Source organism: Streptomyces sp. NPDC014864 (genome assembly GCF_043081525.1).
GTDB lineage: Bacteria > Actinomycetota > Actinomycetes > Streptomycetales > Streptomycetaceae > Streptomyces.
The window spans coordinates 280,213-336,324 of sequence record NZ_JBIBWT010000003.1; the positions used below are offsets into that span (position 1 = coordinate 280,213).

Sequence of the window (56,112 nt, forward strand, 5' to 3'; positions counted from 1 at the left end):
GGACCAGAACACCTTCGAGGGCCGCGACGCCGCCACGGGTGAGGTCAAGTGGACCGGCACCCGTGCCGACCTCGTCTTCGGCTCGAACTCCGAGCTGCGCGCCCTCGCCGAGGTCTACGCGAGCGACGACGCGAAGGAGAAGTTCGTGAAGGACTTCGTCGCCGCCTGGGACAAGGTCATGAACCTCGACCGGTTCGACCTCGTCTGATCCGACCGCACGCACCTCATCCGGGCCGGCCCCCACGGGCCGGCCCGGACCCGTGTCCGCCCCCGTGCCCGGCCCACGGTGTGACCGTCTTCATTGCGGTCGCGGCCCCCTGCGGTGAACCTCTCGCAGAACGAATGTCCGAGGAACTGTTATCCGGGACCCCCTCGGCGGTCTCCCAGGTATCGGACAGCACCGTTCGGCGTCGAGGACAGGGAAGCTTGTATGAGTACACAGGACAGGGGCGAGCTCGCGGCACTGGTGACCGCCGCCCGGGCCGGCGACCCGGAGGCTCAGGACGCCCTGGTGGCCGCGCACCTGCCGCTCGTCTACAACATCGTGGGACGGGCCCTCAACGGCTCGGTGGACGTGGACGACGTGGTGCAGGACACCATGCTCCGGGCCCTGGACTCCCTCGACGGCCTGCGCGCTCCCGAGAGCTTCCGCTCCTGGCTCGTGGCGATCGCGATGAACCAGGTCCGGACGCACTGGCAGGACCGGCAGGCCGCTCCGGGCGCCGTGGAGGAGGCCGCGGAACTCGCTGACCCGGGCGCCGACTTCGTGGACCTGACGCTGGTCCGGCTCCAGCTGTCCGGCCAGCGCCAGGAGACCGCCCGGGCGACCCGCTGGCTCGAACCCGACGACCGGGGACTGCTGTCCCTGTGGTGGCTGGAGTGCGCCGGTGAACTGAGCCGGCCGGAGGTGGCCGGGGCCCTGGAGCTCTCCCCCCAGCACACCGCGGTCCGGGTGCAGCGGATGAAGGCGCAGCTGGAGGCCGCCCGCGTGGTCGTCCGGGCGCTCGACGCCCAGCCGCCGTGCGAGGAGCTGCGGACCGTGGTGGCGGCCTGGGACGGCCGGCCCTCGGCGCTGTGGCGCAAGCGCATAGCCCGGCACGCCCGCGGCTGCGCGCGCTGCTCCGGCCTGTGGAGCGGGCTGATGCCCGCGGAGGGCCTGCTGGCCGGCCTGGCGCTGGTGGCTGCGTCGCCCGCGCTGCTCGCGAAGGTGCGCGCCGTCTCCGGAGCAGCCGTGGCCGGCTCGGCCACCCCGCTCGACGCGGCCGGAGCCCGCGGTGGACCGGCGGGCGGCCCGGCGGCGCAGGCTTCCACGGGCGCGCGAGCCGCCGGCCGCGGCGCCGCCCGCCGACGCCGGCGCGTGCGACGCCGGGCCGTCGCGGGCGCCCTGGTCGCCGCCTGCGTGGCCGGCGGCGGGTGGTACTTCGGCATGCAGCCCGACGGCGAGAGCGAGCGGGCGACGCGGACCGCGGACGCCTCCGTCGCGGACCTCTCCGCGACCGGCACCCCGAGCGAGAGCGCGCCGTCGGCCTCCCCGTCCCCGTCTCCCTCCGCGTCCAAGTCGAAGAAGCCGAAGGCCTCCCGCAGCCCCCGCCCGAGCACGAGCAGACCGGTCCCGAGGGCATCGGCCCGGCCGACCCGTACGCCGTCCACCGCACCGCGCACGCAGGCGGCCCCTTCCGGCACGGCCGCACAGGTGATCGCGCTCGTCAACAAGGAGCGGGCAGCCGCCGGCTGCGGCCCGCTCGCGGAGGACCCGCAACTGCGCGACGCGGCGCAGGCCCACTCCGACGACATGGCCGCCCGCCGCTTCTTCGACCACACCAACCCGGACGGCGCCGGGCCCGGCGAACGCATCACCGCCGCCGCCTACCGCTGGTCCACCTACGGGGAGAACATCGCCCAGGGCCAGCAGACCCCGGAGTCGGTGATGAACTCCTGGATGAACAGCCCCGGCCACCGGGCCAACATCCTCAACTGCGCCTTCAAGGACATCGGCGTGGGCATCCACAAGGGGTCCGGCGGGCCGTGGTGGACCCAGGACTTCGGCGCCAAGCAGTGACGGTCCGGCGCCCGCCGGGTGCCGCCGGGGCGGCCCGCTCCGCGCCCGATCAGGGCGTCCGCACCACCGGTTCCAGGGCGGCCAGGTCCGGCATCACGCCGATCCGGCCGTCGTCCCCGGGCGCGGGCCGGGTATTGAGGCCGCGGTCGCTCAGCAGTTCGCGCAGCCGCTGCGGCGTCAGGAAGTCGCCGATGACCGAGCGCCGCAGGTTCTGCAGCACCAGCGCGGCCCCGGCGACGATCGCAGAGGCCCCCGAGGTGCCGCCGAAATCCGTACGGTACGGCTGGTTCGTCGCCGGATTCAGCAGCGCCGACGTCGTCAGGATGTTCTCCCCCCACGCGAAGCAGTCGACACGGTTGCCGTGGTTGGAGCTCTCGGTGGGGAAGTGCGCGCGGGTGTGCGGGTGCGCGGAGGTCGCCGCGGCCACCACGACGGCACCGCTGTCGAAGAAGGCACCGGTGGTGTCGTTGCGGTCGAGGATCCGGCCGGAGTCGAACAGGTGCCCGGGCGCGACGAAGGTGTCCAGGTCCACTCCGTCGCCGAAGCCGTTGCCCGCGGCCTCGACGACCGTGACGCCCTTCCTGGTCAGCTCCAGCACGGCCAGCTGGACGAAGAGGTCCGTCTCGATCGGCCGGTGCTGGACGTCCTGCTGCTCGAGCAGGACCACGGCTCCGTCTCCGATGCCGGGGGCCGTGCCGATCACGGTGAGCGCCACGGCGACCTGCAGGGCACCGGCCGGGGAGAGCACCGGGGCGACCGACGCCGTGACGTTCGGCGCCAGCCCGAGCACCCCCTTGTCGTTGTCCGTCGCCATCACGATGCCGAGGACGCCCGTCCCGTGGTCGACCAGGGACGACTCGGTGGACACGGCCCCGGTGGGGAGCACCGTGACACGGTTGACGCCCGCCGTGTCGACGAGGTCCTCGTGGGTGAGCTGCCAGCCGAACTCGACGTCGACGAACCGGACCTGGCTGCCGTCGGTGAACGGCAGCGCCCAGGTGTGCAGCGCGTCCACCCCGGACGGTGCCGCGCCCACATACCCCTGACCGACGACCAGCGGGTCGTCCGGCGTGACCGACGGAAGGACCGCCCGCTGCTCGACGTAGGCGTGCTCGACGAAGGGCAGGGCGTCGACGACCGGGGCGACCCGCTCGGCCGCGTCGGCGGGGAGCGGGATCACGTAGAAGGAGAGCAGCGGCTGCGAGGGGGTTCCGTGACGGGCCTCGTTCCCGGCCAGCCACTGCCGTACGGCGTCCGGGTCGACGTCCGGCAGCGCGCGGTCGAGGGCGAGGGTCAGGTCCGGGAAGCCGGCGGCGGCCGCGTCCCAGGCCGCGCGGTCCTCGGGCGGGAGGAACTCCTGGACCCCGTCCGCGTACGGAATCCCGGCGGCCGCCTCGTCCCGCAACTGGACGATCACATGCGGGGCGAAGGGTTCCTCGGGCTGCCCCTGCGCGCCGTAGGCGATCTCGTCCAGCCGCCAGACCGTACGGGGGCCCACGTCGTCGAAGAGTTCGGCGGCGGGCACGAGGAGTACCTCCCGCTTGAACCGGAGGACGGCCCCCGCGGTCTCGTCGCCGTAGTCGCCGTCGGCACCGAACCGCGGCAGGCTGCCGGGATCCCAGAGGAGCAGCGCGCTCTGCAACCGGCTGACCGGCCCGAACTCGTTGTGGTGCTGCCGGTCGATCCGCGTCTCGTCTCGGGCGACCGCCTCGAGCGTCGGCTCGCCCTGGAAGAGCTGTGACAGAAACATGGGACACCTCCGGTCGCCGTGGCTACGGAACGCTCATCGCCGGGGCTTCGGGCCGCGCGCCCGAGGGGACCGCGTCGGTTCCGGGAACGGTGTCGGCCGCGGGGACGGCGTCGGCCGCGGAGCCGGTGCGGGCGGCACGGTCCGCGGCGGGCGTGTCCCGCGGCAGCATCTCCTCCAGGACCTGGATCGCCCCGCTGACCCGCAGCAGCCCCTCCCGGGTGGCCGCCTCCTCCCGCAGGAGGTTCTGCAACTGCCGCCGGCCACGCTCGTAGTCCCGCCTCAGCTCATCGAGGCGTTCCCGCATCCGGCCCGGCATCTCCGGCGTCGGCTGATGGCTCATCGCTCATTCCTTCCCTGTGCTTCAGCAGGCCGGAGTCCTCCGGCTGCCCGTGTTCCTCGGGGTGCAGGTAGTAGGCGCGGTCGGTGTGCGCCTTGTCCTCCTCGACGGGGATGCGGTGCGCCTCGGCCCAGGCGTCCTGCCGGACCCCCGTCACCTGCCAGGACACCTTGATGCCGGGCTGGTCGGCGCGCAGCGTGAAGCGGTTGCCCTTGACCTCGCCGGTCACCGCCACCTGAGCCAGGGCGCCCACCGGCGTGAGCTGGTAGCGGATGTCGCGGTTGAGGGCCTCGAACCAGTCCGGCAGGACGACGGTCGCCTCGCCCTCGTCGTCGGTCTCCACCACGCCGCCGTAGAGGTTCGTCATGTCCGGGGACTCCACGAAGGAGTGCGACAGGTACCTGTTGGCCGGGTCCAGGGGATGGTCGATCTTGAATCCGCCGCCCGCCTTCTCCAACGCGCCCAGGACCCGCACGGAACCGTTCACGTCGAGCTTGAACTGGGGAGTGATCGTGCCGATACCGACGAGATCCTCACTGCCGCTCATGGCGATCACGTTGCCGCCGCTCTGCAGGTTGAGGATGCCGTTGCCCCGGTCCTGCACGACCGAGCCGAACAGGTGCAGGGCGGCCTGGGCGTCACGGCGCCCGAAGTGGGTGTCGAAGACCGTCTCGCCGGAGACCGTGAGGCCGCCCCGGCAGGACACTCTGCCACTGCCCGTGTCCATCACCAGGCCCCAGCCGGCACCGGTGTTGCCCCACAGACCCACACTGGAGTTGTTCTCCATGCCGACGAACGCGCGGTCCTCGTCGATCTCCTGGTCCGTCTGGTGCAGCCAGGTGCCCGCCGAGCGGTCGCCGCCCCCGCGCACCCTCATCCTTTTCTGCACGTCCAGGGCGTTTCCCTCGCCGTGCCCGATCGTGATCAGGTCGGCGCCCGACCACAGGCGTGCGGAGCCTTCGAAGGCGTACCACACCCAGCGTTCTCCGTTCGCGGGTGTCTCGACGAAGCCGCCGACCGCCCGGTCCGCGAAGGAGAACCCGCCCGCGTCACCGCCCGAGTGGACTCCCGTCCCGTTCACGTGCAGGCTCGCAGCCGGGCTGTCCGTCAAGGCGACGGAGACGTGTTCGGCGACCTCCAGGTCGGATCCGACGCCGAGCGAGGATCCGACAACCAGGTTGCCCCCGACCTGCAGCTCCGCGAGCAGCGCCGTCCCCTCGGCGTCCACGACGAACAGATCCGTGGCCGAGTCCTCGTCGCGCAGGTGCCAGGCCCCGTCGTCGCCGGGGAACATGCCGTACGCCGGCCCGTCGTCGTCGCGCACCAGCTCGATGCCCGAGCCCCCCGTGGCCGAGGTGATCCTCAGCCCGTGCCCGCCGGCCGTGCCGGTGTCGATCTCCAGGGGCGCGGACGGGGCGGAGGTGCCGATGCCGATGCCGCCGTCCGACCCGTTCGCGCTCAGGGCCGGTCGCGAGGTCCCGTCGGGGGCGAACACCGTGAGGTCCAGGCCGCCGTCGGGCCGCGCGCGCAGTTCCGCCGCCGGTGCCTGGCCCACGGTGGTGCCCGACCCCGTGGTCACCTGCGGAGACCGCAGTTCGACCCGCCCGGCCGGTATGCCCACCGAGCGGCGCGGCCCCGCTGCGACGCCGGTGACGGCGCCGCCGGCGTCGACGGTGACCTCGGCGAGCACGACCTGCCCGCCGGCGTCCTGGAAGCCGTCGCTCGGCAGGAGCCGCAGCCACGGCGCGTGGAGCCGGATCAGCCGGGTCTCGCCGAGAACCTCACGCCAGGTCAGGGTCAGCACATGGGTGCCCGCGGGGACCCCCGTGGTGGCCAGTTGCAGCCCGTCCGCGCCGACCACCACAGTCGGAATGTTCAACGGCTGGTCCGGATCGACGGCCGGGTCGACGACGGCGAAGCCACCGGGTTCCAGGACGCTGATCCGGCCCGCCGCGTCAAGGGCGGCGCCGGGCTGGACCGTCACCCCGGACCCGCCCGGCGTCGCGCTCACCCCCAGGCCGCCGGCCACACCCCAGGTGTGCAGCGTGGCCCCGCGCGCGTCGTCGAGCCGCCGGTAGTAGTCCTCCGAGTCCATCAGGCTCTCGGACCGCACCGTGCCGCCGCTGCGCGCGCTGCCGGTGTCGAAGTTGAAGTACTCGGTGCGCTTGACCGCCATGCTGATCACCGCTTCTCGCTGCTACGTCACGGTCATGGTCACTTCGCAGAACCGGCAGTGTGCGGGCTTGTGCTGCTCGACGAGGACCTTGATGGTGCCCACCGCCCGGCTCAGCTCCAGCCGTTGCTCGGCCGGATCGGCCGGGTGGGCGGGATCACCCGCGAGGTCGCCCGCGCAGAAGTGGATGACCACGTTGATGTCGAACGCCTGGATGCGCGACCGGTAGCCGTCGAGACCGATCCCCGGGGACTCGATCTGGCCGGGATCGCAGATGATCACGTGGGGGCCGGCGGCGGTCATCCCGGTGGGATTGACGAACCGCCCCGGCTCGGTGACCTGGAGGGTGGTCGCCGCCGGCCCCCGATCCGCCGTCTCCACCCGATGGACGCAGGCGGGCAGGGCCGTGAGGAGGATGAACGGGTCCTCCGTGGCCGAGGGCCAGAACGGCCGGAGCCCGGCGTCCAGTACGTACAGGCCGTCCGCGTCCACCCGTGTGACGGCGGTGGGCGCGACGAGCGCGTTGCCCGGCGGCAGCAGAGGCGTGTGCGTCCAGTGGGGGTCGCCGCGGACGACCCGTACCAGATTGCCGCCGCCCGACCCGCGCGGCAGGGGCGCCCGCTGGTCGCCGCCGTCGCCGATGACGAGCGAGCCGTCGCGGTCCACGAACAGGGACAGGGGTTCCCTGACGACCGCCGGGTCGAGGTTCTTGACCGTCACCCCCACGGGCGCGGGACGGACGACGAACACCCGGGGGGTCGCCTCCTCGCCCGGGTCCAGCTTGCGGTCCAGGACCAGCAGATCGCCCCCGCCGTCCACGGACATCGCCAGCGGGAACACCGAATCCGTGGAGGAGAGGTCGGTGACCACGGTCGCCGAGTCCGCGGTGTACGGAGCCGGGAGGGACAGGATCCTTCCCGAGCCTTCGAGGACGTACAGCGTCTCGGATCGGCCGGGCCCGGCGGGGGCCACGGTGACGGCGACGACCTGGCCCAGGTTCTGCTGGGGCATCAGCGGCCGGGGGACCGGCGGGCTGCCGGCGAGGTCGGGGCGGCCCGCCGCGTCCAGCCGCCACACGCGTCGCCGGTGCGGCAGGGCCGCGTCCTCCGGCAGACCGCGCTCGCCGACGAACACGGCGCCGTCGGGGCCCTGGGCGACGCACCAGGGACGCATCAGGCCCTCGCGGACCACCGCGGGTGTGGCGTCGAGCAGCGGGCGGAAGGTCGGCAGCGTGACGACCCGCGCCGGCACACCGGTGTCGAACCGCGCGGAGAACAGGCAGGATCCGTCGTCCAGGGCGACCCGGGGCCGGACCCTGCCCACGGAGTACAGCTCCAGCAGGGCGTTGAGCCCGCTGTGCAGCCCGCGGCGCCGATGGGTCCGGCTGATCCCGGCGGTCGCCTTGCGGCGCTGGTACTCGTCCCAGAGCTGCCGGCCCTGGAGTTCGGGGAAGCGGAGCGAGACCCAGGAGGCCAGCCAGGGCAGGAACTCCTCCGGCGTCGCCCACGGGTCCAGGAGCCGGTTCAGGTGCGCGATCCGCTCCGCGATCGGCCGGTGGGTGTGGCTGTCGTCCCCCGCCCGGGTGTGCTTCTCGTGCAGGATCGGCACGCCGTCGTCGATGCCGGTGAGCACCTTCTCGAAGACGCAGAGCGCGCTGCCGAGGGAGAAGCCGGCGTCCGCCGGGGTGTCCTGCCAGAGCACCGGCGGCAGGTACTTCAGGTAGCTGCTCTCGGGCATGGCCGTCCACCTCCTCCCGGCCGTCACGTGGACTGCGAGACCGTCACGTTCGGCGGGCCCGCGCAGACGAGTTCGTAGTCGGCGACCTGGACCGAGGCACCGGGCCGCGGCTGGCTGAAGGCGGAGGGCCGACCGCCGGGATAGACGGGAGTGCCGGGCGAGACGGTGATCTGGTCGATGTAGCCCACCGTCTCCGGGGGCATGACGGCGCGGAAGAGGTCCGAGGCCAGTACCTGCTGACCCACCTCCCAGCCCGTGCCGTCCGGCCCGCCGCGGGTGGGGTGCAGGAAGGCGCCGATCCGCTGCTCGACGTCGGCCTTGACCTGCCCCGGGTCGACGCCGGCCAGCGCGGCCGCCCGCCACACCACCACGGACACCTGGGCGACGATCGGCAGATACCGCGGGCCGTGCACGAACAGCCGGACGGTCAGGTCGCGCCGCTCGTCCAGGTAGGCCCGCACGGTGTCGATCAGTTCGGGCGGCGGCTCCGGCCGTGCCACGGCACTGCCCTGGTCGGGTACGACGACGACGGTCACGTTCCCCGGGGCGCGGTCGATCCCGCCGAACGTCCACGGGTCGCCGTGCGGCGGATACGGCGGCAGGCACCGGCTGATCCGGACGTCGCTGCTCGCCTCGCGGGCGAGGTGCGCGAAATCGTCGGCCGTGACGGCGCGGTCGCGTGTCTTCAATTCCTGCGGGGCCCGCCGCAGCGTGTCCTCGATCGGCTCCTCGTCGATCCCGTCGTTCCCGGCCGTGAGGTTGGTGACGCCGAGTCCGGCGGACACGGTCCCGTCCGGCCGGGTGCCGACCACGACGATCTGCCCGGGGGAGACGTTGCCCTCCGCCCCCGACGCCACGTACCGGTACGTCCTCGCCCGGACCAGGCTGCCGGCCGGCGGAATGCTGCCGTGGCCCTCGCTGCTGCGCTCGTCGTGGCTGCCGAAGCCGATCTCCCCGGTGACCGGGTCGAGCCGGTAGACCCGGCCCGGCCCCGGCGGGAGTTCGGGCACCTGCTGCCAGCTCTCCCACACCGGGGGCGTGCCCCGGCCGACCTGTACGTCGAGGTCGGCGTACGGGGCTCCAGGATCCGGTCGCCGGTACAGCGGACAGTGGTGCAGCTCGAACACCTGGAACGGCTCGCCGTCGCTCTCGCCGAGCACCTCCGGAGCGCGCAGGGTGAGCGCGGTGTGCGCGGGAGCGGCGTTGAAGAGCACACGGTCCAGGCCGACCTCCAGTCCCGTGCCGTCCGGGGCGGTGATCCGCAGGGCGAGCCAGAAGCGCTCCTCGTCGAAGGTCCCGGCGACGGCGCCGACGTCGCCCCAGTCCGCCTCCGGGTTCTGCGCGGTCCAGGCGGCCGGCACGGGCAGGCGCACCCGGCGGTCGTGGAGGTCCTTCGTCGTGCCGGAGGGGCCGGTCGCGGGCCAGTCGGCGGGCTGTTCGTCCGGGACCGAGGCTGCCCAGGTCACCGTGCCCACCGGTGTGTCGGGGACGGGCCGGAACAGCCTGGGGCGCAGTTCGACCTCGCCGGCGGTGGCGCTGTCGAAGCCCAGGCACAGATGCGTGGTCAGGCCGGGCTTCACCGGGACCGGGCGCCGCCCGGTGCCCGAGCCCACCAGGTCGGCGGAGACGTCCTCGTAGACGAGGCGGGAGTCGTCGTCCGGGGCCGGGGTGAGCAGCAGGGCCGTGGGCAGACCGACGGGCAGGACGGTGACGGGCTCGTCGGTCTCGAACACGACGGGGGCCTCGCCCTCCACCGGGAGGGTGTGGGCCTGGGTGCCGGCCGGGACCTCCGCGGGCGCGGGCCCCTTGGTGCGGAAGGTCAGATGCGTCGCCGCGGGGGTGGTGGGGTCGCGGGTGATGCCCATGAGCTCGAGGAAGGCGATGTAGTTCTTCTCGGGCACCTGGTTCAGCCGGTAGATCAGGCCCTCGCCGAGCCATGCGAACAGCTCGATCAGGGTGACCCCGATGTCGCTCGGCCGGTCGTCCGTCCACTGAGGTGCGTACGACGTCCTGAGCGCGCGCATCTGCGCGGCCAGGTCCTGCCAGGTCCGGTCGTCCAGGTCCGGGGGCTTGATGCGCCCGCGGCGCGACTCGGCGGTCATGGTGCTCCCTCCAGCGGGAAGGGCAGCACCACCCGGTCCGCGGCACCCGTGGCGCGGATCCGGTAGGTGATGTCGATGAGCAGGGCCGCGCCGGTGCCGTCGTCGGTGACGGTGACGTCGACCAGTTCGATGCGCGGCTCCCAGCGGCTCAGCCCCTCCTCGACGTAGTAGCGGGCCAGGCTGGCGGTCGACTCGTTGTTCGGCGCGAACATCAGGCGCTTGAGGTTGCAGCCGAAGTCGGGGCGCATCACGCGCTCGCCGTACTGCGTCCCGAGGATGATCCGGATGGACTCCTGGATCCTGCTCGGGCCCGCGGACTCGTCGAACCGGGCGGCCCCGAGTCGTACGGGGAAGGCGATGCCGCGGCCATGGACGTCGGATTCCATGAGGACCTCCGGTCACATGGAGAGGAGCTTGGACTGGCCGGCGTCGGGGGTCAGCGGGTTCGGCGGCTGGAGGGAGCCGTCGGTGGACAGACCGATCCGGTCGAGCATGACGGGGAGTTGGCCGCATCTCAGCTTCGTGGCTTCACCGCCGAGCACGTCCCTGACCGTTGTGCAGGGCTTCATGGGCGAGACGGTGTTGGGGCAGTTGCTGATCGCCGCCCCGAGGATGCTCGATTTCACGAGCACGGGGTTGCCGCCGACCTTCAGCTTCTGTCCGCCGGTGGTGGTGACCAGGCCGGGGACGGGCGGCGGGGGCGTTCCGGGTGGTGGCGGCGGGGCGGGGGTGTCCGGCGGCTTGGGCTGGTGGCCGCAGGTCACCGTGCTCGCCGTGGTCAGTACGCTGCCCATCGCGATCCCTCCTCAGGTGACGTCGACCGCGTCGGGGGTCACGGTGAGTTTCGTCCCGCCGGCGGCCAGCGTCACGGAGCCGCCCGCCGTGATCGTCAGGTCGCCCGCGGCGCTGAGGGTCAGCGAACCGTCGGCGGCGTTCAGCACGATCGTGCTGCCCCGGCCGCCGTCCTTGACGACCAGTTCGCCCCCGGTGTCCGAGTCGTCGAAGGTGATGCTGTGACCGGCCCGGCTCCTGATGACGCGGGTGTTGTTGGCTCCGTCGGCGTTGCTCGCGGGCGGCGGCTGATCGGCGTTCCACAGACCGCCGATGACGTACGGACGGCCCAGGTCGCCGTGTTCGAAGGCGACGAGCACCTGGTCGCCGGGCTCGGGCAGCCAGTAGCAGCCCGTGCCGCGGCCCGCCATGGGCCGCACGCACGGGGCCCATCCGCTGGTGAACCGGTCGGACAGCCCGGGGTAGGACACCTTCACCCGGCCGAGCGGTGCCTGCGGCGGCACGGCCGCCACTTCGTGGTTGTCCTCCACCACCGCCAGGACGACGCCGTAGAAGGGTTCCGTCCGGTTCGGCGGCGGTTCCTCGGCGAGTTGCTCGCGCAGGACGCCGAGCAGGCTGGAGTGGCCGCCCTGGCTGATGGAGAACTCGGTCATGAAGCCGCTGTCGTCGAGGCGGTGGGTCACCTTCCGCAGCCGGTAGGTGCCGCTGAACCGCGAGCCGACCCCGCGTATCTCGATGTACTGGCCGGCCGTCAGCCCGGGGATTCCGGCGCACGAGCCGCTGCCCTCGTACATGCCCTCCAGGAGTTCGGCGAGGAGCGACTCCGCGAGGGTCTTGGCGTCCAGCGGGTTGTCCAGCACCTGCCTGCGGATCCCCTTGCGGGCCAGCGCGAGCACCAGGTCGGCCGCGGCGGAGCCGAGCCGCTCGGTGAGGCCGCCCACGTCCAGGTCCGCGGCCAGGGCCAGGCCGTGGATGGTCTGCGCGAGTTCCTGGTTGTATCCGCGCACGGCCTGCAGTCCGGCCGCGGCGGACGCCGACAGGCGCGGGCTGAAGCTCGACAGGTTCCGGCCCCGTTCCAGGACGTGGGCCGCGGTCTGCGGGCGCGGGAACTGGAAGTGCAGCCGGTCCCACTCGACGTAGACGTCGAAGTGGTAGCGCCGGGCGCGGTCCTTGAGGAACGCCATGTCGCTCTCGACCTGGACGATCTTCTCCTTGAGGCCCGGGGTCGGGTCGACGACGGGGACGAGTCCGTTCTCCACGGCGATCCGGGCCGCCACCACGCTGTCATTCACGAACGTGTACTCGGTGGGCTCCGGCAGACCGCGGCGCATCCGGTACGACTTGTCGTAGCCGGAGACCTGCACGGTGGGCGGACCGCTCTGCGGGAACGACGGCTCCACGGCGGCGATCTCCCCGAGGAAGGCGGGCACGAGGTCGTTGCCGTACCCGAGGTGGATCTCCACCGTCTTGCCGGGATCCAGCAACGGCGAGTCGAGCAGCCGGTTGTCGGGGTTGCGCAGGGTGAGGGCGAAGCTGCCGGCGAGATCGAGGCTCGTCTCCACGGTCAGGCCCATGACGTGGTCGGTGAGTTCGGCGGCCATGGTCAGCCCGGCGACGCGGATGCCGAAGCGTGGCGCACAGGACGACGTGGTCATGGCAGGGTGCCTCCGGGCCGGCCGGGCTGTCGGTGCTGTCCGGGCGGGGCGGCGGTGGGGCGGCGCGGGGGGATGACCAGGCGGGTGTTGGGCGTGAGGGCCAGCGGGTCCTCGACGCGGTTGGCGTCGGCGATCTCCCGCCACAGCGCCGGGTCGCCCAGATAGGCCCCGGCGAGACCGCTGAGGGTGTCGCCCTCCACCACGGTGTGCACGGTGGGCTCCCGCGAGGCCGCCGACTCGGCGGCCGACGCGGCCCGGTCGACGAGCGCCGAGGCCGTCGGCGACGCGAAGAACAGCCCGTGGCGCACCTCGGTCCCGGTGGTGGCGTACTCCTGGAAGCGCACGGAGAGCGCGGCGCGGACCGGGGTGCCGTTGCGCAGGAACATGGTGAAGCGCTGGTTGGCCTCCACCAGGACGCAACGGAACTGGAAGCTGCCCAGCGAGAACAGCAGGACCGGCGGGGCCTGCGTCTGCGGCCGCTTGTCCAGCAGTCCCACGATCGGGCCGGTGTGGGCGCGGACGTCCGTGCCGGCCTCGTAGGTGTCGAAGAACAGGTCCATGGCGAGGGTGCGGGCCCTGCCCCGGACGTACTGTACGGGCGGGGTGTCGAGACCGGGGACGCCGATCTCGGCGAAGCTGTTTCCCCGGTCGAGCCTCAGCTCCTCGGGGTTGAACATCACCGCGAAGCTGTCGCCCGAGGCCGTGTCGATGATCTCGGCCTTCGCCAGCGCGGCGCTGACCGGGCCGGGTCCGGGCACCTCGGGCAGACGGAAGGGGGTGCGCGCCATGTCAGCCTCCGCGTTCGAATTCGCTGCGCAACTGCCGCATCAGCTCGTCGACCACGTCCCGGCGCAGCGCCCGCACATCGAGCGGTGGGCCGGGCGTCGTCTCGGGCGGTGGGGCGTCCGCGGGGGACGTGTCCCGGTCGGTCGGGGCGCGCAGCGCGGGCGTCGCCGGTCCGTTCGGGACCGGGGCGGGCCGGGCGGCCGCCAGGCCGGGGGCCGGGGTCCCGGGCGGGCCGGCGCCCACGGCGGCGCGATCGGCCCACGGGGACGGGCGCCGGGACGGGTTCCGGCCCGGGAGGCCGGCGGAGCGCGCGGTGCGTTCGTTGGCCAGCGCCTCCGCCTCCTCCGCCCGGAGGCCGGCGCCGGTGGCGCGGCGCCAGGACGCGCCGGGCCGCAGCAGCGCCATGACGTGTGTGGCCTCATGGACCAGCAGCCCGAACCCGCGCTCGTCCTGCGGTCGCAGCCGGCCGTGGCGGAAGTGGACGTCCCGTCCGACCGTCACCGCGTCCGCACGCCGGGCGCGCGCGAGCGCGTCGGCCGGCGCGTCGTGGTGCACGCGCATCGCGTCGGCCGCGGGGCCGACCGCCGCCCGCAGTCGTGACCTGGCCTCGGTGGGGAGATCGTCGCCGGTGCCTCGCGGCACGCCGCCCGTCTCCTCGTCCCGTGGGGCGCTCCGCGCGGTCGGCGGGGAGCCGGCCGGGTCCGGCGAGGCTTCCGACGGCTCCGGCGAGGCTTCCGACGGGTCCGGCGGACGGGTCCTTCCTCCTCCGTCCCGCTGCCGGGGCCGACCGGCCACCGCCGCCTCGGTGAGCGGCGCCGGACGCTCCGGAGCGGACTCGATCCGGTCGAACCGGTCGGTCTCCGAACCGAGTTGGGTCACGTGGTCGATCAGCACCCGTGCGGGGCCTGCCCACGGCAGGGGCGCGAGCAGCCGGGCGGCATGGCGCCGCGCCCGGGCGTCGAGGCGTTCGCCCAGGGTCGGCAGTGGCCGGGCACCGTCCTGCGTCATGGTGGCTCCTCTTCCTCCAGGGCGTCGGCGGTCTCGCGGATCCAGTGCAGCCGTTCGGAGTGGTCGAGGGCGAGCAACTCGCCCAGGGCCCAGTGAACATGGCGTCCGAGATAGGCCACCTCCTGGCGGACCCGTGCCACGGGGTAGCCCCTCACCCCCCCGACCGCGGGACCTCCGCCTCGTGGTCGCGGCCGCAGTGGGGACAGGTGATCAGGACCGTGGTGGGCGCGAGCCCGTTGATCCGGTTGTAGAGGTCCTGCAGATGCGCGAGGTCCTCCGAGTACAGGCCCTCGATCACCCCCGGCGTGACCTCGGGCACCCGGCCCAGCCTGGTCACCACCCGGGACAGGAGGATGACGATCAGGTACGCGGGCCAGCCCTGCACCCGCGGGTCCTTGAGGGGGTAGATCTCGTCGGCCGCGGTCGCCAGCCGCATCACACCCTCGCGGTGCAGGGTGCCGGCGTCGTCCACATAGCCCTTCGGCAGCTCGAACTCGACCTCGGTGACCAGCATCGCCGTCACACCCGCAGCAGGCCCTCGTGGGCCAGGACGAGCGTGTCGACGGCCACGTCCGCGCCCTTGGCACTGAACGACGCGCCCTCCCACCTGGCCGGCCAGGCGCTGACGAAGTTCCAGCGCGCCACCTCGGTGTGGTTGCTCAGGTCGTACACGACGATCGAGCCGTTCCTGCGCACCACGTTCCCGTCCACCACCTGCTGCCGCCAGTCCCACAGCTCACGCGACGGCGTGATGCCCCACTTCAGCGTGATGTCGGAGTAGCTCGTCCGGCCGGGCAGCTTGCGCACCGTGGTGTTGTCGCCGCCCTCGCGGTTCTCGATGACGTCCGTGGCCGACCCAAGGCCGCTGCACTCCCGGAAGCTGGCCTGGGCGATCCCGTCCAGTTCCACCAGGAAGTTGAAGTTGCGGAAGGGATCGACCCGCTGACCTGTCTGTGCCATGTCCGGCTCCTCCTCTCCGCCTCGCTACGCCTCGCTGACCCGGCCGCCACCGGACCACAGGCCGAGCCGGATCACGACCTGCTCGGCGGGCCGGGTGGGCACCAGGCCGATCTCGATGACCACCTGGCCCAGGTCGCGTACCGAGGAGGGGTTGACCTCCTCGTCGATCTTGACGTAGAAGGCCTCCGCGGCGGTCCGCCCGAAGAGCGCACCGGACTGCCACACCCGCGTCAGGAACTCGGTGACCGTGCGTTCGAGGGCCTTCCACAGGGCCGTGTTGTTCGGTTCGAACACCGCCCAGCGCAGGCCCTGCAACAGGGAGTCGGAGATGTAGGCCACCAGCCTGCGCACATTGACGTACCGCCAGGACGTGTCGCCGGCCAGCGCACGGGCGCCCCACACCATCGGCGGCCCGCCGGGGAAGGTCCGCAGCGCGTTGATGCTGAGGCCGTTCAGGACGCCGTGTTCCGCGTCGTTGAGGTGGTACTCCAGGTCGAGTGCTCCTCGTACGGGTTCGTTGGCCGGGGCCTTGTGCACCCCGCGCTGGTTGTCGCTGCGGGCCATCACCCCGGCGATGTGCCCCGACGGGGCGACCGGGATCCTCTCCGGGGCGCCCGCCGGCGACTCGGGGTCGTTGATGACGATCCACGGCCAGTACAGGGCACCGAACCCGCGGTCGGTCATGAGCCCGTCCCGCTGGGTGTGCACGGGGCCGGTGTCCCGGGCGTCGTCGGGATTGCGGGCGCCGTCCAGGACGGCGAAGCGGTCGCCCATGTCGGCGCAGTGGCTGATCACCGTCGCCTGGTTCGCGAAGTCGGTCTGGCCGGGCAGGCAGACGATGCTCACGTCCAGGGTGTGGGTGAGCGCCTCCAGGGCGGTGCCCAGTTGCGACATGTCGGCGACCGGGACGACGTACGCGAGGGTTCCGCCGTTCTCGAAGAAGCCGCGCACGGCGTACGGCAGGCCGAGGGGCTTCTTGAATGCGCCGAACTCCTGCGTGTACGTGGTCCAGTTGGTCACCAGCACCGGCTTGCCCGGCTTGATGTCCGCGCTGCCGCTCGCGACCGTGCCGATGAACGCCGCCGTGCTCGTTCCGGCTCCCGCGATCGGCCCGGCGGTCTTGATCTCCTGCAGGTAGACACCCGGCGCCTTGGTCTGCAATTCGGTCATCGCGGCCTCCTCGACCGGTCTGGGCTGCGTCAGGGCTGCGGGCGGGGCGCGCCGGGTGCGGCCGCGGCCCGCTCACCAGTTGGGCTTCTCCACGTTGCCGTAGGACCATCTGCCGCTCTTCGACATCTCGAAGTGCAGATGCGGTCCCGTGGCGTTGCCCGTGGCGCCGACCTTGCCGAGTTGCTGTCCGGCGGCGACCTTCTGACCGTTCCTCACCTGCCGCTGCGAGAGATGGCAGTAGGTGTAGACGTGGCCGTTGTCCGCGTGCAGTCCGATCCACTGGCCGTAGGCGCCACCCTGGCCGTTCGACCAGGCGATGGTGCCGTTGCGGACGGCGACCACCGGGGTGCCGGACGCGGCGGCGAAGTCCTGCCCGGTGTGCCGGCCGACGCCGTCCGGCTTCCAGGCGTACGGACCGCGCGAGTAGAAACCGAAGGTCACGTGGTGACCGGGGACGGGCGAGGGCACATGGCCCTTGGCGGGGGCGCGTCCGCCCTTGGGGGGGGGCGCGGCACCGCGGCAGTCGACGGCGAAGCCGGCGTGCCGGCCGAGCGTGGTCAGCGAGGTGCAGCCGGGGATGCCGTCGGCGTCCGCCCCCTTGAAGCCCTGGGCGAGCTGCTCGGCCCGGTAGGCGGCTCTGGTCTGCTCGTCGAAGGTGCCGGTGGCTCCCGCCGGGATTTTGCGGCCCCGGGCGATCAGGGCCTTCTGTACGGTGCGTACGTCCTCGTTGGCCTTGCCGGGCCGGACGTTGGACAGAGCGACCATGAGAGCCTGCTTCCTCCCTGCCGGGCCGGTGCCCGGGGACACGCCCGGCGCGGCAGGACGGAGTGGTAGCGGGATGGCAGGAAAGCGAACTCCGTGCGGGGGACTCGCAGTACATCACGGGACAGTGATGGATATGGAGTCGATTCCCACCCTAATCCCGTACAGCGGGACGTGCTACCGGAGTTGTGGTAAAGCGCTGCATCGCAATAATTCACCATTCCAGTAATTGGGCCGAATCGGACGGCCGGTGAGGTGTTTCCGCGCTATTCCGGTCCCGTCCGCGGTCAGGGGTTCGGCAGAATCACGGGATGGAACTGGCTGTCCGCCCGGTATTCCACCGGAGCCTCGGTGTCCGCGCGGCCGGCCACCCGCACCAGCAGGACGTAGCTGCCGAAGGGCAGCCCGCCGAAGGCGAAGACACCGGCCGCGTCGGTCGTGGTGACCGCGCCGTTCCCGCCGACGCTCACCCGTGCCCCCGACACGGGGGTCAGGGCACGGGTGAGCACCCGGCCGCGGAGCTCCGGGTGTTCCAGGGACGTGTGCTCGAACCCGACCGAGCGCAGCGGGGGCTCGTCGACCGGCGCGTCGAACGGCGGCACGTCGATCGTCACCGTGAGGGAGAAGGCCGGCCGGGGCGGCACCCCGAGCGCCGTCCAGAACTGGCCCATGGACTGGCCCTCCCGTACCTGTGCCACCGCCGCGGGCGGAGCGTGCGACTGCGGCGGCCGGGTCATGCCGCCGCGCAGGAAGCGGTCCTCGACGACGTCGAAGCGGCTCAGCCAGCGCAGCGCCAGACCGAGCAACTGGTGCTCCTCGGCGGCCTTCAGCCCGCCGGTCCGCCCCGACCAGGCCGTGACCAGGTAGGTGCAGTCCAGCCGCAGCGGGGGCCGGCTGGTGCGGTAGCCGCTGTCGACGCGCTCGTCCACCCGCTCCACCACCGGCGCGACGTCCCGCAGCGCCCGGTTCTCCTGGACGTCGTGCAGGAAGAGGTTGACCGTGGCCTGCGTCGGCCCGAAGTCCTTGTCCGGGGTGTCGAAGCTGACGTCGGCGGCGCGGACCTCCGGCGGGACGTCCTCGGCGGTCAGCAGCGCCCTCAGCGTGTCGTCCAGATCCTGGAACATCGGCACCTCCCCAGGAACGTCATGGTCCCTCCCGGTCGGAGCGCGAGCCGTCGGCGGGTGGGACCCTGCCCGCCTTGCGGTACTCGCGGGCGGCCGCCGTGAGCAGCTCGGACATGCCGATCGGCACGCCGCGGCCGGCGGCCAGGAACGCCGCGTGCAGCGCGATGTTCCGGATGCTGCCCCCGGTCAGCCGGTGCTCCCGGGCGAGACCTTCGAGGTCCACGGCCGTGGTGTGCGGCGCGCGCGGGGGGAGGCAGAGCCGCCAGATCCGCCGGCGCTCCTCGTCGCCGGGGAACGGGAACTCGACCACGAACTGCAGCCGCCGGGTGAAGGCGTCGTCGAGGTGGTGCCGCAGGTTCGTGGCGAGGATCGCCGTGCCCTCGTGCCGCTCCATCCGCTGCAGGAGATAGGCGATCTCGATGTTGGCGTAGCGGTCGTGGGCGTCGCGCACGTCGGAGCGCTTGCCGAACAGCGCCTCCGCCTCGTCGAAGAAGAGGATGGCGTCGGCGTCCTCGGCCGCGGTGAAGATCCGCTCCAGGTTCTTCTCGGTCTCCCCGATGTACTTGCTGACCACCATCGAAAGGTCGACCGAGTACAGGTCGAGACCCAGCTCGTGCGCGACGACCTCGGCGGCCAGGGTCTTTCCCGTCCCGGGCGGCCCCGCGAACAGCGCGGTGACACCCCTGCCCCGCGACATCAGCCGCCCGAACCCCCACTGGTCCAGTACCCGGTGGCGGTGCGCCGTCCAGTCGCACAGGTCGTGCAACTGTGCCAGCGGCTCGGGCGGCAGCACGATGTCGTCCCAGCCGCAGGCCGGGCGGATACGGCGGGTCGCGTAGGTCAGCTCGTGGCCGGTCTGGGCCCGCGCGGCCGCGAACAGCTCCTCGCGCGTCGGTGCGGGCCCCTCCGGGTCGCGCAGCCTGGCCGCGGTGAGGGCGGTCAGCGCCGCGTCCTCGATCTGCCGCGGGTCCAGCCGGAAGCGCGCGGCCAGCGCGTCCAGGTCGTCCGGGCGGGCCTGCCCGCCGTACCCGGCGAGCGCGTTCCGCCAGGCGGCGAGACGGCCGTCGGTGTCGCGGCGGCCGAACGGGACCGTCAGAACGCCCAGCGGCTGCTCCCGCGCCGGGACCCAGGGCCGGTCGCCCGCGAGGACCACGACGCCCCTGTGGGCGGCGAGCAGGTCGGCCAGGGCAGGTCCGGGCGGCGGGTCCACCCCGTCGACATGGAGCAGCGCGCCGTGCAAGCCGGCCTCGCGGAAGACCAGGTGCAGCAGTTCGCCCGCCGGCTCGGCGACGCGTCCGGCGTCGACCGTGAGAAGCGGTACGCCCAGGGCGCCCGCCAGGTCCGCGGCCACGCGCTGCCGGTCGGCGCCCTGGGGATCGTGGAAGTACAGCCGCAGCGGGCGCCGCCCCCAGGCGTCGCGCACCAGCCGCAGCAGGGCGTCGTCGACGGGGGCCGGGACGGCGCCCGGGGGGCGGAGCCGGCAGCACGACGCCAGCCGGCGGTCCAGCCCGGTCTGGGCCAGCAGGACGTCCACGATCTGCTCGTCCAGAGCGAGCAGACGCGCGGTGAGCGGCGGCACACCGGCCCCTGTTCCCGGCAGCAGGGACAGCACCCGCCGCGCGAGCAGCGGCGCGCCCGCGCCGAGCGCCGAGCGTGCCGCCAGCCGTTCGGCGGGCGTGCGCGCCAGCAGGTCCAGCGCCAGCCCGACCGTGGGCCGCCCGCCGTCCGCGCCGTCCGCGAGGCGGTGGAACAGCCGCGCGTACCGCGAGTCCACCTCGGGCGCCAGTGCCAGCAGGACCAAGTCCATTTCCAGATCGGTCAGTTCGCAGGCGCCCCGCAGCCAGGCCCAGCCCCGGTCCTGCTCCAGGATCGGCTCCCACCCGGGCGTGACGGCCGGCCACGGCTCGTCGCCGTGACGGCCGGGCGACAGTGCCATCCGCTCCGCACGGGCGAGCACCTGCTCCAGCCGCCGGAACGCGAGGGGGACGAGGGGGAGCGACGCGGGAGAAGAAGCGGGTTCCCGCTCCCGTGCGGCCGTCGGGACGGCGAACGCCTTGGACACGAGGCACTCCTCCCTGCTGCGCTCCGGCCTCGCGGGGCCGTGCCCGGCCCGGCCCACGCCCGGGCGGCCGGCCCGGTTCAGGCCAGACTGGGTTCCTGGGACAGACGGGCGCGGACGGCGTCGTCGGACACGGCGGGGTCGATGATCCGGTTGAGGTCCGGCGGTGTCGTCGGCATGCCCCGCGGGGCCGGGCCCGTCCGCCAGCTTCCGTCCGGCTGCTTGACGTACGGCACCTCGAAGTCCTCCACGGTGGTGCCGAACAGGCCGCCGGGAACCTGGACCTGCCAGGTGAAGTCGAGGGTCTCGCCGGGACGCTTGGCCGCCGCGGCCTCCCGGATCCGCTGCCGCCACACGGGGATGTTGAGCCGCGGGCCCAGCTCGGCGCCCTCCTCACTGCTCGGATCCAGCAGCCAGTGCCCGAGCCGGGAGAAGAGCCCTTCGCCCGCGTGCTGCGCCGGCCCGGCCGGGACGTACCCCTCCTTGTCCCGGCGCGCCTCCACCGCCCGCTCGTGAACGTACGGGTAGAGCACGCCGAGTCCCAGCGACAGCATCCCGGCCCCACCGGCCGCCCGCGCGCCCCAGCCGGGGCGTGCGCCGGGCGGGGCCGCGGCCTTCGGGGGCACCGGTTCGACGGCGGGTGCGGGGGTGGGTGCGGGTGGTGGTGCGGCTTCCGGTGCCGGGACGGGCGGGGGAGAGGATGCCGCCTTGGGGGCGACTGGGACGGGGGGTGCTGCTTCCGGAGCGGGCGGGGTGGTGGCGGCGGGGGCCTTCGGGGCTGCGGCTGGTGCGGGCGCGGGGGCCGGCTCGGTTGGTGCGGGCGTGGGCGTGCGGGCCGCAGGTCCGGGGGTCGCGGGCGTGCGGGTCGTGGGCCCGGGGGCCGCGGGCGTTGCTGCGCGCGCCGCGGGTGCGGGGTGCGTCGACGCTGGTGTACGCGCCGCGGGTGTGGCGGGTCTGGCCGTGGACTTCGGGGCCCTGGCGGGTGGGGCGGGCTCGGCTGTCGGCTTCGGGGCCGTCGCGGGTGCGCGTGCCCGGGTGGTCCCCGGGCCCGCTGCGCCCGCCTGGGCGGGCCGCGCCTTCTGGCCCTGCGCCGTGGAGCCGGCCCGCGATCCCGGCCCCCGGGCCGCGGGGGCGCCGCCCGGCCCTGTCTCCGACCCGGGCCCAGGTCCGGGACCGGGCCCCGCCCCGCTCCCCGGCTGAGGCCCCGGGCCGGACCCGGGCCCGATGGGCTCCTGCCACAGAACCTCCGTGCGCGTGGCGGGCCGTGGCGGCCGCCCCTCCGCGGCTTCCATGTGCCAGGTGGAGGCGCTGGTCTTGGGGGAGGCGGTCGTCCCCGGGCGATTGATCGCCTCCCGCACCGGCCCGTACGCGGTCACCCGGCGCGCTCCGGTCCGGGCGGCGAGCGCCCGCAGCCGTGCCTGGCAGCCCGCGCACGGCACCTGGTCGACCGCGACGACGATCTCGCCGCCGGCCGAACTGCCCGGCTCCAGACGGCGCATCAGCGCCTCGGCGGCTCCGCCCTCGGCATGGGCGTCGCCCCTTCGCGCGAACTGGCCCACCTCGGCGGCGACCTGACGGCCGCCGGCGTCGGTGACGACGACGGAGCCGTTGGTCTGGTAGCCGGGTCCGAGATTCCGCCTGGGCCCCACCGGGGGGCGGTTCACCCCGGGCCCGGTCACCGGCTGCCCGGCCTTGGGGCGACGAGGCGCGGCGGAGGAGAACCCGCGCTGGCGGAGCTGATGGGTCACCAGATCCTCCGCCGTGGGGCTCTGCGCCGTCACCCCGCCCCGCACGTCGAGGGCGGCCCGCAGTTCGGCCGCGCGCCGCAGGGCGGCCGCCCGCGCCCGACCGGTCGGCGCGGTCCGTGCCAGCTGTTCCGCGGCGAGGTACTGGGCCCGCAACTCCTCGTCACTGAGGGCGGCGACACTTCCGCCGCCCCCTGCCTTCGCCGCGCACGCGACCTTCGGCGCCCCGCGCGCCTGCTGCACGGTGTGCGCCAGCTCGTGCGCCACCAGGGACGCGCCTTCCGGCTCACCGGGCCGGTACTGCCCGGAGCCGAAGGCCACGTCCTGCCCGACCGTGACGGCCCGCGCCCCCAGCCGGTCGGCCGCGACCGCGGCCTCGGGCCCGGTGTGCACGCGCACCGCACCGAGATCCGCCCCGAGCCGCTCCTCCATCTCGCGCCGCACGGACGCCTCCAGCGGCCGCCCCGCCCCCAGACGCGCTTCTCGCAGGGCGCTGTCGAACATCGGGGCACCCCCGTCCATGTTCGAAAACTCCGCTTGCGCCTCTTTCAGGCTAGTACGGCCGACGGGGACATGGCACACCGAGAGAAAACCCCCGCATTCCGCGAGGAATCCGCCGTCGCGGCATTCCAGCGGTGGGCCCGCCGGGCGCGCCGACCGTGCGCCACCCGCGCTGCCGGTGAACCCGGCCTCGACCCGCCGGTGAACGTCATGGAGATCGGGTGACGGTTGTGCGGTCGTCGGGCGTGAACTTGCGTGAGATGAAGCGGGCGGTCAGGGTGGGCGGACGCCGAGGCGCCGGAAGCGCAGGGGCTTGCGGCGAATTCCCGGTGCAGTAGATAGTTGGATCATGAATTTGTTCAACCGTGTAGCGCCCTCACGCCGTTCGGCTCCCTCCCCCGCGCCCGCATTCGGGGATACCCGGCCGAATTCGACCGGTGCGGTCCTCGTCGATCCGGCCCTGGCCGGGCTGACCGGAGAGTGGATGATCGACCCCGCCCACAGCGCGATCGGTTTCTCGGTCCGTCACGCGATGGTGAGTACGGTCCGCGGGTATTTCGCCGAATACCGGAGCAGCCTCGTCTTCGACGGCCGTGATCCGGCCCGGTCCCGGGCGGAGATCGTGATCTCCACGGCCAGCGTGCGCACCGGTGTGGAGCAGCGGGACGTCCACTTGATGGGCCGTGACTTCCTGGACGTCAGGGCCTACCCGCAGATGCGCTTCACCAGTACGGCCGTCCAGCTCGCGGAGGCCGACGTCTACCGCATGACCGGCGACCTCACCATCAAGAAGGTCACCCGGCCCGTCGTGCTGGACCTCACCTACATCGGGCACGTGGTCGACCCCTTCGGCTACGAGCGGGTCGGCTTCGACGGCACGACCACCATCAACCGCACCGAATGGGGCCTGACGTACGACAGCAGGCTGGCCGAGGGCGGCGCCATGGTCAGTGAGAAGGTGCGCCTGCAGTTCGACATCGCCGCCATCCGCGCCGAGCCCTCGGCCTGACCTCCGGCTCGGCGCGGCGGGGGGCGGAGGGGCAGGCACCGGACGGCTGCCCCCGGTCCCGGCACACCGGCGTGAGCCGTGCCCCGGCACCCCGCCATTCCCATGACCGGGAGAGGCGGGTTATTGTCGCGCTCTGCGAGATCTTGTACGGAGGTGCCCGGGATGGAGAACAGCGCGCCCGCACGCCGGGGCCGCCCACCGGGCCCCCGTCCTGCCGACGGCGGGCTCACCAGCCGCCAGCGGGACATCGTGGACTTCATCACCGCGACGGTGGAGCGACAGGGTTACCCGCCCTCGATGCGGGAGATCGGCGAGGCGGTGCGGCTCGCCAGCACCTCCTCCGTCGCCCATCAGCTGATGGCGCTCGAGCGCAAGGGTGTCCTCTACCGCGACCCGCACCGCCCCCGCGCCTACCGAGTGCGGCACGCCGGGGCGCGCGCCCCGGGGAAAGCGGGCGAGCCGCCCGTCCAGGTGCCGCTGCTGGGCCGTATCGCCGCCGGCGCGCCCCTGCTGGCCCAGGAGATGATCGAGGACGTCTACTGCATGCCGCGGCAGATCGTGGGGGAGGGCGACCTGTTCGCCCTGACGGTCACCGGCGACAGCATGGCCGACGCGGCGATCCGCGACGGCGACATAGTGACCGTGCGGCGCCAGGACAGTGCCGACCACGGCGACATCGTCGCCGCGCTCCTGGAGGACGAGGCCACCGTCAAGCAACTGCGCCGCCAGGACGGCCAGGTGTGGCTCATGCCGCGCAACCCCGCCTACGAGCCGATCCCCGGTGACCAGGCACGGATCCTCGGCAAGGTCGTGGGCGTCCTGCGCGTGCTGTGAGGGGGCCCGCGTCAGTCGACCGGCCAGGTGTGCACCGGGGCGTTGAGGTGCATGTAGTCGATGTAGACCTGGGTCATCCGCCGCAGGGCCTCGTGCCGGCCGGCACGAGTGGCGGCGTCGATGTGGTGGAACATCTCCTTCTGCCAGACCGCTCCGTTGCGGCCGGTGACGCACCGCTGCTCGATGATGCCGAGCAGCGGTTCCCGCCAGGCGTCGTCCATGCCCGAGCGCTCCAGCCCCCGGTGGGCCAGCGGCAGCAGATGCCGCAGGACGAGTTCGGGCACCGGCACCTCACCCACCCCGGGCCAGTACAGCCGGGACTCGATGCCGTGCCGTGCCGCCGTGTGCAGGTTGTCCTCGGCGGCCGAGAAGGACATCCGGGACCACACCGGCCGGTCCTCCTCGACCAGGGCGCGGGTCAGCCCGTAGTAGAAGGCGCCGTTGGCGAGGGTGTCGGCGACGGTCGGGCCGGCGGGCAGCACCCGGTTCTCCACGCGCACGTGCGGTTTGTCGTTCGCGACGGCGTAGACCGGGCGGTTCCAGCGGTAGATGGTGCCGTTGTGGAGGGTGAGCTCGCCCAGGTCGGGGATGTCGCCGTTGTCCAGCGTCTCCGCCGGGTTCTGCTCGTCGCACAGGGGCAGCAGCGCCGGGAAGTAGCGCAGGTTCTCCTCGAAGAGGTCGAAGACGCTGTTGATCCACCGCTCCCCGAACCACACCCGGGGCCGCACCCCCTGCACCTTGATCTCCTGCGGCCGGGTGTCGGTGGCCTGCTCGAAGAGCGGGATGCGGGTCTCGTGCCACAGTTCCTTGCCGAACAGGAAGGGCGAGTTGGCCGCCAGCGCGACCTGCACCCCGGCGATCGCCTGCGCCGCGTTCCAGTAGTCGGCGAAGTCCTCCGGGGAGACCTGGAGGTGGAACTGGGTGCTGGTGCACGCCGCCTCCGGCGTGATCGTGTCCGCCCAGGTCCGCAGCCGGTCCGTGCCGTCGACCTCGATGCGCAGGTCCTCACCCCGGGCGGCGAAGACCTGGTCGTTGAGCAGCCGGTAGCGCGCGTTCTCCGACAGCGCCCCCTCGCCGACGTCCTCCTGCCGCAGCGTGGGAAGGATGCCGATCATGATGAGACGCGTGCCGACGGTCCCGGCGCGCTGCTCGGCGTGGTTCAGCGCGGCGCGGATCTCGGCCTCCCACGCGTCGGGGCCGCCAGCCGTCAGCTGCCGGGGCGGGATGTTGATCTCGAGATTGAACCGGCCGAGCTCGGTGGACCAGGCGGGGTCCGCGATCGCTTCCAGTACGGCGTTGTTGCGCATCGCGGGTTCCGCGTCGCCGTCGACGAGGTTCAGCTCGATCTCCAGCCCCACCTGGGGCCGCTCCGACTCGAACCGTGCCTCGCGGAGCATCAGCGCGAACGCGTCGAGGCACTCCTGCATCTTGATCCGGTACCGGCGGCGGTCCTCGCGGGTGAAGACCAGCGCCGGGACGTCCCGTCCCATCGGCCCTCCACGGTGCCGCTCCGGTCGCCTCTCCACCCCAGCGTCGCATCATCGGGCGACCCCGACCAGGCGGGGCACGAGCGACCTCGCAGCGACGGGAAGCGGGCGATTCCGCCCCCGGTGGGAGGCGGGCGATGCCGAACCGGGGGGACCCGGGCGACGCGGAACCGGCGGGACGCGAGTGGCGGCGCTCAGCGGCCCGAGGGATCCGGTTCGGGGCGGCTGCCGGTGAGCTCCGGCTCCAGGCCCTCGCTCACCGGGGCCCGGCCCCGGCCCACATCCGCCCGCCACGCCTCGAAGGCCCAGGCGGTGAGCGCCACGACGGCCAGCCCCAGCAGCCAGCCACCCACGACGTCGCTCACCCAGTGCACGCCGAGGGCGACCCGGGTGAAGCCGACACCGACGACCGAGAGCACCGACACGCACCAGAACGGTATCCGTGCGGCCCGCGGCACCATCGGCAGCAGCACCAGCAGGAACACCGCGAAGGAGGTGGTGGCGGTCATCGCGTGACCCGACGGGAAGGAGTAACCCGGGGCGTGCGCCACCGGGTCCTCCAGCGCGGGCCTGGCCCGCTCCACCACCGTCTTCACCAGCAGCCCGATCAGCCCGCCCGCCACGGCCGTCACCGCGGCCCAGGCGGCCAGCCGCCACGCCCTGCGGTACAGCAGCCACACGGTCAGTACCGCGACTGCCGCGCGCAGGGTGACGGGGTCCCACACCCGGTCGGACAGCACGTGCAGGGCGCTCGTCCACGCCGGGTCGTTCACCGCGACCTCGTGCAGCCGTCGTGCGGCGTCCATGTCGAGGCGGCCCAGCGGCCGCCACTGGCCCACGACGAGGATCAGCAGCAGCCCGAAGGGCACCGAGGCGACGGCCGCGACCGCGACCGACGCGAGCAGCCGGGCGCCGAACCGGCGGTCGGCCTCCCGGCGGCGACGGTCACGAAGAAGCGAGAGGGCGTTGCGGACCACCGTTCAGACTCCTGGATCGGGCTGGATCGGACCGGGCCGCCTGCCGCGCGCGGCCTCCAGTTGCGCGGCGAACGACAGCCCGAGGAAGAGGGCGATGGAGGTCAGGTAGGCCCACAACAGCAGCGACATGAAGGCGCTGAGCGGCCCGTAGACCGTGTCGAAGGAGCCGCTGAGGTCGAGATACAGGCTCAGCAGCCAGGTGAGGGTCATCCACAGCACCAGGTACACCGCCGCCCCGAAGGCCAGCCAGGTGTAGCCGGGCTGTTTGCGGCGGGGCGAGCGGCGGAAGACGGTGCTCGCGGAGATGAGCGCGAGCAGCAGCCCGAACGGCCAGCGCAGGATGTCCCAGGCGGCCTGGGCGCTGCCGTCGAGCCGGTAGACCGACACCGCCGCCGAGGCGAGGTCGTCGCCGGCGATCATCACGATGAACCCGAGGCCGAGCGGGAGCCCGGCGCTGAGGGACATCACCAGACCACGCAGATACTTCCGGTGGAAGGGGCGGTCGCGTTCGTTGCCGTAGATCCGGTTGGCCCCGCGCTCGATCTGGCACATCGCGGTGGTGACGTTCATCAGTGAGAAGCCCGCGCCGAGCCAGAGGGCCACCTGCGCGCCGTCGCCCGCCGAGCGCCGGCCGCGGTCGAGCGCGTCGTCCACGACCTTGGCGCTGGGCCCCTCGGCGATCTTGTGGATGGTCAGTTCGGCCAGTCTGCCGATGTTCTCCGTGTGCAGGGTGCCGGACAGGCCGACGAACGCGATGGCCAGCGGGATCACCGCCAGCACCGTCTGCAGGGCGAGGGCACGGGAGTGGCTGAAGCCGTCGGCGTAGCGGAACCGCAGGAAGGCGTCGCGCAGCAGGTGCCAGCCCCCGTAGCGGCGCAGCGCGGCCCACGCCTCGTCGGCGGAGAGCTCCTCGCCGCTCATGTCGCGGGTCTCGGGGACGGTGGTGGCGGTACCCATCACTTCCCCCGCTCGGGCAGCAGCACGGTCAGCGCGCCGGGCCAGGCCTGTGCGGTGAGGCGGCGGCCGGGGGCGACGGGATCCCCGTCGAGTTCGCGTGGCTGCGGCGAGTCGAAGGTGAACTCGGCCCGCCGGAAGGCGAAGAACTCCACCGGTGCGCCGTCGCCGTCCCGGTCGCGGTCCTCCGCAGTGAGGCGGTCCGCGGTCTTCGGCGGTGTCTTCGTGCCGCCCCGGAGCAGGGTCGCCACGGCGCGCAGCCAGTCGCCGGGACCGCGCGGGTCGAGGATCAGCAGGTCGAGCAGTCCGTCGTCGGGACGGGCGTGCGGGAGGAGCGTGATGCCGCCCTGCACGGTGCCTATGTTGCCGACGAGCACCATACGGGCCGCCCGGCGCAGGACCGGCGCGTCGTCGAGGCGGACGGTCAGCTCCATCCGGGGGGTGCGCAGCGCGCCGAGGCCGGCCAGCACGTAGGTGGGCCAGCCCAGGAGGGCCTTGGCCCGGTCGTGGTCGTTGGCGCGCTGCATGACGGCGGCGTCGAGTCCGGCGCCGGACATGGCGGCGAAGTGGGTGGCGGCCATGCCGTCGCCCTCGATGCGGCCGAGGTCGATCTGCCGGGCCGTGCCGCGCAGCGCGGCGTCGAGCGCGGCGGCGGGTGCCAGGGGCAGGCCGAGATTGCGGGCCAGCAGGTTGCCGGTGCCGCAGGGCACCATGGCGAGCGGGACGTCGCTGCCCGCGAGGGCGTCGGCGGCCGCCCGGAGGGTGCCGTCTCCGCCGCAGACCACCACGAGCGCCGCACCGTCGCGCACCGCCTGGGCGGACTGGCCACCGCCCGGGTCCTCGGCGGTGGTCTCGACGAACACCGGTGCGTGGTGGCCGTGTTGCTCCAGCACCCGGCGCAGCGAGTCGCGGTCGGCCTGGTCGGTGACCGTGGGATTGAAGACCACCACGGTACGGCCGCCGGGCCGTTCCGGATGGCCGGAGGCCGGGCCCGGAAGGGGCCGCTCCCCGGTCGCGGGGGCGGCGACGGGCCGAGCGGTGGCCGGAGGAGCGGCCACGGATCCGTCCGCGAGCAGAGCGCGGCCGACGATCAGCAGGGACAGGGTGCCGTTGACGAGCCCGCCCGCGACATCGGTGGGATGGTGCATGCCCCGGTAGAGACGGGCGACGGCCACCAGCAGCGGCAGCAGGAACAGCACCCCGGCCACGACCCTCCGCCACGGCCCGCGCATCCGGGACAGGACCAGCACCGCCAGCCCGGCGTAGACCGCGGTGGCCGCGCCGGTGTGGCCGGAGGTGTAACTGGACGTCGGCGGAGAGGCGTCGAGACGGTCCACGTCCGGCCGCTGCCGGTCGACGGCCTCGGTGATGCCGAGGAAGACCAGTGACTGGAGCGCGACGGCGAGGGCCAGGAACAGCGCCTGCCGCCACATCGGAAGCCGGGGGAGCAGGATCAGTCCCAGACAGCTCAGCAGGGTGACGGTGATCACCGTGAGCGTGTTCCCGGCCTCCGACGCGACCGACGACAGGGCCGTCAGCGTGCCCGTCCGGATCCGCTCGAGGCCCTCGTTCACGTGGTCCTCGACCGACATCGGCCACAGACCATGGGCGGGCCCGGTGATCAACAGCCCGATGCCCACCATCAGCGCCGCCTGACACACGGTCAGGGCACCGATCCGGGAGGCGGCCCGGCCGGTGCCGCGGGGCACGGAGACACCGTGGGCGGCTCCGGTGGCTCGGGGTCGTGCGCCGGGTCTTTCCCCGGGCAGTCCGGCGGCACTCTCCGGCACGGCGGCAGGCATCGGCACTCCCCTCGTCAGCGCCTCGCGGCGACGTTCGGCCGGGTCTTCTCAGGCCCGGCCCATCGCCGTATGCCCCCTCTGCCCGGTTACAGACAGGCTCCTCGCTCAGAACGGCAGACGGTTCCGGGCGCGACGGCCCGCGCCGCCGCTGCGCCCGACGGCGCGGGAGCCGGAGCTGAAGGGCTTGCTCAGCAGACGCCCCAGCGGGCCGGGCGCCTTCGACCCGGCCCGGGAGCCGGCGCCCAGGGTGCGCTGCGCGCCGTTCTGCGGGTGCCGGGACAGGCGCGGAACGAGGAAGGCGAGGATCGCGAGGAACACGCAGAAGACGAGAACACCAACGATGATCACTACTGACTCCAAAACTGTGCGGTCGACCTTCGGGTCACGGTCTCGACCGCGTGCCCCCGCACGCCGGAATCACGCCGGAATCCCTCCGGAGTCGTCCGCCGGAATCACGCCGGGGCCGTCCGAGTGGACGGCCCCGGTGCGGCCTCGCGTGCGCCCGGCGCGGGTACGCCGCCCGCGCCTCACCACCTGTGGGCGACGTCCACCACGATGCGGTCCGGCAGCCTCAGCACCCGGAACGGCAGGCGTGCCCGCACACCGAGCCCGACCTGCGTGACGCCCTCGAAACTGGCGCCGAACTTCGCGTCCCGGAAGGTGCGGTAGCCCGTCAGGTCGACCCCGGGCAACTTCTTGCCGGCCCGCCCCGGGTAGGTCGGGGTGCCGGTCTCCGGGTCGTACGACGGCGCGTGGATCCGGATCTCCAGGATCGCCCCGCCGGACACCGGGATCACCGCCCCGGAGGCGTCCTGACGGAAGGTCTTGACGTAGGCGACGTCGTAGCCGGGCGCCTTGCCGCTCGCGCCGGGAACGTCGAACACCATCCGGTCGTAGCAGTCGTGCCGCCCGGTGCGGATGCCGGTCAGCGACCGCTGCACCTGGGAGCCGTCCGCCCCGTGCTTGGGCAGACTGCCCCAGCCGGCCGGGCAGCTGAGCGCGGCCGCGCGGGGCGTTCCCTGACCGACGGCGGAGGCCGCCGGAACCGCCGCCCCCAGCGTTCCCGTCGCCATCACGACGACCGCCGCGGCGGCAGTCGTCCATCGTCCCTTGCGCATGATGTCCCCCTTCGGCGTCATGACTTTTCCGTCTCGTCTGCATACATGACATTCGGGGGGCCCGTATGGTTGCGCTCCGGACCGGAGCTTCCCCGGAGGTGTCCGGATGATCGCCGGACAGGACGCGGCAGCGGGGCCATACTCGGAAGACACGCCACGGCACATGCGTGGACGGGCGGAGGTGCCGACTTCACGGAGTCGGTCCGGGGGTAAGCAGGCAACGGCGCAACGGGGGTTGACGCACACTCATGACGAGTCCGACATCGTCCACGACGGCCGCACCCGCGAGCCCGTGGAGACTCGGCGGGGAGCATCGTCGACTGGCCCGGGTCGTGGCCAGGGAGGTGGTCACCGAGGTGGCCGACGGTGAGCTCCCGCTCTTCGAACAGCGCGCCCGGAGCCACTTCCGGCCCCGGCTGTGGAAGCGTCGGCCCCTGTCCGTCGACGTTCTCGGGTTGGCGGCCGATGTGGTGACCCCGGCGGCGCTGTCGGCGGCGGCCGGGGTGATCGGGGTGATGTCGGCCGAGCTGGTGAGCCGGCTGACCTCGCAAGCCGTGGGACGCGTGACGCGCCGCTGGCGGCGGCCGGAGCCCGCGGCGTCGGCGGAGGCCGTGCCCGCCCCGACCGCCACGGAACTGGCCCGCTGGCGCGCCGCCGCGCTGTCGGGTGCCCGCCGCCACCTCTCCGCGCCGCGCGCCGAGCAGGTCGCCGACTCCGTCCTGGCGGAACTCGTACGGATGCTGGCGGCGGAGGCGACACCGAGGCGCCCCACGCAGCCCGCGGCCGCGGACGGCGGCGCGCCCGTTGGCGGAAGCCCGGCCATGGACGGCGGCGCGGACGCAGGCGGGGGCGCGAACGCGGACGGAGATACAGGCACAGACGGTTCAGCGGCGACCAGGCCCTAGCGTGCTCGTACGCGCCGTCCTCTTCTGCGTCACGCTGATGGCCGCGGCCGTCACGGTCGCCTTCCCGGCCACCACCGAGCGACGCGACCGAGCCGCGGAACCCTACGCCCCGTGCTGGCTCCAGGCGGTCAGGGACTTCCAACTCTCCCTGCCGATGGACCCGGTGGAAGCCGAGATCCTCCGCCAGGCGCCGCTCTGGCCGCCGCGAGGGGTGCCGGACGCGTACGCGCCGGCCCTGAAGCGGTATCTCGACGGGCGTTGTGCACCAGCGCCGCCGAACCGGCGCGCGTCACGCGCCGGACTGGCGCTGGGGGTGCTCGGAGCCGGCGGCGTCACCCTGTACTGGCTCAGCCCCTACCAGCAGATCCTCCTCCGTGGCCTGCGCCGCCTGCACCCCACACGGCGCTCCGGAACGCCCCGCGGCTACCGGCCCGACCTGGCCGACGCCGTCCAACGGCTGGCGGACGACGCCGGCGTGACCGTCCACGGAGTGTGGCTCAACGTCTCCGACTACACCAGGAACGCGGTGGCGTTCGGCCACTGGCGCCGCCGGCACATCGAACTCGCCAGCGGTATGGAGACACTCTTCGGCGAGGATCCCGGCACCTTCGAGGTCGTCGTCCGCCACGAACTGGGGCACATCCGCCACCGGGACCTCGACCTCACCTACGGTGTCACCGCGTTGTGGGCGGCCTTCGACCTCCTCCTCGTCGCCACGTTCGGCTTCGCCGTGTCCGGATACGCCGGCGAGGGCGCGTACCTGGTCCGGCTCTCCTTCCACTTCGTGCTGCTCGCCCTCCTGCTCCACGCAGCCCGCAACACCTTCCTCCAGTCCCGCGAACTGCACGCCGACGCGTTCGCCGTGAGCGGTCCGCGGGCAGCGGGCACGGGGGAGGAGGACAGGGCGGAGGAAGGCACGGTGGAGGAACGACGGGGGAAACTGGACGAGTTCTTCACGGCCCTGTCCGCGCAGCGCCCGCACACCGACCGCCCGTCACACACCTTCGTCCCCGGCGGTGCGGCCCTCACGGCGCGGATGACGGCACAATGCCGCCGCCTCCATTGGCCGTTCGCCACGCACCCAGCTCTCCACCGCCGCCGTGCGGCCCTGCGGAACCCGGCTCTCGCCGGTGAACTCAGCTTCTGGGAAGCCGCCTTGACCGGGTGCGTCGCCATGTTCGCCATCAACCTGCTGCTGGGGAACAGCTTCGACCTCATGATGACCGGGCTGGCACTGGACTTCGTGGACGTCGACACGCTCCGCCCCCTGTACACCTGGCTCGCGATCCCCGTCCTCCTGCCCACCGGATCCGTACTGGGCACGGGCATCCGGCACACGGTCGCCGCGTGGGGCGGCATCCGAGGAGGCCGCGGACTGGCCGGTCGGCTCACGCTGCTCGCCCTGGGCCTGTGGGCCGGGCTGTACGCAGGATGCGTCCTGTACCCGGCACTGACCTACGGCTCGGGCACCTCGCTGCAGCTCGGCACGATGTGGTGGCACGGGGTCACCGGCGTGATCGGCCTCGGCCTGGCACTCACTGCCGCCCTTTCCGTCCTGGCCCTCACCCTCGTGGCCCTGGCCTGCGACACCCTCTGCGTGCCCCGTGCAGCCCGTGCGCCCCGTGCACTGTGCGCCCCGCGGCCACCAAGGGCAGCATCCTGGTGCGTCGGCACCTACGGCGTACTCACCGCCGCCGCATGGTTCCCCTCGGCCCTTCCCGGCGGGACCGCCCCGTACCTCCTGACCACGGTGACCGTCGTCGCGCTCCTGAGCGGCCTGACCGTGGTCTTCCTCCGCCGCGTGCCCGGGCGGCCCGTGCCCGCGCCCTCCATTCCGCAGCGCGAAGGCCGAAGTTTCTGAACTGCCTTCGATCTGCCCGGAATTGCCGATTCTCCCTCTCCTGACACTGAGAACGTGCTTATGTGGCTGTACGAGGGGGGAGCGGCATGAGCGAGCCATCCGCGCAGAATGATCAGCCCGTCAAACTTCTGGTGGTTCCCGAACGGACCGCGACGCGCAACGACGAGGTCACCGAACTCGACGTGGTCCTCGAGGTCAGGTGCCGGATCGCCGAGGAGGCGACGGGGCGCACCGGCGGAGCGATGAACCTCTGCCTAGTCATCGATCGCAGCGGCAGCATGAGCGGCCAGAAGTTGGAGACCGCCAAGCGGAGTTGCGTCGAGATCTTCCGCCGGATCACCGGCAACAGTCTGCTCACCGTGGTCGTGTTCGACGACGAGGCCGAAGTGGTGATCAATCCGCAGACGCCCCGGGACAGGGTCGAGGAGAAGCTCGGCGCGATCGGGACCGGCGGCATGACCAACCTCTCCATGGGGTGGTACCAGGGACTGCTGGAACTCCAGACGCACATGACGGACCAGCACTACAACCGGCTGGTGCTCCTCTCCGACGGCATGGCGAACAGGGGCGAGACGAAGAAGGCCACACTGGCCTCCATGGCGTCCCGGGCTCGTGACGTGGGCATCACCACCTCGACCGTCGGCATCGGCACCGACTTCCAGGAGGATCTGCTGGAGGCCATCTCCACCGCCTCCGGAGGCCGGTTCTGGTACATCGGGGACTCCGCGATCGAGAGCATCCTGGAGGAGGAGTTCCTCGGCGCCCTCACCGTCGCCTACGACCGGCCTCGCGTACGACTGGACCTTCCCGCCGGCGTGAAGATCAGCGAGGAGTTGCACTCACTGCGCAGCAGTCCGCGCGGCGGCTACGGTCTGCGGTCCCTGAAGGGGCAGGACGTGTTCAACTTCGCGGTCCGTCTGGAGATCGATCCGGAGCGGGTGGACGGCGAGTCCTTCCGCATCGGGGCGACGTTGTACAACGACCGCGAGGAGGTGACGGCCGCGGAGGAGACCGTGACCCTGGCGCCTCAGCCCCAGGTCGCCGCCACACCGGTGCACCCCCTTGTGACCAGCGTGGTGGCGCAGCACCGCGCGGCGTCCACCGACGAGAAACTCATGGCGGGGCTGGAGTCCGGAGACCTCAGCAGTATGCGCACCGAGTTGATGGCCGAGGTCGAGCGGATGCGCGCGGTCGAGGCGGACATGAAGAAGCGGCGGTCCATGTGGGGCGACGACGTCCGCTACCAGGGTGAGATGGGCAACGTCGGCGTCTACATGGGCAACAACGCCGTATCCCTCGCGCTCACCGAACTCCTCGCTCCGTACGGTCAGTCGCCGGTGGTGCAGCACTTCCTCAGCCGGTGGCGCAAAGTAGTCAAACGCGGGTGGGCCCGCAACGACTACCGTGACATGGGAGCGTACGACGTCGACTCGGACAACCAGGCCGGTCTGCTCCTGGAGGCGATCCGGCTCGTCGACCGGCTGATCATCGAGTTCCCACAGGACAGGGCCACACTGGAAGAACACCGCGAGAGAATCCGTGAGCAGCTGGCACAGCTTCAGTGACGAGGACTGGACCTTCAACCCGGGGTCGGGGAGCCTCTTCGGACACGGCGGCGGCATCGGCGACTTCGCCACCTCCTACGCGGTCGACACGTCGCTCGGCACGATGCTCAACGGCCGTGTCTCCGCGGAGATCCGCCTGACGAGTCCCAGCGGGACGGGTGCCGGGCTGGTCTGCCGGGCCGATCTGGGCTGGACGTTCGTCGCGTTCCACACGATGTCGCCCAACCCGGTCGATCACACGGCCGTGGCACGGTTCAGCGTCCTGCAGGAAGGAGTGCTGGTCCCCGTGGCCCAACTGCCGGAGCCCATCACCCTCTCCCGGGGGTACAACCACTTCTCGCTGGAGTTCTACTCCGGCCGGATGCGGGGCGAGATCCGAACCGGGAAGCACGAGTACGAGTTGCTGGCCACCTGCCCGCATGTGCCGTTCGCCGGCCATGTGGGACTGGTGAAGTTCTACGGTGCCACGATGGTGGGAAGATCCGTCACTGCCGAGCGCACTCTGATGCCCTTCGTCACCTCGACCGTGCTCGAGCGGACGAGGAGAAGGCAGGACTTCGCGTACGACGTGTTCCTCTGCCACGCGACGGCGGACGCGCCGGAGGTGGAGCGGCTGGGCGAACGCCTGCGCGAGCGGGGTATCCGGTGCTGGCTGGACAGCGGGGAGATCCAGTTCGGGGACCGACTCACCCAGAAAATCCAGGAAGGCCTGCGCGCAAGCCGGTTCGTCCTCCCCTGCATCAGCCCGAACTTCCCCAAGTCCATCTGGGCGCAGGCCGAGTACGGATATGTCCTCAACGCCGAACTCGGCGGAGACGCCTCCCGGACCGTGGTCCCCCTGATGCTGGCCGATGCCGTGCTGCAGCAGATCCCGGAACTCCTCCAGGAGGTGCGGAGGGTGAACACCAGGAACCAGGTCGAGTTCGAGGAGTTCATCGCCTTCCTGCTCAGCCACTAGCCCGAGACAGAGGGGAGGGCGGAGGCGGACGGTATGGCCGGGCGGGCGGCGGTTCCGGTATCGGCGGCCCGCCTGAACGCGTTCGCGCGGTGGTCCGTGCCAGTCGCGCGCAGGTAAGCGGAGCTTGGGGCGCCCTCAGGCCCAGCGCAGCCCCCCTCGGCGGCCGGTCATGAACGGCATGGTGGGTACGTCGTCGGATGCCTCGCCCAGGTGTCCGAGGCTGTGGGCTGTGGCCAGTGTGTCCGGGTGGCCCTCCCCGAGGACGCGTCGCTGCGTGACCAGAACGGCCTCGAACTCGTCCCGGGCCGTGGCCGTTTCGCCCAGCCCGCGGCAGACGCACGCCAGGGCGTACCGGGTGTTGAGGGTCGCCCTGTGCTCGGGGCCCAGCCGCTGCGTCTGAGCCGTGAGGACGGTCCTCAGCTCCTCCCGAGTCCGCGGCAACTCGCCGGAGTCGTACAGGATGAGCGCCAGGTTGTAGCGCGTGGCCAGGGTCTCCCGGTGTTCGGCGCCGAACATCCGGCGCCGCAGGGCGTACACGGCCCTGAACTCGCGCTGTGCCGCCGCCGTATCGCCCAGGTCGTACAGCACGCGGGCAAGGATGTGCCGGGTGTTGACCGTGTACCGGTTGGCGGCGCCGAGGACCCGTTCCTCACCGGCCAGGGCTTCCTGGAGTTCGATGCGGGCACGGTGCTGGTCGCCGAGGTCGTGCAGCACGCGGCCCAGTTCGTGTCTGCCGGCCAGAGTGGACTCGTGATCCGCTCCGAGCGCTTCCCGTTTCGCGGCCAGGACCGCCTCGAACTCCGCCCGTGCCGCCTCCAGTTCGCCCTGTGCGTGCAGCAGATGGGCGAGATGGTGCCGGGTGTTCAGGGTGCCCGGGTGTCCAGGGCCCAGCGCGGCCTCGTAGCGGGGGAGAAGACGGAGACTCTCGTCGCGGGCCGCCTCGTACAGGGTGCGCGCGCTCAGGTAGCGCACCGCGAGCTGCGCACAGGACAGGGCCGTCTCGACGACCTCGGTGGGCAGTTCCGCCGTAGCGGCCCGGTGCGCCAGATGGAGGGCGTGCGGGAGCAGCGTCTGCCACTGGGGCCAGTGGTCCTCGTCCTCGGGAACCCCGCTGCCGGGATCCAGGACCGCACGGTGCAGCAGCCGGACGGCGGTCGGCAGATCGGCCGGTGCCGGGACGGCGTCGCGGATCAGGGGGTGGACCCGCGCCAGCGGGACGCCGAAGTCGCGTACCGCACCGGCGGGCAGGCGCACCAGTCCGACCCCGGACAGTGCCTGCAGCAGGTCCCACAACGCGGGGCCGTCCGTGCCGGGGAGCACTCCCGTCGCGGCCAGAGTCGGCGGGTGCAGCAGCAGTGTGTACGGCAGCGGCGCATCGGCGAACGTGGCGAGCAGGCCCAGCAGAGGCCGCGCCAGCGGCTTTCCGCGCCGGCTCAGCAGGTCCAGGGAGAAGCGCCAGGTCTGCGCGATCACCTGCTCGGAGTCGACCAGGTCAAGGCCCTGGTCGAGGGCCTCGCGGTAGGCGTTGAAGGTGGTCAGGGTGTCGGCGTCCCGGAAGGCCTCGGGGATCTCCGTGGCACGGGAGAGGTAGGAGCCGGCCAGGGTCAGCGCCAGTGGAAGGCCGCCGAGACGGCGTGCCAGGCTCTCCGCCTCGGCCGCGCCGCCCGCCCGGCCCCCGCTGTGGTCGAGCAGCACGCGCGCACCGTCGGCGTCGCTCAGGGTGTCCAGCGGGTGGAGCACGGCGGTGGCTCCCCAGGTGCCGCGGGTCCCGTCCCGACTGGTGATCACCACATGACCGTGCGGCGCCGTGTGCCGGCGGACCCAGCCCGTGCCGGCGGACAGGCTCCCCGGACCGTCCAGCTCATGGGGGTCGTCGGCGTTGTCCACCACGAGCAGCCAGGGCCGGTCGTCCGCGGCCAGGCTGCGCCACAGCGTGTCGGCGGCGACTCCCGCACGCAAGTCGGCCTCCGTGGCGCCGACTTGGCGTGCGACAGCGTTGAGCCCGGCTTCCAGAAGGGCCGTCTGGCGCGCGTCCACCCACCAGACCCGTACGCCTCTCTCGGTCGCGGTCTGGGCGAGTTCCAGCGCCAGCGAGGTCTTCCCGCAGCCTCCCATGCCGTGGACGATGTGCGGACGTCCGTCCGAGCCGCAGTCGAGAAGGTCCGTCAACTCCCGCAGACCCGACGCGCGGCCCCGCAGCGGCAGGGCCGGATCACGCAGGCCGAGCGGCGGCACCAGGGTGAGCGGCGCGGCATCCGGCTCTCCCCGCTGCAGCAGTGTGCCGATCGCCACGCCGCCGTGGCTGGAGTGGACGGTCAAGGGCGGCCGGTCTGCCGCGCCGCCCGGCCTGGCCTCGTCCGGACCGGCCCCGTCCGTGCCCGTGGCCGTGTCCTGCCGGGTGCGGTCAGGCCCGGTCCGCACCCGGCTCGGGAGGGGCAGCGCCGAGGATCACCGACCCGGCGACGTCGGCCGTCCCGGCGGCGAACGAGCCGTGCGTGGCACGCACGTCGACCCGGTCGGCGATCAGGGTGCCGTCCCCGGCGACCGCCGTGCCTGTCCCCGTACCTCGGTCGTCGAGGCCCGCCACCAGGGCGACCAGCTCCCGGAGACGCCCGGCGGCCTCGGCGCGCTCCGACTCGTCCATGCTCTCCAGCAGGTCCTCGAACCGGGCACGCCACACGGCGGCCAGCCGGCCCCGTGCCTCCGCCGCCCGGGAGTCGTCGCCCGCCGCCTCCTCCAACTCGTTCGCAGCCCGGTCCAGACGTTCCGCCGTCAGCTGCGCGGTCCGCCGATCGCCGCGCCCGAAGAGCGCGGCCATCCGTTCCCGCAGCGCCGACCAGGCGTCCGTACCCGCCGCGGTCGCCACCGCCGAGCCACCGGCGGCGGCCAGCACCGTCAAAGATTCCACCAGCACCTTCGGCTCTCCCTCCCCGTGTCCTCAGTGCATAGCAGAACGCCCCGTCTGTCCAGACGGCCGTCGGACGGCCGCCGTCGGCACGAGCCGAGGCGCACGCTGGAGCACACGCCGAGTACAGGCCAGGGCACCTACGGGAGGGCAGATCACGACCCGGGCCGGGCACGACGCGAGGGGCCGACGGCGTCAGCCGTCGGCCCCTCGGTTGTCCCAGCGGGGGGAGGTGTCAGCCCGTGAGGCCGTGCTTGGACCGCTCCTTGATGTCGCGGGCCTTGCCCCGGGCCTCCAGTGCGGCTCCTTTGGCCGCGGTGGTCTCGTTGCCGAGCGCGTGGGCCGCCTTGCGCACGGCCTTCCCGACCACCTGCTCGGTCTTGGCCTTGGCCTTCTCTGCGGCGCTCATGTCAGTCCTTTCGTAGACACTCACTCACCCGCGTGCCCCCGACCCGACGGCGAAAACGGCCCTCTCCGGGACCGCTGACGCCGCTCCGGCACCGGTGGCGGCGGCTCCGGCACCGGTGAGGCCGCACCAGCCCCGCTGGAGCCGCTCGGCCAAGGGTGAAGCCGCCTGGACATGGAAGAAGCCGCCCCGGCCCCGCGCGACGGCGCCTACCGCATCCGGGCTCCGGCCGCCTGGAAGACCACGGCGGAGGCGCGGTCGCGGGCCCGCAGGACAACGGCGCCCAGAGTGACCGGGAGGGGCTCGCACCGCGCGCCGTTCCACAGGCTGCGCCGCCAGTAGACGATCCCGATGTGTTCGGCCTCAGTGTTCATGTCGCAGATCACGGCGTGAACGCGCCCGGCCAGCGGCCGGAGGACGGACCCGTGCGGTGGCCCGCGGGGTCGCTCCGGAGCCGCCGTAGAAGCCGCCTCGGAATTGCTTCGGATCTGCTTCGATCTGCTTCGATCCGCTTCGAGGGCGAACGGCTCCAGCCGCCAGGAGACCGAACACGGCGGAGGGGGAACGGCGGACACGGGTGACACGCGTGGTTCCCGAGGCCGGTGGCTGATGATAGACACGGCTGGGTCACAGTTCCTGTCCGCCAGCAGGAAGGTTGTCCCATGTCAGAATCCAGGTCCGACGCCACGCCCGAGGCCGGTGGTTCGGCGACGCGACGTCAAGTCCTGGCCCGATCGGGTGCCGTGGGATTGGGCATCGCCTTCACCGGAGCACTGTCTGAGCTGTTCGCGGGTACCGCGAGCGCGCTGGGCCGCTCCGGCTACGGCCCCCTCGTCCCCGATCCGAACGGTCTGCTCGACCTGCCGGAAGGTTTCCGCTACCAGGTGCTCTCCCGCGAGGGCGATCGACTGCGCTCCGGGGAGGGGCGTGTCCCCAGCAACCACGACGGCATGTCCGCCTTCGCCGGCACACACGGCCGGGTGCACCTGGTGCGCAACCACGAGAACCGTCCCACCGCGGCGGTCCCCGTCCCGGCCGTCGCGGGCATCACCTACGACCCCGCCGGCAAGGGCGGCTGCACGGCCCTGACCCTGGGCAGCCGAGGCGACGTCCTTTCCGAGCGGGTCGCGATCGCCGGGACGGCCGTCAACTGCGCGGGCGGACCCACTCCTTGGGGTACCTGGCTGACCTGCGAGGAGACCGAGGACAGAGCCGGCACGAACGGCTACACCAAGGACCACGGCTTCATCTTCGAGGTGGACCCGGTCGATCCGCACCGCACGGGGGCCGTACCGCTCACCGCCATGGGCCGCTTCCAGCACGAGGCGATCGCGATCGACCCCGGACGGGGCGTCGTCTACGAGACCGAGGACGCCTTCCTCAAACCCTTCGGACTCTTCTACCGGTTCCTGCCCGAGCGGCCGCGCGGCGGCCTCGGCTCGCTGCGCGCGGGCGGCCGGCTGCAGGCGATGCGCGTTCCCGGTGTACCGGACCTGTCCTCCGTCCAGGAGACGGGAGCCTGCTTCGACGGCATCGAATGGGTGGACGTCCCCGACCCGCTGGCCACCCAAACCCCCATCCGCCTGCAGGACTTCGGGCCCAAGGGCATCACCCACGCCCAGAAGCTGGAAGGCTGCTACTGGGGCGGGAGCTGCGTCTACTTCGTGTCCTCCTTCGCCCGCAGCGCGGACGGCTCCGCCGCGGACCACTTCGGGCAGGTCTGGCGCTACGACCCCGCCCTGCGCCGGCTGACGCTCGTCGTCGTCTTCGGCCCGGACACGGACGTGCAACTGCCGGGCGAGTCACCGGACAACATCTGTCTCGCCCCCAGTGGCGGTCTCATGGTCTGCGAGGACGGCAACGGCGCCCAGCACGTCTTCGGTGTGACCCGCCGCGGCGAGGTGTACGCCATGGCCCGCAACCGCCAGAACATCGGCACGCCCGAGGCCCCGGAGTGGGGCGAGTTCGCCGGAGTCACCTTCGCCCCCGACGGCAGAACGATGTACGTCAACTGCTACACCCCCGGCACGACGTTCGCCGTGACCGGGCCGTTCCGGCGGTAGTCCCGGGCCGGGGTTCCAGCTGATCGCCGGTGGGCCGGTTCCGCTTCACCGGCCACATCGCGGCGGCCGGGTCGCAGGGGGCAGGGCAAGCCGGCCGCCAGACCCCGGTGCGGCCTCCCTCGGCCTCGGACGCCGCGGCTCCTGGAGGTCATCCAGCGGGCAGGCCCTACTCCACCCCGTCCGGCACTCGCGTGGCCCGGTGCTCCAACTCGCCCGCGATCGCCTGCCGCACATCGTCCGTCGCCTCGTCCACGACCGTACCCTCATCGAGCCCACCGGCCCCGCGGCAACCGAATTGATCCCCCGCCACGGGTTCGTCGTCTCGCGAAGGCGTCGAACGAGGACCGATCCCCGCCTCCGCCCTCACCCGGACGTCATTCGGAATGCTCCGCGGCGGCCCGGGCGGCCCGGATGAGGGCGTCGGAGAGAGGGTGCGGGGCTCGGGCCGGAAGAACGAGGACGAGGGGTACGGGGGGCGCGTCGGCCAGGCCGATGTAGCGCACGTCGGGGTGCGGGTGGTGCCGTGCGAAGTCGGGCAGGACACCGAAGCCCCGTCCGAGGGCGACCATCTCCATCCAGGCGTCGTAGGTGGCGCTCTCCACCGCGACCGAGGGCCGCTGTCCCGGCGGCCACAGCTCGGGGCGGACGGTGCCGCTGGCGGAGTTGACGACGAGGGGCAGTCCGGCGAGTTCCGCCCACTGCAGGCGACGGCGCCGGGCGAGCGGATGGTCGCGGGCGACGACGGCGATCCGGGGCTCGGAACGCAGCCGGATCGAGGTCAGGGCGGGATCGTCCACGTCGCCGTGCAGCAGGGCCGCGTCCACCGCGCCCACGTCCACACCGGCGAGGCGGTCGTCGCGGCGGACGAGCTCGACGGGCACTCCGGTGGACTCCTCGAAGTCCGTGAGGATGCGGCGGGCGAGGCCGCTCGGCAGCAGCCAGGTGAAGCCGAGACGCAACTGCCCCTCGGCGCGGACACGCGCGAACGCGGCGTCCATGCGGGGCAGCAGCTCCTCCAGTTCGGCCCGCAGGCGGCGGCCCGCGTCGGTGAGCGCCACACTGCGCGTGGTACGCCGCACCAGGCGCACGCCGAGAGAGCGCTCGAGCGCGGCGAGGGCGCGGGTGAGCGTGGGCTGGCTGATCCGGCACCGCGCGGCAGCGCGGGAGAAGTGCTCCTCTTCCGCCAGCACGACGAAGTACCGGAGATGTCGCATCTCGGTATTCATGCGACACGAGTATAAATCCGGGTCGTGGCGCATTTCTCTTCGGCCGTCGGCCCGCCTAGCGTCGGGAGTGCTCAGACGGCCGGACCGTCCCCGGCGTGAGGGGGTCCGACCCGGTACGGACATCGCGCCACGGAAACGGACTGCTCGGCATGCGCAGTGAAGACATCCTCCGCGCTCCCTCGACCCCTCTGGACGGACCGGCCTTCCCGGCGGGCCCGTACCGCTTCTCCCGGCGCGAGTACCTGACGATCACGTACCGGACGGACCCGGACGCGATGCGCGCCGTCGTCCCGGAGCCGCTGGAGGTCGACGAGCCCCTCGTGCGCTTCGAGGTCATCCGGATGCCGGACAGCACGGGCCTCGGCGACTACACCGAGTCGGGACAGGTGCTGCGGGTGCGGCACGGCGGCGAAGAGGCCGAGTACATCCACTCGATGTTCCTGGACAACGCGCCCGCCATCGCCCTGGGGCGGGAGGGGAGCGGCTACCCGAAGAAGCTGGGCGCACCGCGCCTGTACACCGACTCCGACACCCTGGTCGGCACCCTCGACTACGGCAGCCTGCGGGTGGCGACCGCGACCATGGGATTCAAGTACGCGCCCATGGACCCCGAGGCCGCCCGCGCCGAGCTGGCCGTCCCCACGTACATGCTCAAGAAGATCCCCGGCTACGACGGGGCGCCGCGCATCTGCGAGCTGCTGCGCATCGAGATATCGGACCTGACCGTTCTCGGCGCCTGGACCGGCCCGGCCCGGCTGCAGCTGTTCGCGCACGCGCTGGCGCCCATGGCGGACCTGCCGGTGCTGGAGGTCGTCGGCGCGTCGCACATCCTCACCGACCTGACCCTGCCGACGCCGTCCGTCGCGCACGACTACCTCGCGGCCTGACCACGCGCTGCCCGTTGCCCGACGCCCGCCGATCGACGCGCGGCCACGCCCCCTGACCACTCGCGACACCGACGAAGGAATGGCTCGTGTCCACTTCATCCTCGCCTCTCTCACCGTCCCCGGCGCCCTCCGCCCTCCCTGATCTGACCGGGCGGACGGCCCTCGTCACCGGCGCCGGCAGCGGCATCGGCCGGGCCATCGCGCTGCGCCTGGCCGCGTCGGGCGCGGCGGTCCGCGCCCTCGACCTGGACGCGGACGGCGTCCGCGCCGTCGCCCGGGCCACCGGGGGTGAGGCCCTCGTCGTCGACCTGTCCGACCTGGACGCGGTGGACGCGCTCGACCTTGACGACGTCGACATCCTGGTCAACTGCGCGGGCATCCAGAACGTCTCGCCGATCGAGAACTTCCCGCCGGAGAAGTTCTCGCTGATGCTCCGGATCATGCTGGAGGCCCCGTTCCGCCTGGTGCGCGGAGCGCTGCCGGGCATGTACCGGCGGAGCTGGGGCCGTGTCGTCAACGTCTCCTCCGTGCACGGTCTGCGCGCCTCCGCCTACAAGAGCGCCTACGTCGCCGCCAAGCACGGCCTGGAGGGTCTGTCGAAGGTGATCGCGATGGAGGGCGCCGCGCACGGGGTCACGTCCAACTGCCTCAACCCCGGGTACGTGCGCACCCCCCTGGTCGAGCGGCAGATCGCCGACCAGGCCGAGGTCCACGGCATCTCCGAAGCGGAGGTCGTGGGACAGGTCATGCTGGAGAGCGCGGCCGTGAAGCGCCTGGTGGAGCCGGAGGAGATCGCGGAGGCGGCCGCGTTCCTCTGCGCTCCGCACACGTCGGCGATGACCGGGACCTCGCTCGTCATCGACGGAGGCTGGACCGCCCACTGAGCGCCGGTACGGGAGTCCCTGCGGGACGGCACGGCCACCGGGCCGGGCCGTCCCGCGCCGCGTACGGACGGTCAGCTGACGGGCCCGGGGGCAGCCGAATGCCCGCCTGATGGCGTCTCCTCCCCGCCCCTCAGCTGTTCGAATAGGTGGGCCGACTGCACAAGAACTCAGCACTGCGGGAAGTAACCCCCAGTTGAGTTCGTGTCAGTTCGGCCGCATCCGTCGACCGCGTGTGGCGGCTGTGGTGAGGTCGGGTCATGACTGACCTGTGGCGGACGGACCGGATCGGGGCGGCTCTGCGGGGCGAGAACCCAACTGTGCTGCGGCGGCTCGGGGCGGGCTTCGCGGTGATCGGGGACGTTCAGTTCCTGCCGGGGTACTCGGTGCTCCTCGTGGATGAACCAGGCGTGCGACGACTGTCCGACCTGCCGCGGGCCAAGCGGCTGTCGTTCCTGTCCGACATGGATCAGCTCGGCGAAGCGGTCGAGCGGGCTTGTCAGCGTCTCGACCCGGACTTTCGCCGGGTCAATCTCGAGATCCTGGGCAACACGGATCCGTTCCTGCACGCCCACGTGTGGCCGCGATTCGATTGGGAGCCGGTCGAGTTCAGAGGTGTACCGGTGTGGCTGTATCCGCGTGACCGGTGGAGCGACGAGCGGTTCAGGCTCGGTCCGCGGCACGACGTGCTGCGAGACGTCATCGGCGCCGAACTGGACCGGCTGCGCTGAAGCGTTGGAGGCGGTGCTGAGCGGCACGCGTCTGGGAACGCGATGCCCGGCACCGTCCACCCCGCCCGCTGTGATTGTGCAGGTCGAGGCAGGGGCCCTCCCTGTGGCGCGGGGCCCCACTAGCGTGTCGCGGTCTGCCGGGTCTGTAGCGACACGCTGTCTTTAAGGGTGAGCAGGCGTCAGGAGATCACCTGAAAGGACCAATCATATGTCAATCTGCTTATATATATGGGGGTTTGTGGGCCCCTCCATCGCGGAGGAAGCGGCGTGCGGTCCCCATAAATACCCCGTTCGGCGTCTCGGAGCCCGCTCTCCGATATGCCCGAAATGACAGGCCTGGGGGTGGTCGTTACGTTCAATCATGTGCCGGCTGTGGAGCCGGTGTCCCTGAGAAGGAGAAGCACATGAACACCACCCGTTCCACCGTTGTCACGGCCGCCTTCGCGGCCGGCGCGGCTCTGGTCGCGACGGGCATCACCTACGCGTCGGCCGCGTCGGCCCCGGAGGCCCCCCAGGCCGCCCAGGCCGCGCCGGCCGCTGTCGCCGCCGCCCCCCTCGGGGGCAGCACCGGCGGCAAGGGCATCGAGGGCTACGAGGAGGGCCGGATCTTCATCAACGAGCGCTCGTACTCCTCCCACGCCGGCGACTGCATCACCGTGATCAGCGGCCTGGGCGCCAAGAGCCTCAACATCCGCAACGACAGCCGCAAGACCGTCGAGGTCTTCCGCGGTGCGGTCTGCGACAACGGCGCTCCCATCGCCACCGTCGGCCCGCACAGCTCCAGCGACGGGGTGCACGTCCGCCACACCAAGGGTGTCAAGGTTCGCCACGGAGTGGTGGGCAGCTTCCGCGTGGTCGACCACGACTACAAGGACTGATCCCGCACCGACTGAGTGATGGGGAACCCCGGCCCGCCGGAATCGGGCCGGGGCTCCAAACCGCACAGGGCCAACCGGAACCCCGGCACCGCGCGTCCTCCCCGGCGAGCTCCCCGATGATCGGGCACTCTCCGGGGGTGGACGCGCACCGGCAGCCGGACAACACTCCCGACGGACACTTCGTCGTCGTCAACGGGCGGAAATGGCGGGTGACGGATCCCTCGGTTCCCGAAGAGGTAGCCGGTCGTCCTCGCCACCATCTCATGACCGCTCGCCGGGCGGTGCGCTCCGCGACCACCGCCGGCGACCCCGAGGCCGAACGCTCGGCCCGCGCTCGCGTGAACTGCGCGAAGACCGCGTTGGGGGAGCGCGGCACACCGTGGTGGGAGCGGTCCGAGGAGCAGCGCCGCCGACGGTGGGAACGCGGCCTCGCCCGACTTGACGCGGACGCCCCGGAGTGAGGCGCCGGCCCGATCGGGACCCTGTCGATCCCGGTGACGAAGCCCCTCACCCCTTGACGACGCCGAGCGGCACCAGGCGCGCCACCAGCCGGGCGAGTCCCGCGCCCTCGGTCGCGACGGCCACGGCGTCCACGTCCTTGTACGCGTCGGGGGTCTCCTCGGCGAGCGCGCGCCAGGAGGCCGGCCGGACGGCGATGCCATGGGATTCCAGCTCGTCGCGCAGTTGCTCGCCGCGGACCCGGCGCAGTGCCTGGTGGCGGCTCCAGACGCGTCCCGCGCCGTGGGCGGAGGACCAGAACGCCTCGTTCCGGACGGTGCCGGCCATCACGTACGAGGCCGTGCCCATCGTGCCGGGCACCAGCACGGGCTGCCCGGCCTCGGCGAGGTCGTCCGGCAGGTCCGGGTGGCCCGGGGGCAGGGCCCGGGTGGCGCCCTTGCGGTGGACGCACAGCCTGCGGGGTACGCCGTCCACCTCGTGGGTCTCGATCTTCGCCATGTTGTGGGAAACGTCGTAGACCAGCTCCAGGCCCACCCCGGCGGCGGTGGCGAAGGCGTGGCGCGCCGCCTGGGTGAGCAACTGCCTGTTGGCACGGCCGTAGTTGGCGGCGGCCGCCATCGCCCCGAGATAGGCGCGGCCCGACGTGGAGACCGCGGGCGCGCAGGCCAGCTGCCGGTCCGGCAGCTGGATGCCCCAGGCGCGCAGGGACTGGTCCATGACGCGGACGTGGTCGGTGCACACCTGGTGCCCCAGGCCGCGGGAACCGCAGTGGATCATGACGCACACCTGGCCGGAGTGCAGCCCGAAGGCGGACGCGGTCCGGGCGTCGTACACCTGGTCCACGGCCTGCACCTCCAGGAAGTGGTTGGCCGACCCCAGGCTGCCGACCTGCTGGAGCCCCCGCTCCACGGCCCGCTGGCCGACCTGTGACGGATCGGCCCCCGGCAGCACCCCGTGATCCTCGCAGTGCTCCAGGTCGCGTGGTACGCCATGACCGCGCTCGACCGCGTACTCGGCCCCGGCGACCAGCAGCTTCTCCATCTGCGGGCGCCCGGACAGCTTCCACAGCCCGCCGCGCCCCAGTCCACGCGGGACGGTGTCGCCGAGGATGTCCATCAGTCGCCGCATCCTGGAAGCCAGGGGCTCGCGGTCGATGTCGCCGGCGAGCAGCCGGACGCCGCAGGAGATGTCGAATCCGACACCGCCGGGCGAGATCACTCCGCCGGCGTCGATGTCCGTGGCCGCCACCCCGCCGATCGGGAAGCCGTACCCCCAGTGCACGTCGGGCATGGCGTACGAGGCGCGGACGATGCCGGGCAGGGTCGCCACGTTCACGACCTGCTCCAGCGCCTTGTCCCCGGCCGCCTGCGGCAGAAGCTCTCGCGTCGCGAAGACGAGCCCGGGCACGCGCATCGGGTCCTGCCGCTCGATACGGAACCGGAACGGGGTCTCCTCCACCAGCGTGATGTCCATGCGCGTCAACCGACCCTGGCCGTAACCGACGTGACGCTTCCCCTCGAGGTCTGAGCGGTCGCTGTGTCGAAGCGGGTGGGCGGCCGCCGGGAGAATTGCGTCTCCCGCACGGACTCTTCTGATCCCAGCCCTGTGGCCTCCATGCTATTGCGGAGGGCAGCCCCCGGCAGCCCCCGGAAGCCGCACGGCCGCATGAGGCTCCGCCGAGGCCAGGCCGAGATGCACCGCCGAATCGGCCGCCCGAAAATGGTCTGAGCACACGATTCGGGCCCAGGACGCGCCGTCCGGCGCACCCCGAGGTTCCCTCCAGGCCCCCAAGGTCCCCCAAGAGCCACACACCATCGGCCCGGCCCGCCCAACTCAGCCGGCCCGGCCCGGTGCGGAAAGGCGGTGGCGTCCGATGACGTACGTCGCGGTGAGTGCGCTGAGCCATCCGGGGCTGATCCGCGAACGGAACGAGGACAGCCTGGTCGCCGGGCCGTGGACGCTGTGCGCCACCGTGACCGAGACCCCGCAGACGCTGATGTTCCCCCTGGGCACGCCGCTCGTCGTCGCCGTCGCCGACGGGATCGGCGGCCAGCCGGGCGGCGAGGTGGCCAGTGCCCTGGTCGTCCGCCGGCTCGCGGAGACCGGGGCCGCCCTCGCCGAGGAGGACGACGTCCGCGAGGCACTGCACGCCTGCAACCGCGAGGTGTACGAGGCCGCGGGCGGCGACCGCGACGGACTGGCCACGATGGGCACGACCGTCGCGGGCGCCGTCGTCCTGCCCGGATCGTTGCTGGTGTTCAACGTGGGCGACAGCAGGGTCTTCGCCGCGCCCCGGGACGGGCTGCTCCAGGTCAGCGTGGACGACAACCCGCCGCCCGAGCCGGGCCAGCGCACCATCTCCCTGCTCACCCAGGCCCTCGGGGGCACCTGGAAGTACCGGCCCGTCACCCCGCATGTGAGGACCGCACCCGCCGCCTCCGGCGACAGGTTCCTGATCTGCACCGACGGCCTGACCGACCCGGTGCCGAACGACGTCCTCGACGACCTGCTGGGGGAGTACGACGACGGCCGGGCCGCCTTCGAACTGTGGAAGGCCGCCATCGCCGCCGGCGGCCCCGACAACATCACGCTCGCCGTGGTACGGATCGCGGACGGATGACCGCTCGCCGGCCCCGCCCCGGAGAAGGACTCAGGAGGAGAACCCGTACCGCCCCTGCAGGCGGACGAAGTACGCGAGCGTGAGGACGCGTCGCTGCTCCAGCCCGGCCGGGGTACGCAGGTAGGACACGACCTGCTCCCGGCCACCCGGCCCGATGGGCTGCACCAGGCGACCGCCGACCCGCAGTTGCTCGACCAGGGGCGCGGGAACCTCCGGGAACGCGGCGGAGACGACGACCGCGTCGTACGGCGCGCGGTCCGGCACACCCCCGCTGCCGTCCCCGACGCGCAGCTCGACCTCGCGGACGCCCTGCCGGTCGAGGTTGCGCCGCGCCTGATCCGCGATGTCCGGGTACATCTCGATGGTCACGACATCGGCGGCCAGGCGGGCGAGCAGCGCGGTCTGGAAACCGAGGCCGGTGCCGATCTCCAGCACGTGCTCGTCCCCGTCCAGTTCGAGGCCCTCGATCATCGTCGCCGAGAGCGAGGGCTGCGTGGTCACCTGCCCGTGCCCGATGGGAAGCGGGACGTCACGGTAGGCGCGCGTCTGCTGGTCGGCGGGCACGAATGCCGCCCGGGGCGTGGCGCGTACGGCCTCCAGCAGGCGTTCGTCGCCGATCCCGGCCGCTCGCACGGCCCGTACGAGATCCTCCGGTGAGGGCGCGGCTTCGGTCATGTTCGCTGCTTTCCGTGCTCATACGTCGAGCGTCACCGAACAGGTCCAGCCCTCCGGTCCCCGGGTGAAGGCCAGCTCGTGCAGCGTGACCGCTTTCGGCGCGGCCCCCGTCACCGGAAGCGACCCGGCGTCGGCCATCCGCAGACTGCCACTGACGCCGCCGGTGACCGGCGTCAGTTCCACCCCCACGGGGACCTCGTCCTCGGTGTCGAGCCAGTACACGACCTCTTCCAGCAGCGCCACCAGCACATCCTCGTCCCTGTCGGCCCGCACCACGACGTCCCGCCGGCGGACTTCAGCTGCCCCGGTCAGGTCCAGGAACGACTCACAGACCCCCCGCACCGCCTGCGCCAGGCACTCCTCTCGCGTCGGGGCCCATGCCTCCAGGCGCAGGTCCGCGGTGTGCGGAACACTGCGATGCCCGGCGCGCCGCGCGGCCGTCTCCGGCTTCATCCCACCGCTGCTTTCCCCTCACGGATCCGTGTGAACGGTCCGAGCCGTCCGTGCCTCCATCGTCGCCCCGCCTGCACGGTCACGCGCGACGGGCCCCGCCGGGTTTCCTCAGGTGCGGGGGTGTGCGTCGCCGCGGGCCGGAGTGGAGCCGGTGATGCCCGCCGTCCCGGTCGCCGTGGACGCCGAGACGACCGCCGCAGTTGCCCCATGGCGTCGCGGGTGCGCCGGGGCGAACGTGACCGGCAGGTGTTCGGGGCCCCGCAGACCGCCCGCCCGCCAGCTCAGTTCGCCGGGCGGCACGGCCAGCCGGAGGCCGGGCAGGCGGCGCAGGGCGGTGCCGATGGCGATCTGGCCCTCCAGCCGGGCCAGCGGTGCCCCCAGGCAGTAGTGGACGCCGTGCCCGAAGGCGAGGTGCGCGTTGCTCTCCCGGGTGATGTCCAGGCGGTCGGGGTCGGGGAACTGCGCCGGGTCGCGGTCGGCGATGGCGGAGGCGACCAGCACGGTCGCTCCTCGCGGGATGGTCACTCCGCCGATGGTCACGTCCTCGCGCGCGAACCGGGCGATGCCGGGATTGACCGGGCCGTCGTAGCGCAGGAACTCCTCGACGGCACCGGGCAGCAGCCCCGGATCGTCCCGCAGCCGTCGCAACTGGTCGGGGTGGGCGAGCAGCGCCACGAGGGCGTTCCCGATGAGGTTGACCGTGGTGATGTATCCGGCCACCAGCAGCAGGAAGGCCATGGCGACCAGCTCCTCCTCGTCCAGCCGGTTCTCCTCGTCCCGAGCGGTGATCAGGGCGCTGAGCAGGTCGTCCTGCGGCCGGGCTCGCTTCGTGCCGAGCAGCGCGGTCAGGTACGAGCGCATCTGCCGCCAGGCATGCTCGATCCGGGCCGGGTCCGGCGGCTCCGCTCCCTGGACGACCATCTCGGTGGTCCACCGGTGGAACGCGTGCCGGTCGGCGACGGGCACGCCGAGCAGTTCGCCGATCACGGTGACGGGCAGCTGCAGCGCGAAGCTCTCGACGAGATCTGCCCGGCCGGCGGGCAGGATCGCGTCGAGCAGCCCGTCGGTGATCTCCTGGATGCGCGGCCGCAGCTCGCCCACCCTGCGCGCGGTGAACGCCTTGGACACCAGCCGGCGCAGGCGGGTGTGGTCGGGCGGGTCGCAGCGGAGCATGGTGCGCAGCATCGACTCGCGGTCCGTGGCGGGGAGCCGCTCCAGGAGCCGGGTGTCCGACGCCTCGCGGACGTCACTGCTCAGCCTCGGATCGGAAAGGGCCGCGAGATTGTCCTCGTACCGGGTCACCAGCCACGCCTCGAGGCCGCCCGCGATCACGGCGCGCCGAACCGGGCCCTCCTCCCGCAGCTGCCGGTAGAACGGGAACGGATCCGCCAGAAAGGCCGGGTCGGCGTAGGGCAGGAGGATCGGCTGCCGGTTCATCGTGCCTCCCGGGAGCATCGTGGGCACGGACACGCGCTGTCCACTTTGAGGGTATATGGCGCGGGAGTGCGGGGCGCGGACGGAACGGCGGGAACGGATGGAACCGGCGGAACGGACGGAAGGGCTGCGATGGAACGGACAGCGGGGCCGACCACGGAACCGACGGCGGAACGCACGACGTGCTGCTTGGTGGGCGGCGGGCCGGCCGGGATGGTCCTCGGTCTGCTGCTCGCGCGGGCCGGCGTGGAGGTCACCGTCCTGGAGAAGCACGGTGACTTCCTGCGCGACTTCCGCGGCGACACGGTGCATCCCTCGACCCTGACGCTCCTGGACGACCTCGGTCTGGCCGAGCGCTTCGCGCGTCTGCCGCAGCGCAGGGTGACCACCGTGCGGCTGCCGCTCGGCCCGGACGGTTCGCTGGTCACCGTCTCCGACATCAGCGCGCTGCCCGGCCCGTACAACTACGTGGCGATGGTGCCGCAGTGGGACCTGCTGGACCTCCTCGCCGACGAGGCCCGGCAGGAGCCGTCCTTCTCCCTGCGGATGGGCACCGAGGCGACATCGTTCCTGGTGGAACGCGGAAGGGTCACCGGCGTGCGCCACCGCACGGCGGACGGCCGCACCGGCGAACTGCGGGCCACCCTCACCGTGGCCTGCGACGGACGCTGGTCGCTGGCCCGCTCGCGGCCCGAGCTGCGGCTGCGGCGGTTCGCGTGCCCCATGGACGCCTGGTGGTTCCGGCTCCCGCGGCGGGCGGGCGACCCGCACGGGCTGGTGGGAGGGACCGGCGACCGGATCGTCACCGCCATGATCGACCGCGGGGACTACTGGCAGTGCGCCGCGCTGATCCCCAAGGGCACGGACGCCGAGCGCCGCGCCGCCGGTCTCGAGCGGTTCATGGCCGATTTCTCGGCCGCCGTGCCCTGGCTGGCGGACCGGGCGCACGCACTGCGCTCCTGGGACGAGGTGAAGATGCTCGACGTGCGGCTCGACCGCCTCCGGCGCTGGCATCGCCCGGGACTGCTGTGCATCGGCGACGCGGCACACGCGATGTCGCCGGTGTTCGGCATCGGCATCAACCTCGCCGTCGAGGACGCCGTGGCCGCCGCCCGGTATCTCGTCGAACCGCTGCGCAGGGGCGAGGTCGGCCTGCGGGACGTACGCCGCGTCGAGCGGCGCCGGTGGCCGACGGCCGCGCTGACGCAGGCCTTGCAGCGCGTCGCCCACGCGCGGGTCATCGCGCCCGTGCTCGCCGGCCGCCCGGCCGTCGGCGACACCGGGCGGGCGCAGCGGATGAGCGAACTGCTCACCACCGCGCCCTGGCTGAAGCTGGTGCCGGCGTACTTCATCGGTTACGGCGCGCGGCGCGAGCGCCCACCCGCCCAGTCGCTGCGGTGAGTTGGACGCGCGGGCCCGAACGGGCCCGCCCCGGCACGGCACGACGTACGGCCCCCCCCCCTGGCCACGGTGACCGTCAGGGGCTGGGGCCGGTCTCAGGCCGCGGTGGTGAGGACGGGCAGGTAGCCGTGGGACTGCCCGAGGGGCGTCGGGTGGTACGACTCGTTGGGGGCGAGCAGGTTGACGCTGCGCATCCAGGGACTGCCGGAGCAGATCTCGTGGTCGCTGAAGGCGCCCCTGACATCGGCGAAGGTGAAGCCGTGACGGGCGGCGCGCCGGTGGATGACGCTGTCGAGGTGGTCGACGGCGTCGTCGATGGCGGCCCGGTCCGAGTCCGTGAGGCCCGCCGTGCAGAGGCCGTTGAGCTTGTACAGGTACGGGTAGCCGAGGACCACCACGTGGGCGGCCGGGGCCCTGTCCGAGATGGCTGTGTAGAGGCGGTCCAGGTCGGGCGGGAGGGTCTCGTCCATGTACGCGTTCGCGTCGGCGACGGCCGTCCGGCAGGCACTGCTGCCCAGGAGCACGCAGGTCGTCATGACGCGGCCGAAGCCGGCGTCGCTGCCGCCGACGGTGAGGGTGACCAGCGTGGTGCCGGCGCCGAGCGGCCCGAGCTGGTCGGTGAGGACGTCAGTGGCGCGAGCGCCGTCGCAGGCGGTGAAGCCGAACGACGAGGGCGCGTGCTCCGCGGCCCACAGCGCGGGATACGCGTGGCTGCTGCGCAGGCAGTTCCCGCTGGAGCCGAGGTAGGCGCCGGCGCCGACCCCGGCGGAGTAGGAGTCGCCCAGCGCCACGTACCCGGCGCCCTCGGAGCGCGGCACGGCCTGCGCCGGCGCGGCAGCGGTGAGGCCTCCGGAGACGAGGAGGGCCGCAGCGGCCCATGACGCGATTCGGGACTGTCTCATACCTTTCCCTTAGCACGGCCCGTGCCGCCCGACCGCGCGGCCGTCCGCCACCCGCGCGGCCGCCTTGCGCCGCGCCGGGAGATCTGACCGTCCCGGACGGCAAGGGGCGGGGGAGGGGTTGGCCGGGACCCCGATGTCGCGGGCCGTTCCGTTTCTCCCCGGCGGACGTCACCCGGAAGGCCGTCACCCGAACGGCGGTGCGCGTCCGGTCACGGCCGGCGTCTTCGGCAGCGCCCGCACAGGAGCCCCCGGCCGGTCACGACACCGTCCAGGGGCTCCGCGAGGCGGTCGGCCTACGTCAGCCGTCGGACTCCGGCGACGGGAGGTAGGCGCCCGGCACGTCCTCCGGCGCGAAGATCTTGTTCTCGCCGGGGTACGGCTTCCTCCACCCGTGCGTCTCGTACCACGTGAAGTGGTTCATCTGCGCGGGGTTCGCGAAGTCGGGCACGGCGTTCGGCCCGGTCAGCCGCTGCTTGGACTTCCACCGCTCCCACGTCGCCGCGAGCGGCTTCATGTCCGCCGGCACCGTCGCCGACGGCGCGGCCGCGGCGTGGGGGTCCTGGGGCGCGGGTTCGTCCAGGCCGCAGGACGGCGGGGTCTTGAGACCGTCGGTCAGCGAGGTCCGGTTGGGCAGTGCCTCGAACGGCGTGAAGTCCGGGTGCCGGGTGAACGCCGCCCGCATCGGGCTGGCCGCGCTGTCCTTCTGGTTCATCGGGTGGATCCCGAGGATCTGCTCGATGGTCCGGATCAGCGTGATCTGGGTGTAGTAGTGGCTGTCGACGACGCCGTGCCGGGCCCAGGGGCTGATGATCTGGATCGGGGCCCGGTGGCCGTCGACGTGGTCGAGACCGGCCTGGGAGTCGTCCTCGACGACGAAGACGGCCGAGTCCTTCCAGTACTTGCTGTGCGAGATCTTGTCGACGATCCTGCCGGTCGCGAGGTCGTTGTCCGCGACCTGGGCGGCCGCGTTCGCCGGGCCGCCGGTGTGGTCACTGGAGAGCCAGAACATGTTCAGGTTCGCCGGCCCGTTCTTCTCGAAGTCGCGCTTCCAGATCTCGTACCGGTAGACGTCCGGGACGCTGGTGTCGAACTTCGCGAAGCCGTGCACCGACACGTCGTTGAGGGACGGGATCGGCGAGGACGAGTTCAGGGTGTAGGCGGTGTCCTGCCCGGTGGCGTCCATGTTCTTGGCGTCGCAGTACAGGTTCTGCCAGCTCGCGTCCGACGGCTTGGTCAGGAACTGCTGGAACTCGCCGAAGTTCCGTACGGACTTGCCGGCCGCCTGAGCGCCGGTCCAGAGGAAGCCGGTCCGCTGGTGGCCGAGGGCGTCGTCCTCCGTGTCGTAACTGCGCGCGTACTCACCGGCCGAGGACTCCGTGTACTCCGGATTGTCCGCCTGCATCAGCCAGTTGTGGCCCTCGGCGGAGTTCGTGCCGATGTCGTACGTGTTGTCGTACAGCCCGAACTGCTCCGCCAAGGCGTGCTGGTTCGGCGTCACGTTCTCGCCGAACTGTGCCAGCGACGGGTCGCCGTCGCCTTCCGGAACGTCACCGAAGACCTGGTCGTAGGTCCGGTTCTCCTTGACGATCATGAAGACGTGCTTGATCGTCGAGGAGCCCCCGAGCCGCAGCGGGACCGGTGCCGGCCTCGTGTCGCCCTTGCCCCGGGCCGTCGTGACCGAGCCGCCGTGCCAGCCGTTCTGCCGGAAGACCTTGGCCGTCTCGGACCTGATGACCTGGTCGTCCGGCAGCTTGAACCGCTGCACGCTCGACGTCGTGTCGTGGGTGCCGTGCCCGGCGCCGGTGGTGGTGCGGCGGGCGTCGATGCCACGGGTGTTGGAGATGACGACCTCGTCGCCGACGGTGGCGACCTCCGCGGGGAAGTAGTCCGTCGGAAGCAGACCGACGTAGCCTACCGGCTCCTGCGGGCTGGTGTACCGGTAGACCGCGACCGCGTTGGCGCGGCCGAGCGTGACCAGCAGACGGCCGTCGTCGGTGAGCG

The 56,112-nt window shown here is 72.6% G+C and carries 51 protein-coding genes (2 of these 51 cut by a window edge); 16 read left to right on the plus strand and 35 right to left on the minus strand.

What is annotated here, in order from left to right:
- On the plus strand, nt 1–208 hold the final stretch of the coding sequence (katG, locus tag ACF1A5_RS07760; protein WP_392191937.1) for a catalase/peroxidase HPI. 2,015 nt of this gene lie to the left of the window's left edge; only the last 208 of its 2,223 coding nucleotides appear in the window; the start codon falls outside the window, past its left edge; the stop codon is at nt 206–208.
- Nucleotides 209–430: 222 nt separating this feature from the next.
- On the plus strand, nt 431–2,059 hold the full coding sequence (locus ACF1A5_RS07765) for a sigma-70 family RNA polymerase sigma factor (RefSeq protein ID WP_392191938.1): 1,629 nt from the start codon (nt 431–433) through the stop codon (nt 2,057–2,059).
- 49 nt (nt 2,060–2,108) lie between these two features.
- On the opposite strand, the gene ACF1A5_RS07770 is transcribed toward ACF1A5_RS07765, so the two are convergent.
- The 18 genes from ACF1A5_RS07770 to ACF1A5_RS07855 all read right to left on the minus strand — a co-directional run bounded on the left by ACF1A5_RS07770 (nt 2,109) and on the right by ACF1A5_RS07855 (nt 22,723).
- The gene (locus ACF1A5_RS07770; protein ID WP_392191939.1) at nt 2,109–3,809 is read right to left on the minus strand and encodes a S8 family serine peptidase; all 1,701 of its coding nucleotides are present in this window, start codon (nt 3,807–3,809) and stop codon (nt 2,109–2,111) included.
- Between the two features lie 22 nt (nt 3,810–3,831).
- Entirely contained in the window at nt 3,832–4,149 is a 318-nt protein-coding gene (locus ACF1A5_RS07775) for a hypothetical protein (RefSeq protein ID WP_392191940.1), read from the minus strand.
- A complete protein-coding gene (locus ACF1A5_RS07780; protein WP_392191941.1) occupies nt 4,094–6,322 on the minus strand; it encodes a hypothetical protein in 2,229 nt (742 codons plus the stop codon). The genes ACF1A5_RS07775 and ACF1A5_RS07780 overlap by 56 nt, the downstream gene beginning before the upstream one ends.
- A 21-nt stretch (nt 6,323–6,343) precedes the next feature.
- Nucleotides 6,344–8,056 carry a phage tail protein gene (locus tag ACF1A5_RS07785; RefSeq protein WP_392191942.1) on the minus strand — a complete coding sequence of 571 codons (1,713 nt, stop codon included), beginning with the start codon at nt 8,054–8,056 and terminating at the stop codon, nt 6,344–6,346.
- A gap of 23 nt (nt 8,057–8,079) precedes the next feature.
- A complete protein-coding gene (locus ACF1A5_RS07790; protein ID WP_392191943.1) occupies nt 8,080–10,158 on the minus strand; it encodes a baseplate J/gp47 family protein in 2,079 nt (692 codons plus the stop codon).
- On the minus strand, nt 10,155–10,544 hold the full coding sequence (locus tag ACF1A5_RS07795) for a GPW/gp25 family protein (protein ID WP_392191944.1): 390 nt from the start codon (nt 10,542–10,544) through the stop codon (nt 10,155–10,157). The genes ACF1A5_RS07790 and ACF1A5_RS07795 overlap by 4 nt, the downstream gene beginning before the upstream one ends.
- Nucleotides 10,545–10,556: 12 nt before the next feature.
- On the minus strand, nt 10,557–10,952 hold the full coding sequence (locus tag ACF1A5_RS07800) for a hypothetical protein (RefSeq protein ID WP_392191945.1): 396 nt from the start codon (nt 10,950–10,952) through the stop codon (nt 10,557–10,559).
- 12 nt (nt 10,953–10,964) lie between these two features.
- Complete coding sequence (locus ACF1A5_RS07805) at nt 10,965–12,605, minus strand: phage baseplate assembly protein V (RefSeq protein ID WP_392191946.1); 1,641 nt, start codon at nt 12,603–12,605, stop codon at nt 10,965–10,967.
- On the minus strand, nt 12,602–13,393 hold the full coding sequence (locus ACF1A5_RS07810; RefSeq protein WP_392191947.1) for a LysM peptidoglycan-binding domain-containing protein: 792 nt from the start codon (nt 13,391–13,393) through the stop codon (nt 12,602–12,604). The genes ACF1A5_RS07805 and ACF1A5_RS07810 overlap by 4 nt, the downstream gene beginning before the upstream one ends.
- 1 nt (nt 13,394) lies before the next feature.
- Nucleotides 13,395–14,399: a DUF4157 domain-containing protein gene (locus ACF1A5_RS07815; protein WP_392191948.1), complete on the minus strand. Its 1,005-nt coding sequence runs from the start codon at nt 14,397–14,399 to the stop codon at nt 13,395–13,397.
- A complete protein-coding gene (locus ACF1A5_RS07820; protein WP_392191949.1) occupies nt 14,396–14,539 on the minus strand; it encodes a hypothetical protein in 144 nt (47 codons plus the stop codon). The genes ACF1A5_RS07815 and ACF1A5_RS07820 overlap by 4 nt, the downstream gene beginning before the upstream one ends.
- Nucleotides 14,540–14,550: 11 nt before the next feature.
- A complete protein-coding gene (locus ACF1A5_RS07825; protein ID WP_392192103.1) occupies nt 14,551–14,913 on the minus strand; it encodes a hypothetical protein in 363 nt (120 codons plus the stop codon).
- 5 nt (nt 14,914–14,918) lie between these two features.
- Complete coding sequence (locus tag ACF1A5_RS07830) at nt 14,919–15,359, minus strand: phage tail protein (protein WP_392191950.1); 441 nt, start codon at nt 15,357–15,359, stop codon at nt 14,919–14,921.
- A gap of 24 nt (nt 15,360–15,383) precedes the next feature.
- Nucleotides 15,384–16,529, minus strand: coding sequence for a phage tail sheath family protein (locus ACF1A5_RS07835; RefSeq protein WP_392191951.1), 1,146 nt, complete (start codon nt 16,527–16,529; stop codon nt 15,384–15,386).
- Nucleotides 16,530–16,601: 72 nt separating this feature from the next.
- Entirely contained in the window at nt 16,602–17,294 is a 693-nt protein-coding gene (locus ACF1A5_RS07840; RefSeq protein WP_392191952.1) for a peptidoglycan DD-metalloendopeptidase family protein, read from the minus strand.
- A gap of 284 nt (nt 17,295–17,578) precedes the next feature.
- Nucleotides 17,579–18,415 (minus strand): Pvc16 family protein, encoded by an 837-nt coding sequence (locus ACF1A5_RS07845; RefSeq protein WP_392191953.1) that lies wholly within the window; start codon nt 18,413–18,415, stop codon nt 17,579–17,581.
- Between the two features lie 19 nt (nt 18,416–18,434).
- Complete coding sequence (locus ACF1A5_RS07850) at nt 18,435–20,477, minus strand: AAA family ATPase (protein WP_392191954.1); 2,043 nt, start codon at nt 20,475–20,477, stop codon at nt 18,435–18,437.
- 77 nt (nt 20,478–20,554) lie between these two features.
- Nucleotides 20,555–22,723 carry a DUF4157 domain-containing protein gene (locus ACF1A5_RS07855; protein WP_392191955.1) on the minus strand — a complete coding sequence of 723 codons (2,169 nt, stop codon included), beginning with the start codon at nt 22,721–22,723 and terminating at the stop codon, nt 20,555–20,557.
- Between the two features lie 346 nt (nt 22,724–23,069).
- Here ACF1A5_RS07855 and ACF1A5_RS07860 point away from each other — a divergent pair, with 346 nt between their 5' ends.
- Nucleotides 23,070–23,729 (plus strand): YceI family protein, encoded by a 660-nt coding sequence (locus ACF1A5_RS07860; RefSeq protein WP_392191956.1) that lies wholly within the window; start codon nt 23,070–23,072, stop codon nt 23,727–23,729.
- A gap of 102 nt (nt 23,730–23,831) precedes the next feature.
- Nucleotides 23,832–24,563: a transcriptional repressor LexA gene (gene lexA / locus ACF1A5_RS07865; RefSeq protein WP_392191957.1), complete on the plus strand. Its 732-nt coding sequence runs from the start codon at nt 23,832–23,834 to the stop codon at nt 24,561–24,563.
- Between the two features lie 11 nt (nt 24,564–24,574).
- On the opposite strand, the gene ACF1A5_RS07870 is transcribed toward lexA, so the two are convergent.
- From ACF1A5_RS07870 to ACF1A5_RS07895, 6 genes are all read right to left on the minus strand, one after another.
- The gene (locus ACF1A5_RS07870; protein WP_392191958.1) at nt 24,575–26,053 is read right to left on the minus strand and encodes a glutamate--cysteine ligase; all 1,479 of its coding nucleotides are present in this window, start codon (nt 26,051–26,053) and stop codon (nt 24,575–24,577) included.
- A 191-nt stretch (nt 26,054–26,244) separates the two neighbouring features.
- Complete coding sequence (locus ACF1A5_RS07875) at nt 26,245–27,027, minus strand: phosphatase PAP2 family protein (RefSeq protein ID WP_392191959.1); 783 nt, start codon at nt 27,025–27,027, stop codon at nt 26,245–26,247.
- Between the two features lie 3 nt (nt 27,028–27,030).
- Nucleotides 27,031–27,984 carry a YihY/virulence factor BrkB family protein gene (locus tag ACF1A5_RS07880; RefSeq protein WP_392191960.1) on the minus strand — a complete coding sequence of 318 codons (954 nt, stop codon included), beginning with the start codon at nt 27,982–27,984 and terminating at the stop codon, nt 27,031–27,033.
- A complete protein-coding gene (locus ACF1A5_RS07885) occupies nt 27,984–29,783 on the minus strand; it encodes a diacylglycerol kinase family protein (protein ID WP_392191961.1) in 1,800 nt (599 codons plus the stop codon). The genes ACF1A5_RS07880 and ACF1A5_RS07885 overlap by 1 nt, the downstream gene beginning before the upstream one ends.
- Nucleotides 29,784–29,888: 105 nt before the next feature.
- Nucleotides 29,889–30,131 (minus strand): DUF6411 family protein, encoded by a 243-nt coding sequence (locus tag ACF1A5_RS07890; protein WP_356183383.1) that lies wholly within the window; start codon nt 30,129–30,131, stop codon nt 29,889–29,891.
- Between the two features lie 179 nt (nt 30,132–30,310).
- The gene (locus tag ACF1A5_RS07895) at nt 30,311–30,901 is read right to left on the minus strand and encodes a hypothetical protein (RefSeq protein ID WP_392191962.1); all 591 of its coding nucleotides are present in this window, start codon (nt 30,899–30,901) and stop codon (nt 30,311–30,313) included.
- Between the two features lie 248 nt (nt 30,902–31,149).
- Here ACF1A5_RS07895 and ACF1A5_RS07900 point away from each other — a divergent pair, with 248 nt between their 5' ends.
- The 4 genes from ACF1A5_RS07900 to ACF1A5_RS07915 all read left to right on the plus strand — a co-directional run bounded on the left by ACF1A5_RS07900 (nt 31,150) and on the right by ACF1A5_RS07915 (nt 36,190).
- Complete coding sequence (locus ACF1A5_RS07900; protein ID WP_392191963.1) at nt 31,150–31,806, plus strand: hypothetical protein; 657 nt, start codon at nt 31,150–31,152, stop codon at nt 31,804–31,806.
- 1 nt (nt 31,807) lies between these two features.
- Nucleotides 31,808–33,667 (plus strand): M48 family metalloprotease, encoded by a 1,860-nt coding sequence (locus tag ACF1A5_RS07905; protein ID WP_392191964.1) that lies wholly within the window; start codon nt 31,808–31,810, stop codon nt 33,665–33,667.
- A gap of 86 nt (nt 33,668–33,753) precedes the next feature.
- Entirely contained in the window at nt 33,754–35,232 is a 1,479-nt protein-coding gene (locus ACF1A5_RS07910) for a VWA domain-containing protein (protein WP_392191965.1), read from the plus strand.
- Complete coding sequence (locus ACF1A5_RS07915; RefSeq protein ID WP_392191966.1) at nt 35,207–36,190, plus strand: toll/interleukin-1 receptor domain-containing protein; 984 nt, start codon at nt 35,207–35,209, stop codon at nt 36,188–36,190. Before ACF1A5_RS07910 ends, ACF1A5_RS07915 begins: the two co-directional genes overlap by 26 nt.
- A 135-nt stretch (nt 36,191–36,325) precedes the next feature.
- Here ACF1A5_RS07915 and ACF1A5_RS07920 read toward each other — a convergent pair whose 3' ends face one another.
- The 4 genes from ACF1A5_RS07920 to ACF1A5_RS07935 form a co-directional block, all read right to left on the minus strand.
- Complete coding sequence (locus ACF1A5_RS07920) at nt 36,326–38,509, minus strand: tetratricopeptide repeat protein (RefSeq protein ID WP_392191967.1); 2,184 nt, start codon at nt 38,507–38,509, stop codon at nt 36,326–36,328.
- An 85-nt stretch (nt 38,510–38,594) separates the two neighbouring features.
- Nucleotides 38,595–39,104 (minus strand): hypothetical protein, encoded by a 510-nt coding sequence (locus tag ACF1A5_RS07925; RefSeq protein WP_392191968.1) that lies wholly within the window; start codon nt 39,102–39,104, stop codon nt 38,595–38,597.
- A 226-nt stretch (nt 39,105–39,330) separates the two neighbouring features.
- Nucleotides 39,331–39,504: a hypothetical protein gene (locus tag ACF1A5_RS07930; RefSeq protein ID WP_392191969.1), complete on the minus strand. Its 174-nt coding sequence runs from the start codon at nt 39,502–39,504 to the stop codon at nt 39,331–39,333.
- Between the two features lie 206 nt (nt 39,505–39,710).
- Entirely contained in the window at nt 39,711–39,875 is a 165-nt protein-coding gene (locus tag ACF1A5_RS07935) for a hypothetical protein (protein ID WP_392191970.1), read from the minus strand.
- A gap of 288 nt (nt 39,876–40,163) precedes the next feature.
- On the opposite strand from ACF1A5_RS07935, the gene ACF1A5_RS07940 reads away from it, so the two are divergent.
- Nucleotides 40,164–41,564: an alkaline phosphatase PhoX gene (locus tag ACF1A5_RS07940; RefSeq protein ID WP_392191971.1), complete on the plus strand. Its 1,401-nt coding sequence runs from the start codon at nt 40,164–40,166 to the stop codon at nt 41,562–41,564.
- Nucleotides 41,565–41,938: 374 nt separating this feature from the next.
- On the opposite strand, the gene ACF1A5_RS07945 is transcribed toward ACF1A5_RS07940, so the two are convergent.
- A complete protein-coding gene (locus tag ACF1A5_RS07945; RefSeq protein WP_392191972.1) occupies nt 41,939–42,790 on the minus strand; it encodes a LysR family transcriptional regulator in 852 nt (283 codons plus the stop codon).
- 149 nt (nt 42,791–42,939) lie between these two features.
- Between ACF1A5_RS07945 and ACF1A5_RS07950 the strand changes: the two genes are divergently transcribed.
- The 5 genes from ACF1A5_RS07950 to ACF1A5_RS07970 all read left to right on the plus strand — a co-directional run bounded on the left by ACF1A5_RS07950 (nt 42,940) and on the right by ACF1A5_RS07970 (nt 46,628).
- Entirely contained in the window at nt 42,940–43,677 is a 738-nt protein-coding gene (locus ACF1A5_RS07950) for an acetoacetate decarboxylase (protein WP_392191973.1), read from the plus strand.
- Nucleotides 43,678–43,763: 86 nt separating this feature from the next.
- The gene (locus ACF1A5_RS07955) at nt 43,764–44,561 is read left to right on the plus strand and encodes a 3-hydroxybutyrate dehydrogenase (protein ID WP_392191974.1); all 798 of its coding nucleotides are present in this window, start codon (nt 43,764–43,766) and stop codon (nt 44,559–44,561) included.
- Nucleotides 44,562–44,818: 257 nt separating this feature from the next.
- Nucleotides 44,819–45,289, plus strand: a complete 471-nt coding sequence (locus ACF1A5_RS07960) for an HIT family protein (protein ID WP_392191975.1) — start codon at nt 44,819–44,821, stop codon at nt 45,287–45,289.
- 404 nt (nt 45,290–45,693) lie between these two features.
- Nucleotides 45,694–46,167: a hypothetical protein gene (locus tag ACF1A5_RS07965; protein WP_392191976.1), complete on the plus strand. Its 474-nt coding sequence runs from the start codon at nt 45,694–45,696 to the stop codon at nt 46,165–46,167.
- Nucleotides 46,168–46,430: 263 nt separating this feature from the next.
- Nucleotides 46,431–46,628: a hypothetical protein gene (locus ACF1A5_RS07970; protein ID WP_392191977.1), complete on the plus strand. Its 198-nt coding sequence runs from the start codon at nt 46,431–46,433 to the stop codon at nt 46,626–46,628.
- Between the two features lie 46 nt (nt 46,629–46,674).
- On the opposite strand, the gene ACF1A5_RS07975 is transcribed toward ACF1A5_RS07970, so the two are convergent.
- Complete coding sequence (locus tag ACF1A5_RS07975) at nt 46,675–48,099, minus strand: RtcB family protein (RefSeq protein ID WP_392191978.1); 1,425 nt, start codon at nt 48,097–48,099, stop codon at nt 46,675–46,677.
- Nucleotides 48,100–48,499: 400 nt separating this feature from the next.
- Between ACF1A5_RS07975 and ACF1A5_RS07980 the strand changes: the two genes are divergently transcribed.
- Nucleotides 48,500–49,246 (plus strand): PP2C family protein-serine/threonine phosphatase, encoded by a 747-nt coding sequence (locus ACF1A5_RS07980; protein WP_392191979.1) that lies wholly within the window; start codon nt 48,500–48,502, stop codon nt 49,244–49,246.
- A 30-nt stretch (nt 49,247–49,276) separates the two neighbouring features.
- Here the strand turns inward: ACF1A5_RS07980 and ACF1A5_RS07985 are convergent, their stop codons facing one another.
- The 3 genes from ACF1A5_RS07985 to ACF1A5_RS07995 form a co-directional block, all read right to left on the minus strand.
- Complete coding sequence (locus ACF1A5_RS07985) at nt 49,277–49,921, minus strand: protein-L-isoaspartate(D-aspartate) O-methyltransferase (RefSeq protein WP_392191980.1); 645 nt, start codon at nt 49,919–49,921, stop codon at nt 49,277–49,279.
- Nucleotides 49,922–49,939: 18 nt separating this feature from the next.
- Nucleotides 49,940–50,374 (minus strand): archease, encoded by a 435-nt coding sequence (locus tag ACF1A5_RS07990; protein WP_392191981.1) that lies wholly within the window; start codon nt 50,372–50,374, stop codon nt 49,940–49,942.
- Nucleotides 50,375–50,482: 108 nt separating this feature from the next.
- Complete coding sequence (locus tag ACF1A5_RS07995; protein WP_392191982.1) at nt 50,483–51,811, minus strand: cytochrome P450; 1,329 nt, start codon at nt 51,809–51,811, stop codon at nt 50,483–50,485.
- Nucleotides 51,812–51,940: 129 nt separating this feature from the next.
- Between ACF1A5_RS07995 and ACF1A5_RS08000 the strand changes: the two genes are divergently transcribed.
- Nucleotides 51,941–53,209 carry an FAD-dependent oxidoreductase gene (locus ACF1A5_RS08000; RefSeq protein ID WP_392191983.1) on the plus strand — a complete coding sequence of 423 codons (1,269 nt, stop codon included), beginning with the start codon at nt 51,941–51,943 and terminating at the stop codon, nt 53,207–53,209.
- Nucleotides 53,210–53,304: 95 nt separating this feature from the next.
- Here ACF1A5_RS08000 and ACF1A5_RS08005 read toward each other — a convergent pair whose 3' ends face one another.
- Both ACF1A5_RS08005 and ACF1A5_RS08010 read right to left on the minus strand, forming a co-directional pair.
- Entirely contained in the window at nt 53,305–54,111 is an 807-nt protein-coding gene (locus ACF1A5_RS08005) for an SGNH/GDSL hydrolase family protein (protein ID WP_392191984.1), read from the minus strand.
- Between the two features lie 298 nt (nt 54,112–54,409).
- On the minus strand, nt 54,410–56,112 hold the 3' portion of the coding sequence (locus tag ACF1A5_RS08010; protein WP_392191985.1) for an alkaline phosphatase family protein. 1,054 nt of this gene lie beyond the right edge of the window; the window shows 1,703 of its 2,757 coding nt (coding positions 1,055–2,757); the start codon falls outside the window, past its right edge — the gene reads right to left on this strand; its stop codon occupies nt 54,410–54,412.

Bases quoted from the DNA above. Each gene is read 5' to 3' on its own strand.
- ACF1A5_RS07835 (WP_392191951.1), bottom strand. From the start codon at position 16,529: ATGACCGAATTGCAGACCAAGGCGCCGGGTGTCTACCTGCAGGAGATC.
- ACF1A5_RS07870 (WP_392191958.1), bottom strand. From the start codon at position 26,053: ATGGGACGGGACGTCCCGGCGCTGGTCTTCACCCGCGAGGACCGCCGC.
- ACF1A5_RS07810 (WP_392191947.1), bottom strand. From the start codon at position 13,393: ATGGCGCGCACCCCCTTCCGTCTGCCCGAGGTGCCCGGACCCGGCCCG.
- ACF1A5_RS07960 (WP_392191975.1), top strand. From the start codon at position 44,819: ATGACTGACCTGTGGCGGACGGACCGGATCGGGGCGGCTCTGCGGGGC.
- ACF1A5_RS07795 (WP_392191944.1), bottom strand. From the start codon at position 10,544: ATGGAATCCGACGTCCATGGCCGCGGCATCGCCTTCCCCGTACGACTC.
- ACF1A5_RS07990 (WP_392191981.1), bottom strand. From the start codon at position 50,374: ATGAAGCCGGAGACGGCCGCGCGGCGCGCCGGGCATCGCAGTGTTCCG.
- ACF1A5_RS07845 (WP_392191953.1), bottom strand. From the start codon at position 18,415: ATGTTCCAGGATCTGGACGACACGCTGAGGGCGCTGCTGACCGCCGAG.
- ACF1A5_RS08000 (WP_392191983.1), top strand. From the start codon at position 51,941: ATGGAACGGACAGCGGGGCCGACCACGGAACCGACGGCGGAACGCACG.
- ACF1A5_RS07985 (WP_392191980.1), bottom strand. From the start codon at position 49,921: ATGACCGAAGCCGCGCCCTCACCGGAGGATCTCGTACGGGCCGTGCGA.
- ACF1A5_RS07965 (WP_392191976.1), top strand. From the start codon at position 45,694: ATGAACACCACCCGTTCCACCGTTGTCACGGCCGCCTTCGCGGCCGGC.
- ACF1A5_RS07840 (WP_392191952.1), bottom strand. From the start codon at position 17,294: ATGGTCGCTCTGTCCAACGTCCGGCCCGGCAAGGCCAACGAGGACGTA.
- ACF1A5_RS07880 (WP_392191960.1), bottom strand. From the start codon at position 27,984: ATGGGTACCGCCACCACCGTCCCCGAGACCCGCGACATGAGCGGCGAG.
- ACF1A5_RS07785 (WP_392191942.1), bottom strand. From the start codon at position 8,056: ATGCCCGAGAGCAGCTACCTGAAGTACCTGCCGCCGGTGCTCTGGCAG.
- ACF1A5_RS07950 (WP_392191973.1), top strand. From the start codon at position 42,940: ATGCGCAGTGAAGACATCCTCCGCGCTCCCTCGACCCCTCTGGACGGA.
- ACF1A5_RS07885 (WP_392191961.1), bottom strand. From the start codon at position 29,783: ATGCCTGCCGCCGTGCCGGAGAGTGCCGCCGGACTGCCCGGGGAAAGA.
- ACF1A5_RS07970 (WP_392191977.1), top strand. From the start codon at position 46,431: ATGACCGCTCGCCGGGCGGTGCGCTCCGCGACCACCGCCGGCGACCCC.
- ACF1A5_RS07855 (WP_392191955.1), bottom strand. From the start codon at position 22,723: ATGTTCGACAGCGCCCTGCGAGAAGCGCGTCTGGGGGCGGGGCGGCCG.
- ACF1A5_RS07910 (WP_392191965.1), top strand. From the start codon at position 33,754: ATGAGCGAGCCATCCGCGCAGAATGATCAGCCCGTCAAACTTCTGGTG.
- ACF1A5_RS07900 (WP_392191963.1), top strand. From the start codon at position 31,150: ATGACGAGTCCGACATCGTCCACGACGGCCGCACCCGCGAGCCCGTGG.
- ACF1A5_RS07945 (WP_392191972.1), bottom strand. From the start codon at position 42,790: ATGAATACCGAGATGCGACATCTCCGGTACTTCGTCGTGCTGGCGGAA.
- ACF1A5_RS07815 (WP_392191948.1), bottom strand. From the start codon at position 14,399: ATGACGCAGGACGGTGCCCGGCCACTGCCGACCCTGGGCGAACGCCTC.
- ACF1A5_RS07825 (WP_392192103.1), bottom strand. From the start codon at position 14,913: ATGCTGGTCACCGAGGTCGAGTTCGAGCTGCCGAAGGGCTATGTGGAC.
- ACF1A5_RS07805 (WP_392191946.1), bottom strand. From the start codon at position 12,605: ATGACCACGTCGTCCTGTGCGCCACGCTTCGGCATCCGCGTCGCCGGG.
- ACF1A5_RS07895 (WP_392191962.1), bottom strand. From the start codon at position 30,901: ATGCGCAAGGGACGATGGACGACTGCCGCCGCGGCGGTCGTCGTGATG.
- ACF1A5_RS07975 (WP_392191978.1), bottom strand. From the start codon at position 48,099: ATGGACATCACGCTGGTGGAGGAGACCCCGTTCCGGTTCCGTATCGAG.
- lexA (WP_392191957.1), top strand. From the start codon at position 23,832: ATGACCGGGAGAGGCGGGTTATTGTCGCGCTCTGCGAGATCTTGTACG.
- ACF1A5_RS07940 (WP_392191971.1), top strand. From the start codon at position 40,164: ATGTCAGAATCCAGGTCCGACGCCACGCCCGAGGCCGGTGGTTCGGCG.
- ACF1A5_RS07935 (WP_392191970.1), bottom strand. From the start codon at position 39,875: ATGAACACTGAGGCCGAACACATCGGGATCGTCTACTGGCGGCGCAGC.
- ACF1A5_RS07980 (WP_392191979.1), top strand. From the start codon at position 48,500: ATGACGTACGTCGCGGTGAGTGCGCTGAGCCATCCGGGGCTGATCCGC.
- ACF1A5_RS07775 (WP_392191940.1), bottom strand. From the start codon at position 4,149: ATGAGCCATCAGCCGACGCCGGAGATGCCGGGCCGGATGCGGGAACGC.
- ACF1A5_RS07770 (WP_392191939.1), bottom strand. From the start codon at position 3,809: ATGTTTCTGTCACAGCTCTTCCAGGGCGAGCCGACGCTCGAGGCGGTC.
- ACF1A5_RS07995 (WP_392191982.1), bottom strand. From the start codon at position 51,811: ATGAACCGGCAGCCGATCCTCCTGCCCTACGCCGACCCGGCCTTTCTG.
- ACF1A5_RS08005 (WP_392191984.1), bottom strand. From the start codon at position 54,111: ATGAGACAGTCCCGAATCGCGTCATGGGCCGCTGCGGCCCTCCTCGTC.
- ACF1A5_RS07930 (WP_392191969.1), bottom strand. From the start codon at position 39,504: ATGAGCGCCGCAGAGAAGGCCAAGGCCAAGACCGAGCAGGTGGTCGGG.
- ACF1A5_RS07780 (WP_392191941.1), bottom strand. From the start codon at position 6,322: ATGGCGGTCAAGCGCACCGAGTACTTCAACTTCGACACCGGCAGCGCG.
- ACF1A5_RS07800 (WP_392191945.1), bottom strand. From the start codon at position 10,952: ATGGGCAGCGTACTGACCACGGCGAGCACGGTGACCTGCGGCCACCAG.
- ACF1A5_RS07765 (WP_392191938.1), top strand. From the start codon at position 431: ATGAGTACACAGGACAGGGGCGAGCTCGCGGCACTGGTGACCGCCGCC.
- ACF1A5_RS07830 (WP_392191950.1), bottom strand. From the start codon at position 15,359: ATGGCACAGACAGGTCAGCGGGTCGATCCCTTCCGCAACTTCAACTTC.
- ACF1A5_RS07790 (WP_392191943.1), bottom strand. From the start codon at position 10,158: ATGACCGCCGAGTCGCGCCGCGGGCGCATCAAGCCCCCGGACCTGGAC.
- ACF1A5_RS07860 (WP_392191956.1), top strand. From the start codon at position 23,070: ATGAATTTGTTCAACCGTGTAGCGCCCTCACGCCGTTCGGCTCCCTCC.